At 62.2% G+C, this 42,712-nt stretch carries 36 protein-coding genes and 7 pseudogenes; 27 read left to right on the top strand and 16 right to left on the bottom strand.

Going from position 1 to position 42,712, the window contains the following annotated elements; translation table 11 throughout:
• The 4 genes and pseudogenes from J3367_RS20095 to J3367_RS20080 all read right to left on the bottom strand — a co-directional run.
• Nucleotides 1-508, bottom strand: a pseudogene (locus tag J3367_RS20095) (hypothetical protein); the annotation flags it as partial.
• Nucleotides 509-648: 140 nt separating this feature from the next.
• Nucleotides 649-915, bottom strand: coding sequence for a hypothetical protein (locus J3367_RS20090; protein ID WP_421462403.1), 267 nt, complete (start codon nt 913-915; stop codon nt 649-651).
• Nucleotides 912-1,865: a hypothetical protein gene (locus J3367_RS20085; RefSeq protein ID WP_421462401.1), complete on the bottom strand. Its 954-nt coding sequence runs from the start codon at nt 1,863-1,865 to the stop codon at nt 912-914. The genes J3367_RS20090 and J3367_RS20085 overlap by 4 nt, the downstream gene beginning before the upstream one ends.
• A gap of 144 nt (nt 1,866-2,009) precedes the next feature.
• The gene (locus J3367_RS20080) at nt 2,010-2,570 is read right to left on the bottom strand and encodes a hypothetical protein (protein WP_421462399.1); all 561 of its coding nucleotides are present in this window, start codon (nt 2,568-2,570) and stop codon (nt 2,010-2,012) included.
• A 416-nt stretch (nt 2,571-2,986) separates the two neighbouring features.
• Here J3367_RS20080 and J3367_RS20075 point away from each other — a divergent pair, with 416 nt between their 5' ends.
• Both J3367_RS20075 and J3367_RS20070 read left to right on the top strand, forming a co-directional pair.
• A complete protein-coding gene (locus J3367_RS20075; RefSeq protein ID WP_421462397.1) occupies nt 2,987-3,553 on the top strand; it encodes a hypothetical protein in 567 nt (188 codons plus the stop codon).
• 20 nt (nt 3,554-3,573) lie between these two features.
• Nucleotides 3,574-3,672: pseudogene (locus J3367_RS20070) on the top strand (ATP-binding protein); the annotation flags it as partial.
• A 300-nt stretch (nt 3,673-3,972) separates the two neighbouring features.
• Here J3367_RS20070 and istB read toward each other — a convergent pair.
• Both istB and istA read right to left on the bottom strand, forming a co-directional pair.
• Nucleotides 3,973-4,719, bottom strand: a complete 747-nt coding sequence (gene istB / locus J3367_RS20065; protein ID WP_421462395.1) for an IS21-like element helper ATPase IstB — start codon at nt 4,717-4,719, stop codon at nt 3,973-3,975.
• Between the two features lie 9 nt (nt 4,720-4,728).
• Nucleotides 4,729-6,272, bottom strand: a pseudogene (gene istA / locus J3367_RS20060) (IS21 family transposase).
• 102 nt (nt 6,273-6,374) lie between these two features.
• Here istA and J3367_RS20055 point away from each other — a divergent pair.
• Complete coding sequence (locus tag J3367_RS20055) at nt 6,375-7,055, top strand: sulfite exporter TauE/SafE family protein (RefSeq protein WP_421462393.1); 681 nt, start codon at nt 6,375-6,377, stop codon at nt 7,053-7,055.
• On the opposite strand, the gene J3367_RS20050 is transcribed toward J3367_RS20055, so the two are convergent.
• The 3 genes from J3367_RS20050 to J3367_RS20040 all read right to left on the bottom strand — a co-directional run bounded on the left by J3367_RS20050 (nt 6,948) and on the right by J3367_RS20040 (nt 10,412).
• Nucleotides 6,948-8,116, bottom strand: a protein-coding gene (locus tag J3367_RS20050; protein ID WP_421462391.1) for an IS3 family transposase whose coding sequence is annotated in 2 segments (ribosomal slippage) — nt 6,948-7,852 and nt 7,852-8,116 — 1,170 coding nt in all. Because the reading frame shifts where the segments join, the coding sequence is not laid out codon by codon here. The genes J3367_RS20055 and J3367_RS20050 overlap by 108 nt on opposite strands.
• 96 nt (nt 8,117-8,212) lie before the next feature.
• Nucleotides 8,213-8,668: a hypothetical protein gene (locus J3367_RS20045; RefSeq protein WP_421462389.1), complete on the bottom strand. Its 456-nt coding sequence runs from the start codon at nt 8,666-8,668 to the stop codon at nt 8,213-8,215.
• Nucleotides 8,669-9,542: 874 nt separating this feature from the next.
• Entirely contained in the window at nt 9,543-10,412 is an 870-nt protein-coding gene (locus J3367_RS20040; protein ID WP_421462387.1) for a ferritin family protein, read from the bottom strand.
• A 28-nt stretch (nt 10,413-10,440) separates the two neighbouring features.
• On the opposite strand from J3367_RS20040, the gene J3367_RS20035 reads away from it, so the two are divergent.
• From J3367_RS20035 to J3367_RS19995, 9 genes are all read left to right on the top strand, one after another.
• Entirely contained in the window at nt 10,441-12,873 is a 2,433-nt protein-coding gene (locus J3367_RS20035) for a 4Fe-4S binding protein (protein WP_421462385.1), read from the top strand.
• Between the two features lie 22 nt (nt 12,874-12,895).
• Entirely contained in the window at nt 12,896-14,818 is a 1,923-nt protein-coding gene (nosZ, locus tag J3367_RS20030) for a TAT-dependent nitrous-oxide reductase (RefSeq protein ID WP_421462383.1), read from the top strand.
• 34 nt (nt 14,819-14,852) lie between these two features.
• A complete protein-coding gene (locus tag J3367_RS20025; RefSeq protein ID WP_421462416.1) occupies nt 14,853-16,196 on the top strand; it encodes a nitrous oxide reductase family maturation protein NosD in 1,344 nt (447 codons plus the stop codon).
• A complete protein-coding gene (locus J3367_RS20020; RefSeq protein ID WP_421462381.1) occupies nt 16,189-17,109 on the top strand; it encodes an ABC transporter ATP-binding protein in 921 nt (306 codons plus the stop codon). The genes J3367_RS20025 and J3367_RS20020 overlap by 8 nt, the downstream gene beginning before the upstream one ends.
• Nucleotides 17,106-17,933, top strand: a complete 828-nt coding sequence (locus J3367_RS20015; RefSeq protein ID WP_421462379.1) for an ABC transporter permease — start codon at nt 17,106-17,108, stop codon at nt 17,931-17,933. The genes J3367_RS20020 and J3367_RS20015 overlap by 4 nt, the downstream gene beginning before the upstream one ends.
• Complete coding sequence (locus tag J3367_RS20010; RefSeq protein WP_421462377.1) at nt 17,930-18,478, top strand: nitrous oxide reductase accessory protein NosL; 549 nt, start codon at nt 17,930-17,932, stop codon at nt 18,476-18,478. The genes J3367_RS20015 and J3367_RS20010 overlap by 4 nt, the downstream gene beginning before the upstream one ends.
• A gap of 10 nt (nt 18,479-18,488) precedes the next feature.
• Complete coding sequence (locus J3367_RS20005) at nt 18,489-19,487, top strand: FAD:protein FMN transferase (protein WP_421462375.1); 999 nt, start codon at nt 18,489-18,491, stop codon at nt 19,485-19,487.
• A gap of 397 nt (nt 19,488-19,884) precedes the next feature.
• Entirely contained in the window at nt 19,885-20,937 is a 1,053-nt protein-coding gene (gene nirK / locus J3367_RS20000; RefSeq protein ID WP_421462373.1) for a copper-containing nitrite reductase, read from the top strand.
• Between the two features lie 98 nt (nt 20,938-21,035).
• Entirely contained in the window at nt 21,036-22,280 is a 1,245-nt protein-coding gene (locus tag J3367_RS19995; protein ID WP_421462371.1) for an NnrS family protein, read from the top strand.
• A gap of 384 nt (nt 22,281-22,664) precedes the next feature.
• Here J3367_RS19995 and J3367_RS19990 read toward each other — a convergent pair whose 3' ends face one another.
• Nucleotides 22,665-23,105 (bottom strand): pseudoazurin, encoded by a 441-nt coding sequence (locus tag J3367_RS19990; RefSeq protein WP_421462369.1) that lies wholly within the window; start codon nt 23,103-23,105, stop codon nt 22,665-22,667.
• 130 nt (nt 23,106-23,235) lie between these two features.
• Here J3367_RS19990 and J3367_RS19985 point away from each other — a divergent pair, with 130 nt between their 5' ends.
• Complete coding sequence (locus tag J3367_RS19985) at nt 23,236-23,934, top strand: Crp/Fnr family transcriptional regulator (protein WP_421462367.1); 699 nt, start codon at nt 23,236-23,238, stop codon at nt 23,932-23,934.
• Nucleotides 23,935-24,076: 142 nt separating this feature from the next.
• Here J3367_RS19985 and J3367_RS19980 read toward each other — a convergent pair whose 3' ends face one another.
• Nucleotides 24,077-24,364, bottom strand: a complete 288-nt coding sequence (locus J3367_RS19980; protein ID WP_421462365.1) for a DUF1858 domain-containing protein — start codon at nt 24,362-24,364, stop codon at nt 24,077-24,079.
• A gap of 244 nt (nt 24,365-24,608) precedes the next feature.
• Here J3367_RS19980 and J3367_RS19975 point away from each other — a divergent pair, with 244 nt between their 5' ends.
• The 13 genes from J3367_RS19975 to ccoS all read left to right on the top strand — a co-directional run bounded on the left by J3367_RS19975 (nt 24,609) and on the right by ccoS (nt 36,731).
• Nucleotides 24,609-24,803 carry a periplasmic nitrate reductase, NapE protein gene (locus J3367_RS19975; RefSeq protein ID WP_421462363.1) on the top strand — a complete coding sequence of 65 codons (195 nt, stop codon included), beginning with the start codon at nt 24,609-24,611 and terminating at the stop codon, nt 24,801-24,803.
• A gap of 1 nt (nt 24,804) precedes the next feature.
• On the top strand, nt 24,805-25,308 hold the full coding sequence (napF, locus tag J3367_RS19970; protein ID WP_421462361.1) for a ferredoxin-type protein NapF: 504 nt from the start codon (nt 24,805-24,807) through the stop codon (nt 25,306-25,308).
• Nucleotides 25,301-25,570, top strand: a complete 270-nt coding sequence (locus J3367_RS19965; protein WP_421462359.1) for a chaperone NapD — start codon at nt 25,301-25,303, stop codon at nt 25,568-25,570. The genes napF and J3367_RS19965 overlap by 8 nt, the downstream gene beginning before the upstream one ends.
• The gene (gene napA / locus J3367_RS19960) at nt 25,567-28,062 is read left to right on the top strand and encodes a periplasmic nitrate reductase subunit alpha (protein WP_421462357.1); all 2,496 of its coding nucleotides are present in this window, start codon (nt 25,567-25,569) and stop codon (nt 28,060-28,062) included. The genes J3367_RS19965 and napA overlap by 4 nt, the downstream gene beginning before the upstream one ends.
• Entirely contained in the window at nt 28,035-28,532 is a 498-nt protein-coding gene (locus J3367_RS19955; RefSeq protein WP_421462355.1) for a nitrate reductase cytochrome c-type subunit, read from the top strand. Before napA ends, J3367_RS19955 begins: the two co-directional genes overlap by 28 nt.
• Before the next feature lie 3 nt (nt 28,533-28,535).
• Nucleotides 28,536-29,219, top strand: a complete 684-nt coding sequence (locus J3367_RS19950) for a NapC/NirT family cytochrome c (protein WP_421462414.1) — start codon at nt 28,536-28,538, stop codon at nt 29,217-29,219.
• Between the two features lie 449 nt (nt 29,220-29,668).
• A complete protein-coding gene (gene ccoN / locus J3367_RS19945) occupies nt 29,669-31,327 on the top strand; it encodes a cytochrome-c oxidase, cbb3-type subunit I (protein WP_421462412.1) in 1,659 nt (552 codons plus the stop codon).
• 5 nt (nt 31,328-31,332) lie between these two features.
• Nucleotides 31,333-32,127, top strand: coding sequence for a cytochrome-c oxidase, cbb3-type subunit II (gene ccoO / locus J3367_RS19940; protein ID WP_421462353.1), 795 nt, complete (start codon nt 31,333-31,335; stop codon nt 32,125-32,127).
• Between the two features lie 4 nt (nt 32,128-32,131).
• On the top strand, nt 32,132-32,296 hold the full coding sequence (locus J3367_RS19935) for a cbb3-type cytochrome oxidase subunit 3 (protein WP_421462352.1): 165 nt from the start codon (nt 32,132-32,134) through the stop codon (nt 32,294-32,296).
• The gene (gene ccoP, locus J3367_RS19930) at nt 32,293-33,174 is read left to right on the top strand and encodes a cytochrome-c oxidase, cbb3-type subunit III (RefSeq protein WP_421462350.1); all 882 of its coding nucleotides are present in this window, start codon (nt 32,293-32,295) and stop codon (nt 33,172-33,174) included. The genes J3367_RS19935 and ccoP overlap by 4 nt, the downstream gene beginning before the upstream one ends.
• Nucleotides 33,175-33,421: 247 nt before the next feature.
• Entirely contained in the window at nt 33,422-34,282 is an 861-nt protein-coding gene (locus tag J3367_RS19925) for a DUF2189 domain-containing protein (RefSeq protein ID WP_421462348.1), read from the top strand.
• Nucleotides 34,283-34,299: 17 nt separating this feature from the next.
• Complete coding sequence (locus tag J3367_RS19920) at nt 34,300-36,573, top strand: cation-translocating P-type ATPase (RefSeq protein WP_421462346.1); 2,274 nt, start codon at nt 34,300-34,302, stop codon at nt 36,571-36,573.
• On the top strand, nt 36,570-36,731 hold the full coding sequence (gene ccoS, locus J3367_RS19915) for a cbb3-type cytochrome oxidase assembly protein CcoS (RefSeq protein WP_421462344.1): 162 nt from the start codon (nt 36,570-36,572) through the stop codon (nt 36,729-36,731). The genes J3367_RS19920 and ccoS overlap by 4 nt, the downstream gene beginning before the upstream one ends.
• Nucleotides 36,732-36,747: 16 nt before the next feature.
• Here ccoS and J3367_RS19910 read toward each other — a convergent pair.
• Nucleotides 36,748-37,317, bottom strand: a pseudogene (locus J3367_RS19910) (IS630 family transposase); the annotation flags it as partial.
• A 71-nt stretch (nt 37,318-37,388) separates the two neighbouring features.
• On the opposite strand from J3367_RS19910, the gene J3367_RS19905 reads away from it, so the two are divergent.
• Nucleotides 37,389-38,372 (top strand): IS110 family transposase, encoded by a 984-nt coding sequence (locus J3367_RS19905; protein ID WP_421462342.1) that lies wholly within the window; start codon nt 37,389-37,391, stop codon nt 38,370-38,372.
• Nucleotides 38,373-38,673: 301 nt separating this feature from the next.
• Here the strand turns inward: J3367_RS19905 and J3367_RS19900 are convergent.
• The 4 genes and pseudogenes from J3367_RS19900 to J3367_RS19885 form a co-directional block, all read right to left on the bottom strand.
• A pseudogene (locus tag J3367_RS19900) lies at nt 38,674-39,162 on the bottom strand (helix-turn-helix domain-containing protein); the annotation flags it as partial.
• A gap of 206 nt (nt 39,163-39,368) precedes the next feature.
• Nucleotides 39,369-39,863 (bottom strand): RrF2 family transcriptional regulator, encoded by a 495-nt coding sequence (locus J3367_RS19895; RefSeq protein WP_421462341.1) that lies wholly within the window; start codon nt 39,861-39,863, stop codon nt 39,369-39,371.
• Nucleotides 39,864-40,174: 311 nt separating this feature from the next.
• A pseudogene (locus J3367_RS19890) lies at nt 40,175-40,930 on the bottom strand (IS5 family transposase).
• Between the two features lie 1,485 nt (nt 40,931-42,415).
• Nucleotides 42,416-42,598, bottom strand: a pseudogene (locus J3367_RS19885) (IS3 family transposase); the annotation flags it as partial.
• Between the last annotated feature and the right edge of the window lie 114 nt (nt 42,599-42,712).

Here is a 42,712-nt window from a genome sequence, read left to right as displayed (position 1 = left end):
CGATATCCTCGCGTGCAGGATCGGCGATCTCGACCAGAGCATCCGAGATGGCGCGCAGCATCTCTGGCGGTTCATGGTCAGGCGGAAAGAGGCAGAGGCAGGGTGACGCCTCGGCCAGCATCTCGGGAAGACGCGGAAGCTCGAATGGATAGCCGTGCTCGAGCCGGCTCTCGGACGTTGCCGTCAAAACGGTGATCGTCAGGTATTGATCGAGCCATGCGGCGCGGATCGACGCCTTCACCGCTTGCCGCGCCGTGTCGAGCCACTCAGACGAGAACACCCTGACGGTGATGAGGAGCGTCCGCTCCCCTCGCGAGCGTGTGGCGGCCGCCACGTTGCCGTCGATGGCATCGAACAACAGGCGAGCGGACGGGCTCAGTGCCGCGACGATCCGATCCCTGTGCGAGCCCGAATCCGCGATGTCGTCCAGTTCGCCTTGCATGACGTATTGTTCCCTTCGCGCGCGCTCGCGCAGCTGTTCGAAGCCTGTTCGCAGATTTGTCGGCATCGGAGCCTTCCTCGCGTCTTCGGGCCGGTCGGCACGGCACGCCGGTTGCTGTGATCGGAGAGGGAGGAGAGCGCTGATGGCAGCGCCCTCCCCTCTGGTGTGACGGCACATCACGCAGTGCTATCCGGTGGCGCCGTTGGTCACGGCGTCTGCCTCATCCGGATGCGTCGTAACTGCTCGAGATGATCGGCAAGGACAGCGGCCGCTGGATCATCGACCTGGCGGAGCCGACCGATCAGCGGCGCGATCTCGCCGCGCGCCGCTCCGGCGCGGCTGCGGCGGATGGTGTAGGCGACCAGGGTGGACGCCGGCATGGCGCAGATCCGCGCCGGCACCGCGGCCGGATCGCGCCCCCGCCTCTCGCGCGAACCCTGCCGGTCGTATCGGGCAAACGGCACCACGGTCATGTCCGGCCCCGTTTCCGGGAGCGGCTGCTGCTTCCAGACACCAGTGCCAGCCGACGGCGTTCATGCGGACCGATCAGGCGCTGCGGCAGACGGGGAGCGCAACCGACCGACCTGACGGACCTGACCGTGAGTTCCCTTGGTGCTGGACCATCGCTCTCGGTCCATTCGTCCGAGCCGCCTTGTGTCACATCCGGCGTGTCGAAGAGGTGGCCGGCCAACCGCTGCATCTCGGCCCCGTAACCGGTCTCGATGGTCCGGTTGAACAGCTCGATCAGGGGCGTGATGGGGACATCGAAGAACGCATCGATGCCGGCACCGGACACAGAGCGGTCTTTCGCAAAGCCGGCAGCACCCGCGAGATCGATGATCCCCCATGACGCCGAAGCGATCGAGACCTTCACGCGGCGAAGGGCGGCGGGAGCGGTGAGCGCGCAGGCAGCCATCGCCGTGCACAGATCGAGGCGCGCCCGCGAGGAGTAGAGGGCACTGCCGCGCTTGACGTCGAGCAACGTCGCATGGCCGGTGGTCCGGTCGATAACGATGAGATCGACCGCAAGGTACCGGACGGGTCGCTCCTCATCGCCGAGGACGACATTCCTGGCCGTCTCCTGGTCGCCGATGGACAGCGCGGTTGCTGTGATGGGCAAGCGCGTTTCCTGGAGCACCTTCAGCCGCGGATCGGCTTCGAGACCGATCGCGATGACGCCCGGCAGCGCCTGCCCGACGCGGGTCGTGACCGAAAGCCCGAAGGCCTGCAGCGGCGTCCATGCACCGAAGCATGGATCTTCGGGAGTCGGGCTTGCAGCGGCGGCGGCCGCCTTCGCGACGATGTCGAGCGCCAGGGAGCGCACGCGCGCTTCCGGCGTCGACGCGGTGCGGGGTTCATCCTTGGCCTGCTGGGAGCGGCGGCCGTCTGGTTTGCTGGTTCCAAGTTTGCTGGTTCTGGGCATAGCGGTTCCTTCGCGTCCGCGATGACGATCGGCGGACGACGTGTCTGGAATGATGAGATGAGCGAGAGCAGCGCCGATCGACACGTGACACGTGACGATCGCGCGTCGGCCACCCCGCATGGCGGGATGGTCAGCGTCGGCTGTCTAGGCGGAGGTGACGATGATGCCGAACGGGCCAGCGTCGACCCTGCAGATCACGCGGATCCGCGCGAGCCTGGTCAGCAGACCGTCGTCGATAACGCAGCCGGGGGCATTGATCCCCTCGGGCGGGACCAAAAGCAGCTGCCTGTCGCTGAGCGTCTTCAGCAGCCACCGTGTTGCGGTGATCTCGCTGGCGGAGAACACCGGGCCGAACGGTGTGGAGACGGTCGCGGCCGCTCGTGCTTCGGGGATGCGCTCATCAGGGACAGAACGCGGAGCGGCCGCCGGCGAGCGTTCCAGTTCGCAGGGAGCGTTGGCCGGGATTGCCCTGCCCTTCGAGACACTGGGCACCGCCGCGCCGACAAATGCTGCCGGGACGACCGGCGGCTCAGCGCACGGATCAAAGCGATTGTGCTGCGCAAAGGCCATGCCGGCACGCAATGCGGCATGGCGCGAGACCTCAGGCCTTGGCGCCAGGCTTGCCTGATGCTGAAGGGGCGGACGGATGGACGTGATAGGGGTATTGCAAGACGCACGGGTGCGCGGCATCACGGTGTGAGCCATTCTGATCTCCTCACTCGAGTCAGTGATGGTCAGGCTGCTGGGTGGAGTTGACGCTCCCCCGGTAGCCGCCCTCTAAGCGCTACCTGCATTCCGACCGATGTTGCGACCGCGTGATTGCGGGCGTATCAGCGATATTGGCGCGTAATCGTGGATGACAAGTAAATTCCACTCGCAATCGAGATACTACGGTAAACGTTCGGCATTTGAGTAACATTTTACCGAGCAAACCGCTCACAGGCGCTCGAATAGATGACGCAGCCAAATTACGATCTGCCCGCAATAATTTAAATTTATGATAAATTTTATTCGCTAAGATAATATCGACATGTAACTGTCCTGACGTTGCGGTGCATTCGTTCTGCCGCCACTTATCTCGATATCAATGATTCTAGAATGTTCTAGAATCGGGAATTGTGATGAGGAGTAACAACTTGGCAACATGCGATGAGGCGGCTACGGTTCGCACTGATTACATTGCGGGAGCGGTTGCTGGCCGCCCGATCAGGAACAGGGAACTACGAGCTGCTGGCCTCAAGGATGTACGCGCCTGGATCCGCGCTCCGCGGGATGCTCGCGTTCCCACCAAACAGAGCGAAGCCCCGCCCAAGAAGCGGCAGCTCAATCTCTATCTTACCAATGATGACGACACGCGCCGGACCGCCAAGGCGGCCGCGATGCTGGTCGACCGATCGGCCGCCGGTCGCGAAATCATCGAGGCTGTTGTCACGGTTATGGAGCACTCAGTCTCAGCTGAACGGAACGCCTCCGTCGAACCTGCCCAGAGCATACGCCCCGAGACGCTGAGAGCACTCGCGGCGGATCAGGCTCTTGCCGACGTGGTCAATTGCCTGGCAGCGATGCCTGATGAGCAACGAGCCGGTACGCTTGCGCTGATAGCGAAAGTCGTGCGCCACGATCTCCGGGTCACCACCGGTCTTCGGACGAGATTGAGACTGGCCTGGAGTTTGATCAGAGGGGCATGAGCGGCGTCGCGGATCAACTGCTCAACAGGATGCTGATGCTTAAGCTGGCGCGGTGCAAGTTCATCCGGCGCCGGGAGAACGTCATCGCTCTCGGCAACTTCGGCGCCGGCAAGAGCCATGCCGGCTCTCATCTATATCGGTGCCGCCCGTCGCCGAGAATGCGACTGCCACGCTGAGTGCGCTGCCTGGATATTTAAGCAGCGCATGGGCTTCCGTAGCGACATGTGCACTGAGGGGCGCTGGGGTTTTGAGTCATCGCCTGTCTCGCGGCTCTCGGGAGCATCCTCGGCGCGCTTGCGGATTCCGACGATGTCGCCCGGTCATTCCGATTTCATGTCGCCCATCATTCCGGGATGATGTCGCCCGGCTTTCCGAGCGCTGCTGACGTATGATTTTCCTGTCACCGCGAGCGGCGTCGGTCAATCGCGCAAAGCGGATTTCAGTCGTGTGCGTCGCATGCTGTCGCCGACGAGTTCGATGCGGTGCGCGTTGTGGACGATCCTGTCGAGGATGGCGTCGGCATAGGTCGGATGGTCGATGACTTCGTGCCAGCGGTCCACGGGGATCTGGCTGGTGATGACGGTCGACTTTCGGCCGTACCGATCCTCCAGGATCTCGAGGAGGTCATGGCGGGCGGCATCGTCGAGCGGTTCCAGGCCCCAGTCGTCGAGGATCAAGAGCTGGGCACCCGAGAGGGTGCGCATGATCCGGGCGTATCGACCATCGCCGCGGGCGGTGGCGAGATTGGCAAAGAGCTTGGAGACACGCTGATAGAGGACGGATCGGTTGTCGCGGCAGGCGCTGTGGCCGATGGCGGACGCCAACCAACTCTTCCCCACGCCGGTCGGGCCGGTCAGGATCAGATTGTCGTGGGCGGCGATGAAGTCGCCGGTGCACAGTTTCTGGAAGAGAGCGCGGTCGAGACCGCGGGGTGCCTTGTAATCGACATCCTCGACGACGGCCTGATGACGCAGCTTGGCGTATCGAAGCCGGGCCGCCAGGCGCCGGTCGCGACGATGGCTGACCTCACGCTCGATCAGAAGACCGAGCCATTCGGGATGGGTAAGCCTTGCGACCTCGCTCGATGCCTCGATCTCGGCGAAGGCCTCGGCCATGCCGGCGAGGCCGAGTTGGCCGAGCTGTTCGAGGGTGGGATGGGACAGCATGACGATCTCCTATTGGTAATAGCGGGGGCCGCGGATGTTGGGGTGAAGGATCGGTGCGGCGTCCGGTCCAGGTTCCTGTCTCTTCCCGGCCTGCGTCGGCGGGACTTGGTCGAGGCGCTTGTCGAGGATCGAGCGGACCGAGCCGTAGGACAGGGCGCCGATGTCGATCGCTCGTGCGGCGGCGGCTTCCAGGCGCGAAGGTCCGAAGGGCTTGGCCAAGCGCAGGATGCCGATGCAGGCGCGGAACCCCTGCTCGGGATGGGACCGCCGTTCCAGGATGAGGTCGCACAGGATGGCGGTGACGGAGCCGACGCGGGCGGCCTCCTTGCGGATGCGCTGATGGTCCAGTCGCCATGCCGGCGATGGCTGGAGGGCATGTGTTCGCGGACCGTGGTGTGACCGCCATTGCCGCTCGAGCGCAGATGCGCGGCGACCCGCTCGCCTCTGGCGAATATCTCGACCGTGCGGGCGGTGATGCGCGCTTCCACCTCCTGGCGGGCCAGGCGGAAGGGGACGCTGTAGAAGTGCTTCTCGACCTCAACGTGATAGTCGATGCCGACGCGCCGGATGCGCCATTCGGCAAAGACGTAGGGCTCGACTGGCAGCGGCTTCAGCCGCGGCCGATCGAGTTCCTCCAGAAGCTGACGCAGGGTACGGCCGAGACGGCGGATGATGCGCTCCTCGTTCAGGCGCCTCATCAGGTCGGTGATCGCGGCGTTCAATTCGGCCAGGCTGTAGAAGATGCGGTGCCGCAGGCGTCCCAGTAGCCAGCGCTCCACGATCAGGACGCAGCCCTCGACCTTGGCCTTGTCGCGGGGCTTTCTTGGCCGTGCCGGTAGAACCGCCGTGTCGTAGTGCGCCGCCATGGCCGCATAGGTGCGGTTGATCTGCGGATCATAGAGGCAGGCCTTGATCACCGCGACCTTGGTGTTGTCGGGCACCAAAAGGTTCGGCACGCCGCCGATCGCCTCAAAAGCTCGGCCATGGGCGCCGATCCAGTCACCCAGCGCCTGGCTCCAGGTCGCCTCGCCATAGCTGAAGTTCGAGGCACCCATCACCGCCACGAAGATCTGCGCCCGCCGCACGGTGCCCTTCAGTCGATCGACGACGACGGGCACCGTGTCGCCCGCATAGTCGACAAACAGCTTGTCGCCGCCGACATGGGTCTGGCGCATCGTCACCGACAAGCGCCGCTCGAAGCCGCGGTAGAGATCGCAAAAGCGCGAGTAGCGGTACCCGTCGGGATGGGCTTCGATGTACTCGTCCCAAAGAATCTGAAGCGTCACGTGCTTGCGCTTCAGCTCCCGGTGGATCAGCGCGAAGTCCGGCTCGGTTCGCCGCCGGTGACCCTGCTTCGTGCCGACATGGCTGAAGAGCCTCGCCTCTAGCGCTGCTTCGCTCAGATCCGCGACGGCAGCCTCGTCGAGTCCGGCCTGCTCCAAACGCTTCATCGTCAGGCGCACAGTCGACGGCGCGACCCCAATGCGGACCGCGATCTCCCGCGCCGATATCCCCGCCGCCTTCATTCGAACGACGTCTCGAACCTGCCGCATGGCAGTCCTCTCCGCTGGCATCGGCCTCTCCTTCGGCAAGCCAAAGAAGCGACCCTAAACAGGCCAGCAGCACCCGCCCCACCCGGGCGACTTCATCTCGGAATGGCGGGCGACTTCAATTCGGAACGGTGGGCGACTTCAATTCGGAACGGTGGGCGACATCATCTCGGAAGCGTGGGCGACATCAGTCGGAATTCGCACGCGCTCCTGCTGATCGTGACACCGGGCGACGCGTTCCTCTGGATCCTGCCGTGGCTCCTGTTGCTGGCAACTGCAATCTTCGCGACCGGTCCGATGCTACTGAATGTCCTGCAACAACGTGGCGCGGGCGCGGCGGGTCCCGTCCTGTCCGACACAGCGATCTTCGCTGTGTCGGTCTATGGCGGGTACTTCAACGGCGGCCTTGGGATCATGCTGCTGGCCACGTTCGGCCTGTTGGGGCACGTGGACCTGCACGGCATGAACGGGTTGAAGAACGTGCTGTCTGCATTGCTGTCGCTGATTTCGGCCGGCGCCTTCGTCTGGGCCGGGCTGATCTTCTGGGAGCAGACTGCCGTCATGGCTTTGAGCGCGATGGCGGGCGGCTATGCCGGCGCTCGGCTCAGCCGCCGGATCGTGCGCACCGATCTCCTGCGTGGGTTTGGTCGGCCCCCACCGGGTGGTCCAAGGCAAATCTTAGTTCATGAGCGGCCTTTGCGCCAAGGCTGGCGTGGCCGGCGAAGCTGGTCCGGGTGGCGAAGACGGCCATTGCAGAACCTGCGGTGCCGGCGGGCGGTAGCTTAATGCCGAGTGCGGACGTGCCGTGTTGTAGTGGCGGCGCCAGCTTTCGATCACGACCTTGGCCTCGGCCAGCGAGTAGAAGATCTCGCCGTTCAGGAGCTCGTCCCGAAGTCGGGCGTTGAAGCTTTCACAGTAGCCGTTCTCCCATGGGCTGCCCGGCTCGATGAACGCGGTTCTGGCACCCACGGCGACGACCCATTCCCGCACTGCCTTGGCGATAGATTCCGGCCCATTGTCCGAGCGTATATGGTCGGGCACGCCGCGCAGGATGAACAGGTCGGTCAAGGCGTCGACGACACTGATCGAGTTCAGCTTGCGATCGATCCGGATCGCCAGGCATTCCCGGGTGAACTCGTCGATGATGTTCAGCATGCGGAACTTGCGCCCATCGTGGGTTCGGCTCTCGACGAAGTCGTAGGACCAGACATGGTCGCGATGCTCCGGCCTTAGACGGACGCAGGATCCATCGTTCAGCCAGAGCCGACCCTTCTTCGGCTGCTTGTGCGGCACTTTCAGCCCCTCCCGTCGCCAGATGCGCTCGACCCGTTTGACGTTCACCGTCCACCCGGCCGCATGCAGCAACGCCGTGATCCGGCGATATCCATAGCGGCCGTACTGGGTGGCGAGCGCGATGATGTCGGCGGTCAACGCCGCTTCATCAGATCGACCAGTCGGCGTCTTGCGTTGCGTCGAGCGATGCTGGCCGAGCACACGGCAGGCAAAGCGTTCGGATACCTTGAACATCGTCCTGACATGCTCGATGCAACGCCGACGGCGGGAAGGGCTCAGAAGTTTCCCGACGCGGCCTCTCGAAGGATCAGCTTCTCCAGGGTCAGGTCGGAGACCGCCTTTCGAAGGCGCTCGTTCTCCTTCTCAAGGTCCTTCAGGCGCTTGACCTGGTTGCCCTTCAGACCGCCGTATTCCTTGCGCCAACGATAATAGGTGAACTGCGTCACGCTGATCGCGCGCACGGCTTCTGCAACCGATCGCCCCTGCGATACCAGGACATCGACCTGCCGCAGCTTCGCGACGATCTCTTCAGGCTTGTGCTTCTTCTGCGGCATGCTCTCGTCCTCCAATGGCTCGAAAACCATACTCCAAGGAGGACCACTTCAATGGGGGCAGACCACGCCGAATGCCTACAGAGAAATGTTCTAACGTCAGAGTTGGCTCATGAGAGCGCCCGATCGCAAACGAACATATAAATACTGCAGACGTTTCTGTCGGCCGGCCCCCTCCACGGAGACCACGTCACCGAGCAAGCGGGCCAGCGCATTGCTGATTTCAGCAATTACCGCAGCGCTATGCAGCGGGAGCGTGGCCAGCGCGCAGTCGAGTAGAATATCACCCAGCCGATCAAGTGTCGCGAGGTTCAGGTCTTGCACCGCACGGGCGAGCCAGATTGCATCGATGCGCGGATTGGATCGCAAAAACAAGCTCGCACGCAAAAAGTCGGTGATTGCGAGCTCGGCATCTTCCCAGCGATTGCCAATCAGCCGATTAAAAACGGGACGTAAAGTCGAATCCGCGCGGATCCGCTCGCTGAATTCACGTGCAAATGCATCGAGATCGGCGTCATCGAAATAAATCGACGGGGCAAAGGGCGAGCATGGCATAATGAAGGGCCTTGTTGCGACGGCCGCTAAAACAATCACGCAATGCCTAATGCAGTTAGCTCACATGCGATTTGCGTTCGATCAAATCCCCTGGCAATCCCACGCTTACAGCTTTATAGTCTTTCTGGCGCTTCTGATCCGCAGGCCAGACTATGTCGACATAGTTGAATTCTGCTGGGTTTTGAAACACCGAGGTGTCCTCAACGCCCTTTTCGCCGCGGCTCTGACTTGCAAGGTGCCGTCCGCAGGACGAGTTCGACATTCGGAGGATTCTCGCCATAACTCGGCTGGTATAGTCCGACCGACTGATCCCAACGTTCCGGCACTAACGCCGGATCGTCAATCCCACATGCTCTGGCTTTAGATTGATCATTTCCCGCCTCCGCACCACACTTGTCGACAGGAGGCTTTCGCCAAAAAATCGCGGTCCACCATCGGTTAGCCAATCTTGGAATGAAGCCGCTCGATTTCCGCCTCCCAACTAGCTTTGACGGCTAAGGCCTTGCTCGAAAAGAGCCCCGACCTTGCCCCCATTGCGTGCTTCTGCCAAGCGTTGATCATGACTAGGGATGCTGTGCTCGGCGGCGGTACTGCTGCCGATGTCATCTCACCGCGGATGGCTTCCAGTGTCACCTTCGGCTGGATATGGTTCGTACGTGGACCTGCTCATTTCAGCAAACTCTATCGAGCGGTTGGGTACGCGTAGTTTCGGATGGCGGAGGCTTATTCGCTGCGCCATCAAAGTTTGCGAGGATCGATACCCAACCGAGAGAGCTCCCGCTTAACCTCGGACTGTAGGAGCCGCTTTCTTCGCTGTCGCTCCGATTGCTTCCCACCATCGCTGCGTGATTCGAACTGCTCCAGCGGAAGATGATCAGATCCCCGCGGTTTCCGGCATCGATCGGAGGAACGATCGACACCTTATCGCGCCGGCCGCTAGCAGTTGGGCGCTGTTGCGCCGGTTCTGATGGAGTTCTGTCTCTCCAAGATCAAGGTAGCAATCGAGCAGAAGCTCGGATAGCGGTGCCAGGTGTTCGGACACCTGCGGTGGGACTCCCTGGAGCAGAAGGCGCGATTTCTTGAATGGGGCTCGCGCGGTCGTCGATGATCGCTCGCGCGCTTCTGCCGCCAGATGTTCGAGGCTCGCCGCGTCGGCTCCGAACGCAGTCGAAGACGCGTCCGCGAGCATGTCTGCCAGACGTCGTTCGAGTTCGGGAAGATCGATCACGGGCGCGGGCGGCGCGTCACGCTGTTCGTGAAAGGCCCGCCGCCTTTCGCGCCGAAGAGTAGTCAGATGACCCATCTCCTCCCGTGCCATCTGCTCGGCAGCCTCTTGGACCTGAGACTCGTCAGCGTGCGCCGCCACGTAGGTCCAGAAAAGGAAGGCGCGCTCCTCGTTCCTGACAGCCATGGAGAATGCCCGATAAGCGGTGAGCAGTGCGGGCGCGACGGTACCTGCGCCTTCGTCATCGAAGCTGCCGGCCGGATCCCATTGGAGGTGGGAAAGGTCAGGTTCCTTCTTCGTGACCTGTTCTGACCACCGCACGACGTTGCCCAGATGCCCGCTTTCTTCTGCCACCAGCCGCTGGAACACCGCTTCCATCTCCGGCCTACCTTCCTGACGCATGAGGTCGGCCAGCCTGGAATAGCCATCGATCGCCTCCTGCTCCATCGCGTAGGCAACTGCCAGGAGCTCGTCCATGGACGTCACAGCCGCGAAGGGTTCTGACTTCAGTAGAGACATGTGCGTGGGGCTCCAGTTCCGATAGCCCATGAACCTACCGCCAGATAACACACCGCAGTTTGCGCTAGCGCAAAGATACCGGCACCGGAACTGCTACTTACTGCGCATCACGGCAGAAATGGGCAACGCGTCGCCTATGCGCCAGAGTTCGGAGTACGCAGTCATCATCGGTCTCGCCTGGCGCCCCCATGAACTCTGGTTAGCGTTCATCGCCGCCGCTTTCGCTGCCATTCTTATCTTGGCTGGTTCGGCTCCTGCTTCAGCAACAGGAAGATTGCCCGAATTCCTGCAGCAGACCCAGCCTGCCGAGATAATCGAAGGAGCCGATCGCTTCGGCGAGTTGCAGGGTGACGCGCCCATCGCCCCCGTCTATCGCGGCGACGAGCTTGCCGGGTACGTCTACCTCAATACGGATTTTACCAGTTCCGTCGGCTACTCCGGCAAGCCGATCCACATCCTGGTCGGCATCGACGCGGCCGGTATCGTCCAAGGCTATAAGCTGGTGGAACATTCCGAACCGATCGTTCTCATCGGCATTCCGGAAGAGAAAGTCGTCGACGCCCTCAACTCCCTGATCGGAAAGGATCTGGGGCGCGTGGCTGCAGGAGCCGAAAGGCACCCGCCGGTCGACATCGTCAGCGGCGCCACGGTGACGGTGCTGGTCATGGGCGACAGCATCGTGCGGTCCGCGATCAAGCTGATCCGCAGCGGCCGTCTGGGCGAGCGCGTCGCTGACACCGTAACACCGCAGCAGCATCGGCTGGCGCGGGTGGTCGATCTGTCGAAGCAGGAGGTCCGCGACTGGCAGAGCCTCCTCGGGGACGGTTCTGTCCGCAGCCTGCGCCTCACGGTCGGAGAAGTGACCGAGGCTTTCAGGCAGGCAGGTCAGAGCGAAGCTGCAGAAAGGCCCGAAAGCCAGTCGCCCGAGGACCTGTTCATCGAACTTTACATCGCGCCGGTGAGCGTGCCGACGATCGGCCAGAGCCTTATGGGGGAGCGCGGCTACGAGCGCCTTCAGCAGAAGCTGCAGGATGGCCAACAGGCGATCATCGTGGCGGGTGACGGTGCCTATTCCTTCAAGGGCTCGGGCTACGTCCGCGGCGGCATCTTCGATCGGATCGAGCTGCTGCAGGACGGCGATGGCATGCGCTTCCGGGACCGGAACCATACCCGCCTTGGCGATCTGGCGGCCGAGGGCGCGCCGCGGCTTCGGGAAATCGCGCTGTTCGTCGTCCCGGCGGATTTCGATTTCGACGTCACCGAGCCATGGGAGTTGCAGCTTCTCGTCCAGCGGAGCTTCGGCGCGCGCGACAAGGCGTCCCTTCCGTTCAACGTCGGATACTCGCTGCCCGAGCAGTATGTCAGCCAAGAGGCCGTGGCCCAGGAACCATCCGGTGCCGAGGTGATGCGGGAGGTGCCAACCGATCCTGCAGCAGCCAGTGGCGGCCAGCCCGAGATCGAAGAAGACGTGCTTTGGAAGCGCATCTGGGAAATGAACACCATCGCCGTGGGCATCACGGTGGCGGCACTTCTCGTGCTGACGTCCATCTTCTTCTTCCAGGACTGGCTCGTGCGGCGCCCGAAGCTTTATACATGGGTACGCCGCGGCTATCTCCTGTTCACCCTCGTCTGGCTGGGCTGGTATGCCAATGCGCAGCTTTCCGTCGTCAACATTCTGACATTCGCGAACTCCCTGATGACCAGTTTCAACTGGGAGTTCTTCCTTTCGGCGCCACTCATCTTCATTTTGTGGGCGGCTGTGGCGGCAGGCCTGCTTTTCTGGGGACGCGGTCCTTTCTGCGGCTGGCTGTGCCCCTTCGGCGCGCTGCAGGAGTTGACCAATAACCTCGCTCAGGCATTGAAGGTGCCGCAGATAAAGGTGCCGTTCGGGCTGAACGAGCGGCTGTGGCCGATCAAGTATATCATCTTTCTCGGACTGTTCGGCCTGTCCTTCTACTCGCTGGCTCTGGCTGAGGTTCTTTCCGAGGTCGAGCCGTTCAAGACGGCCATCATCCTCAAGTTCGCCCGCGACTGGCCTTTCGTCGTCTTTGCCCTGACGCTGCTCGCGGCCGGCCTCTTCATCGAGCGCTTCTACTGTCGCTACCTCTGCCCGCTGGGCGCAGCCCTCGCCATCCCTGGCCGCATCCGCATGTTCGAGTGGCTGAAGCGCTGGCCCGAATGCGGCTCTCCTTGCCAGCGCTGCGCCAAGGAATGCCCCGTTCAGGCCATCCACCCTGAGGGTCAGATCAATGTCAATGAATGCATCTACTGCATGCATTGTCAGGAACTCTACCACGACGATCACCGCTGCCCACACATGATCCAGGTGCGCCTCAAGCGGGAAAAGTTCCAAGCCCTGTCTTCCCCCGCCACCCGCGGCGGCGGTCCCACGAAACCAGCCATCTCCCACAAGGGAGTTCCCGTCGAGCGACCCGACACCGTGTCGAGGCCGACGACCTAACCCGTACCCCAGGAGGGTTACAATGCCACAGGAAGAAACCGGAAAAGGCCTGAGCCGCCGCCAGCTGCTAGGCACCACCGCGTTCGTTGCCGCTGCCGGGGCCACCGGCATGACGACCGGCCTGACGTTCGGCGGCGGAGCGGTCAGCCCCGCGGCGGCGCAGGAAGGTGCGCCCGGCGGAACATATGAGGTCAAGCCCGGCGAACTGGATGAGTACTACGTGTTCTTTTCCAGTGGCCAAACCGGCGAGATCCGAGTGGTCGGCGCGCCGTCCATGCGTGAGATGATGCGCATTCCGGTCTTCAACCGCTGCAGCGCCACCGGATGGGGTCAGACCAACGAGAGCCGCAAGGTGCTGACCGAAGGCCTGCTACCGGAGACGGTGGAGTTCCTCAAGGACCAGGGCGGCGTCTACCACAATGGCGACCTGCACCATCCCCATCTGTCCTTCACGGACGGAACCTATGACGGTCGCTACCTCTACGCCAACGACAAGGCCAACACCCGCGTCTGCCGGATCCGCCTCGACGTAATGAAGTGCGACAAGATCATCCAGCTGCCGAACCAGCACACCGTCCACGGCCTGCGTGTCCAAAAGTACCCGAAGACGGGATACGTCTTCTGTAACGGCGAGGACCGGGTGCCGTTGCAGAACGACGGCACCACGATGAACGACAAGAGCACGTACCGGGCGATCTTCACCGCGGTCGACGGCGAGACCATGAAGGTGGCCTGGCAGATCATGGTCGACGGCAATCTCGACAATGTCGACGCCGACTACCAGGGCAAGTACTGTTTTGCGACCTGCTACAACTCGGAAGAAGGCGTGAACCTCGCCGAGATGATGGCAAGCGAGCAGGACTGGATCGTCATTTTCAACCTTGCCCGCATCGAGGCGGCCGTTGCGAACGGCGAGTTCGAGGAGATCAACGGCGTGCCTGTGCTGGATGGCCGCAAGGGATCTCCGCTAACGCGCTATGTCCCCGTCCCCAACAGTCCGCACGGGATCAACACCGCGCCGGACGGTATCCACGTAGTAGCAAACGGCAAGCTGTCGCCGACCGTCACCGTGTTCGACGTCCGGAAGTTCGATGACCTCTTCGACGACAAGATCCAGCCGCGCGACACGGTAGTCGCCGAGCCGGAGTTGGGACTTGGACCGTTGCACACGGCCTATGACGACAAGGGCAACGCCTACACGACGCTCTTCATCGACAGCCAGATCTGCAAGTGGAACATCGAGGACGCCAAGCTGGCCTTCGAAGGTGAACAGGTCGACCCCATACGCCAGAAGCTGGACGTCCACTACCAACCCGGCCATAACCACACCTCCATGGGCCAGACCAAGGAAGCGGACGGCAAATGGCTGATTTCGCTGAACAAGTTCTCCAAGGATCGCTATCTCAACGTCGGTCCCCTCAAGCCGGAGAACGATCAGCTGATCGACATCTCCGGCGACGAGATGGTCCTCGTGCACGACAACCCGACCTTCGCCGAGCCGCATGACGCGACGCTCGTGCACCGGTCAAAGATCGATCCAGTGCACGTCTGGAGCCGCGACGATCCGTTTTTCGCCGATGCCGTCAAGCAGGCGGCCGCCGACGGTGTCGATCTTACGTCCGATTCCAAAGTCATTCGCGATGGCAACAAGGTGCGGGTCTACATGATCTCAATCGCGCCCGCGTTCGGCCTCGAGGAGTTCACTGTCAAACAGGGTGACGAGGTGACGGTCTACGTCACCAATGTCGACGAGGTGGAGGATCTGACCCACGGGTTCAGCGTCGTCAACTACGGCATCAACATGGAAGTCGCGCCGCAGGCGACCGCTTCGGTCACCTTCAACGCGAGCAAGCCAGGCGTATACTGGTACTACTGCTCGTGGTTCTGCCATGCGATGCACATGGAAATGAAGGGCCGCATGTTCGTCGAGCCGCAAGCGGTCTAGGCCGGTGGCACGTTTCGTCACGATCATTGTGGGCATGGCGGCGTTGATCGCCGCCATGCCCGGTGCGCCCGCCTGGGGCGACGTCATCCGGATGGCACCCGGTGCGGGCCTGCAGGCCGCGATCGACGCCGCATCGCCGGGCGACGTCATACGGCTGGGCGCAGGCAGGCATGAGGGCCCTGTCACCCTCGCCAAGACCCTGACGCTGGAAGGCGACACAGGCGCAGTCCTTTCCGGAAACGGGAGCGGCAGCGTCATCACCATAAGCGCGCCTCGGTCGATCGTCCGGGGACTGCAGATTACCGGATCGGGGCGTAGCCTCTCGGAGATGGATTCCGGCATTTTCGTCGCGCAGTCGGCGAGTGGCACCCGCGTCGAGAGCAACGAGATCCTCGGCAACCTCGTCGGCATCTATCTCCACGGGGCGGAGGACTCGCTCGCGAAGGGCAACAGGATCGTCGGGCTTCGCGAGGGCCGGACCAGCGAGGCCGGCGACGGCATTTCCCTGTGGAATGCGCCGGGCGCCCAAGTGATCGGGAACGACATCAGCTTTGGCAGAGATGGGATTTTTACAAAGACTAGCAAAGACAATGTCTTCAAGAGTAACCATTTCCGCAATCTGCGCTTCGCAATCCACTACATGTACACCAATGACAGTGAAGTAATCGACAATGTCTCTGAGAACAATTCGATCGGCTATGCGATCATGTATTCGCGGAACCTTCACATCGAAGGGAACGTCTCGGATGGCGATCGTGACTACGGCCTCATGCTGAACTATGCGAATGGCTCCGTGATCACTGGGAATACGGTGCGTGGACGAATGCAGCCGGCGCAAAAGTGGACAGCGGCCGGCCGCGTGAGCGGTGCCCACGCGGTTCCCGGTGCGGCGCCGGAAGATGGGGCGACGGATGAGGCGGGCATGCGGCTGGGACCGGAAAAGTGCGTGTTCATCTACAATGCGAACAAGAACGCGTTTCACGACAACCTGTTCGAGGGATGCGCGATCGGAATTCACTTCACGGCGGGCTCGGAGGGCAATGCCATCTCCGGCAATGCCTTCGTCCGGAACCGGATACAGATCAAATATGTCGGGACCCGCGACCTTGACTGGTCCGCCGAAGGCGTGGGCAACTACTGGAGCGACAATCCGGCCTTCGATCTGGATGGAGACGGTGTCGGCGACAATCCGTACCGGCCAAACGACCTGATGGATCAGGTCCTGTGGACCTCGCCGCAGTCGAAAGTCCTCATAAACAGCCCTGCCGTCCAAGTCTTGCGATGGGCGCAGACCCAGTTCCCGGCGCTGCTGCCCGGCGGCGTGGTGGACAGCCGTCCGCTGATGGCGCCCCCTGCCCGGAGCATCGGCCATGACTGAGACCGTCTGCATCACCTCCGTCAGCAAGTCCTACGGTAAGGTATCTGCCGTGACGGACATCTCCTGTAGTTTCCACGAGGGCGAGACGATTGCGCTCGTCGGGCACAACGGCGCCGGCAAGACGACCTTGATCAAGCTGATGCTCGGGCTGATCCGGCCGGATTCGGGCTTCGTCAGGGTTCTCGGAGAGGACCCGGCTGCAGGCGAGTTCGCCGCACGGCAGAAGCTCGGCTATCTGCCGGAGAATGTTTCGTTCAACATGGCGCTGACCGGACGCGAGACGTTGGCCTTCTATGCGCGCCTGAAACGGGTGGCGGCAGAGAGCGTGAGGCCGCTGCTCGAGCGTGTCGGCCTGGCGAACGCTTCGGACCGCCGCGTCGGCACCTATTCCAAGGGCATGCGCCAGCGGCTGGGTCTGGCCCAGGCGCTGCTCGGACACCCCAGAGTGCTTCTCCTCGACGAGCCGACGACAGGGCTGGACCCGGCGCTGCGGCACATCTTCTACGAGATCATCGGGGGATTACGTGCCGACGGCGCTACTGTTCTGCTCTCGTCGCACGCGCTGACCGAGTTGGAGGGCAAGGCCGATCGGGTCGTGATCGTCAACCGCGGTGCCAAGATCGCCGACGGAAGGATCGACGAGCTTCGGCAGATCGCGCAGTTGCCGACGCGCATACGGGTGAGGCTCGCCGACGGTGCCGCTGGCGCCACGAACGGCTGGACGGATCGCACCGGCGCATGGAGGCGGATCAACGGCCACATGCTGGAGATCGACGCCAGCCCCGCAGACAAGATCTCGCTGCTGAAAAGCGCCGTGTCCTGCGATGCCCCCGTCGCCGACATCGATGTCGTGCCGCCGTCGCTCGACGAACTTTACGCGCATTTCCTTGCCTCGGGGGAGCCAGGTCGATGAGGAACATCCTTCTTGTCGCCCACAAGGAAATTCAGGAGGGGCTCCGCAACCGCTGGATCCTTGCCACGACACTGCTTTTGGCTGCCCTGGCCCTGACACTGACATTCCTGGGCAGCGCGCCGACTGGGAATGTCGGCGCCGGTGCGCTTGACGTGGTCATCGTGAGCCTTTCCAGCCTCACGATCTTCCTGGTCCCGCTGATCGCGCTGCTGATCTCGCACGACGCCATCGTCGGAGAGATGGAACGTGGCACAATGCTTCTACTCCTCAGCTATCCGATCGGGCGCTGGCAAGTCGTGATGGGCAAATTCGTCGGGCACGTCGCCATCCTGTCCTTCGCGACGCTCATCGGCTACGGCGCCGCCGCGGCGGCGCTGGCTGTAACGGGCGTATCGAGCGACTTCGCGAGCTGGACGGCATTCATGTCGATGATTCTCTCGTCGATCCTGCTCGGCGCGGTGTTCATCGCAATCGGGTACCTGATCAGTGCTCTGGTCGCAGAGCGCGGCACGGCGGGCGGCATTGCCATCGGGGTCTGGCTGTTCTGCGTGCTCATCTACGACATGGCGCTGCTCGGCGTGCTCGTAGTCGACCAGGGACGGATCGTTGGCGGCGGGCTCCTGAGCGCGCTGCTGCTGGTTAACCCGACTGACGCCTACCGCCTGCTCAACTTGGGGTCGGAGAGCGTCAGCGCCCTGTCCGGCATGGGCGGCGTTGCAGACAACGCCGCTCTCGGAGCCGCCACGTTGATCACCGCCCTGCTTGCCTGGACCTTCGTGCCGCTGGCGGCCGCGGCCGTGGTGTTTTCGAGGAGAGAGCTGTGAGACTAATTGTTCCCGTGGCGATCGCTGCCGTCCTGACGATTGCAGGATGCAATAACGAAGCAGAGACGCGGATGCCGAAGCCGGTGGCGATGACGGAGGCCGCGATCGGACACTATTGCGGCATGAACGTCTTGGAGCATCCCGGGCCGAAGGGTCAGATCATGCTGGGCCCCAACCCAGAACCGGTGTGGTTCTCCTCGGCTCGCGACCTCGTCGCCTTCACCATGCTGCCGGAAGAGTCGAAGAACATTTCTGCCCTTTACGTTTCGGACATGGGCAAGGCCGCCAGCTGGGAGGAGCCGGGCGCGGAAAACTGGGTCGAGGCGCGACAGGCCTTCTACGTCATCGGGAGTTCGATGCGCGGCGGCATGGGCGCGCCGGAAACGGTTCCGTTCGCGTCGGAGGCGGCAGCTGCCGCGTTCGCCGACCGGAACGGGGGTGAAATCGTCGAATTCGCGGAAATCCCTACCGACTATGTCTTGGGTACGGAAGACTTCGCCGTGGATGACGATACATTGCCCCAAACATCGGATTCAACGCAGTAGGAGCCATGTCATGGTCCGACCTCTTAGCCGCCGCCGTTTCATTTCCATCACTGCTTCTGCCGTTGGGCTGGGACTGCTTCCGCTCGGCGCCAGTGCCAAGCTAGGCGTGGAAACGGTAACGTGGGAGGGAGAGGCGTTGGGTGCATCAGCATCCATGACTGTCCACCACACCGACAAGGTCGCGGCCGAACTGCTGGTAAGGCAGGCCCATGCCGAGTTGTCGCGCCTGGAGCGGATCTTCAGCCTCTATCGAGACGACACGGCGCTGTCGGAACTCAATAGGACAGGCGTCCTCGCTGCGCCTCCGCGCGAGCTCGTTGAAATTCTCGGGAAGGCCCGGATGATTTGGGAGCAAACCGGTGGCGCGTTCGATCCGAGCATTCAGCCTTTGTGGAGCCTTCTCGCGCGACATTTCGGGGGCGCCGACCCCGACCCGTCCGGCCCTTCCGAAGAACGGTTACGGAAAGCGCTAGATCTTGTCGATTATGGCGACGTGCTTGTCAGCGGGGATAGGATCGCTCTCGGTCGACGCGGCATGGCGCTCACTCTCAACGGCATTGCGCAGGGGTTCATAGCGGACAGTATCGTAGGTGTCCTTCGCCGGGGCGGCGTGGCGAACAGCCTTGTCAACATGGGCGAGATTCGCGCTCTCGGGTCCCGGCCCGACGGCAATCCATGGAGGGTGGGTGTCGGGTTCGATGGACACGGAGCGGCGCACCAGCACGTGCTCGAGATCGCCGACAGGGCCGTCGCAACATCCAGCCCCGACGGTTACCGCTTTGCCGACGGGGGACGCTTCAACCACATTCTCGATCCCCGCAGCGGGCTCGGTGCGAGCCTGTACTGCATCATCTCGGTCATCGCTCCGGACGCCATGACCGCCGATGCGTTCTCCACCGGGTTCAGCCTCTTGCCACCAGAACGTATTCAGAAGATTGCGGCCGCTCGGCCGGGGCTACAGGTCAAGCTCCAGGAGAACAGCGACGCCGGGTCGGTGCTGGAGTTCTGAAGTTTCTGACCGCGCCATGGCCTTCTGGCGCCATGTCATGTGACACGCGCCCAGAACGCAATAAAACCTGCCAGTCGCTCGCCTGAGCAACAGGTCGTCGTTCGCGAGGCCGCACGTTTCGGCCCAAGCGACCAGCCGAGGCATTCCCGGTGCCCCGCTCCGTCGCGCCCGCGCGAACTGCGATGTTGGCGAGGCGCCGCGCTCGATCGCGATCCATGGGATGAACCGACCGGGCTGCCGCCCCCGTACCCCCGCCGAATTTTCACCCGCCTCCGACCGCCTTGGCACGACATCCTCGCGATGTTTGTTGTCCAGCAAAGAACGACGTCTTCGACCGGCCTAGACATGTACTGGCAAACAAGAGGTCGGAAAGAACCGTGTCATGAACGTCCGGAGCATGCTTCTCACAACCGCAGCCGCTGGCGCCCTTGCCCTGAATTTCGGGTTCACGGGCCTGGCTCTCGCGGATCCCGCACACCAGCATGTCGCGGAGCTCGGAAGTCATGACGCGCCTGTCGACATCATCCGGCAGGCGACGGATCTGCCGACGGTGATCGACGACCGAGAGCCGGAGACGGTACGGGTCAGCCTAGAGACGGTGGAAGTCATCGGCAAGCTTGCCGACAACACCAGCTACCACTACTGGACCTTCAACCGAAAGGTTCCCGGGCCGCTCGTGCGGGTACGGGTCGGCGACACGGTCGAAGTGTTGCTCAAGAACCATGAAGACAGCATGGCCATGCACAACGTGGATTTCCACGCTGTCACCGGCCTTCACGGGGGCGGGCATGCTACGCTCGCCGCACCCGGCGAGAAGAAAGGGTTCACCTTCAAGGCGCTGAAACCGGGCCTCTACGTCTATCACTGCGCCGTCGGTCCGGCCGCACAGCACATCGCCAACGGCATGTACGGAATGATCCTCGTCGAGCCGGAAGGCGGCCTGCCTCCGGTCGACCATGAGTTCTACGTCATGCAGGGCGAGCTCTACACCGAGGAGGCTTTCGGAACGGCTGGCCAGTTGACCGAGAGCTACGACAAGCTGATGGACGAGCGGCCCGAGTACTACGTCTTCAACGGCGCTGCCGAGGGCCTGACCGGCGACAATGCGATGAAGGCCATGGTGGGCGAGACCGTGCGCATCTACTTCGGTGTCGGAGGCCCCAACAAGACGTCGAGCTTCCATGTCATCGGCGAGATCTTCGACAGGGTGTATGATCTCGGATCGCTGACGGGAACGGTGCTGCCGGACGTACAGACGATCAGCGTACCTCCCGGCGGGGCTGCCGTGGTCGACTTCAAGGTCGAAGTGCCGGGCGAGTATCTGCTGGTCGATCACGCCTTGTCGCGGGTGGGTCGAGGTCTCGTCGCCAAGCTGATCGTCGATGGACCCGAGCAGCGCGACATCTACCGCGAAGGCGTCGATCAGATGCTCGGCCAGCTGACGCAGTAGCTGACATCGAAGAAGGTTGAAGATTGGGCGGCTCGTGAGCCGCCCAATCTTCGTTCACGCCCTCGTCTTTCTGAAACACGCGAAACAGGAAAAGCCTGATGGCTGCACTGTCCACCTCCGCGTCCGACCGTTCCGCGCCCCGCGCGGCGCTGAAGTCGGGCGACCTCTCCCGCGACGGCCGAGGAAGGATCCGGTCGATGCCGCCGATCCTGCACTACGGCTTCAGACCCTTCTTCTTCCTGGCTGCGCTCCACGCGGGGCTCGCGATCCCGCTCTGGCTCTGGGCCTTCTTCAGCGGCGTCCAGTTCGGCGGTCCCTTCGAGGGCATGCAGTGGCACGCGCACGAGATGCTGTTCGGCTATTTGAGTGCGGTCCTTGCGGGCTTCATCCTGACCGCGATTCCCAACTGGACCGGCCGGCTGCCTCTCAGTGGGCTGCCGCTGCTGGCGCTTGTCGGCCTATGGATTGCCGGAAGGGCAGCCTGCCTGTTCTCGCCCGATCCCTGGCTGGCTATGGCGGTGGACCTGACATTTCCTGCAGCTCTAGGCTTCGCCATCTGGCGCGAAGTTCTCGCAGGGCGGAATTGGAAGAACGCGCCGGTCGCGGCGATGTTCACCGTACTGGGGCTGGCCAACGCCGTCGACCACTTGGGGAACATGGGCATCGGGCCATATGGTCTCGGTCAACGTTTGGCCCTCGCCGTCGCGGCAATCCTGCTCGCGCTCATTGGTGGACGGATTGTGCCCAGCTTCACGCGCAACTGGTTGGTCAAGGAAGGAGCTATTCGGCTGCCATCGCCCTTCGGCGGACTCGACAAGGCTGCCCTCGCGGTAACGGTCGTCGCGATGCTGGCATGGGCCGGCTTGCCGCAAACGCCAGCAGCGGGCGTTGCGCTGTCCCTGGCCGGTCTCCTGCTCGCGGCAAGATTGACGCGGTGGCGCGGCATGGCGACGCTAACCCAGCCGATCCTGTTCGTTCTCCATCTCGGCTATGGGTGGCTTTCCCTTGCACTCGTTCTCATGGGCATCAGCCAGATCGTCGCTTTCCTGCCGGCTTCAGCTGCGCTCCACGCCCTCACGTCAGGCGCCGTTGGATCCATGACGCTCGCGGTCATGACCCGAGCGAGCCTTGGCCACACAAGACGGGCGATCATCGCCGACCGCTCCGTCGTCGCGATGTATGGATTGGTATCCATTGGGGCCGGTCTGAGGGTAGTCGCGCCGTTCGCGGGCGACTGGTATACCACGGCGCTCGCTTTGGGCGGAGCGCTCTGGTGTTGCGGCTTCCTGCTGTTCGCCGTCCGCTTTGCGCCGATACTCTGGGGGCCCCGCGCCGGCGCTTGAACGCCGTGCGCCCTCTTCGTCGTCGCGGATGGACCGCGTGGCGCCACCGATGCGTCGTGCTGGCGGCCGACCTCATGTGCGGCGCCGGCTTTCTGACGGTTTTCGGGTTTCCTAGCGAACGTCTGTTCAAGAAGCGCCTGACAAGCAACCGCGGTCAGGAGTTCGCGGCGTCTGTGGCATTTTTCGGCAGCCTGCCCCTCGACCGATGCAGCCGAGCGGGAGACCGGCGAACTCTACGCCGTAACTCGGAAAGGCGCCGGAGCCCATCACACACAAGCACCGCCGGCTACTGCCATGCGGTGCTTCCAACGATCGGTTATATCGCACTCTTCGCTGGAGGGACTCAGGCGTTGGTGACTGCCTGAGCTCCCCCGACGGTTGGGCTCAGTTCGACGCTACCGTCTTGCTGAAGAGGTCGGCAAAGGCGGCCTTGGCCTTCCCGGGATGCGTTACGGCCTGAGCCTCGTCGGCATTTGCAGGTTCGCCGACCTTGATCAACGCGACCATGCCCATCCCGTAGTGTGGCGTGCACTTGACGCCGTATAGGCCTTCAGCGTCCATGGTGACCGTGAATTCCTTGTTGAACTTGCTCTTGAAGGACTCCGCTCCCTCGGGAAGCATCCCCTTGATGCTCTCGACGTTGTGCCCCTTGTCGGTCGGCACGAAGCGGATCGTGTCGCCGGGAGCGGCAACGATCAAGTCCGGCTCGAAGACCATGGCGCCCTTGGCACCCTTGTTGAGCATGTGGACCTCGATTTCGGCCGCTCCTGCCACGCCTGCGACCATGACTGCACCGAGCGTGATCGCGGCCAGAACTACTCTCATTTTCTTGTCCTCTTGTTCCGACAGCTTGGGCTGCCGTTGACCCCTTGATAGCCCGGAACGCCGAGCCACAGTTTGCGCCAGCGCAAACGGGAGTTAGAAGACTGTCCGACTGGTCACAAGAGACGCTTGCATGGCTTTAGACAGATCGCTGATCGCCGCCCTTCCCGCCTTCGCCGATCTAGGCGCCCGTGATCTGGATGCCATTCTCGCGTCGGCGCGATCTTCCCGATACCCGAGGAATTCGGAAATCTTCACCCAGGGCGAGAAGGCCGAGCAGTTCTTCCTCCTGCTGTCGGGCCACATAAGGGTGGTCCGCACCACGCCTGACGGGGAACAGGTGATCGCCCGCTACATCAACGAGGAGGAGCTGTTCGGCATCGCCATTGCGATGGGGACCAGAACCTATCCGGCCAGCGCGATCGCCGCAGTGGATTGTGTGGTCATCGCCTGGCCGAATTCCGTATGGCACGACCTGCAGTCCCGGTTCCCGGCCTTCGGTGCGAGCGCGTATCAGACCATCGGCAAGCGCCTGCAGGAGACGCAGGCGCGCGTCGTGGAGATGTCGACCCAGCAGGTCGAGCAGCGGATTGCCAGCGCGGTGCTTCGGCTGGTGTCGCAGTCCGGGCGAAAGACACCGGACGGTATCGAGATCGACTTCCCGATCAGCCGCCAGGATATCGCCGAGATGACCGGCAGCACGCTTCACACCGTCAGCAGGCTGCTGAGCGCCTGGGAAGACCAGGGGATCGTACGCAGCGGGAGACAAAAGGTGACGGTGACGGATCCTCACGCCCTGATGCTGGTGGCCGAGAACAGGCGGCGGAGATAGCCTCCCGTCCGTTCACGTCGCGGACATTGCGCCCGACGTGCAGGATGGCAAGCCCGCTTCCGTGAGCCGACCATGCGGACCGCAGGGGCATAAGCGCCTGAAGACACCGGTCCTGCGGCCTGATCGGGTCGTCGACCAAGACCTACAGGTGCTCGTGCAGCGTCCCGACGGCTCCCCGATCGCCGCAAACTGTCTCGAATGCCGATGATGTATCCGAGGCGGGATCGCCGCGCATCACCGATAGAAGCTCCTCCGAAAAGGCTGCTTCGTCCACCCCATGGGCGGCACACGCATCCGCGACCGTGTGGAAGATCCCGATTGGGCAGCCAATGCAGAGCATCCTGTAGCGGATCATAACGCCGATCGTGGCGGGCCACCTGCGCATGATCTCATCGACTGGCATGTTCGGGTCGATCGTCGGGGGCTTCATGCTGATGCTTCTCCTTGAAACCCAATCTCTAGCTCCCGTCGATCGTAGAACTTTGTCAGGGCGCAAACAGCTGCAGGAATTGCTGCGGTGCCGCAGCACTCACGTCCGCCGCAACGCTCGGATTGCGATGTTGTTGTAGAGAGGGAGGATAGAAAACCATCGATAGGCGCGAACACACTCCGGTGATTGACATGTTAAAAGGCGTGTTACACGTTTCGAGGACACATGAGCGGAGGAAAATTCGATGTCGGCGACAACCGACCCGAACGACCAACGAACGTTCAAAAGTCGACGTCGCCGGGAGCTGCTCATCTTCCTGGCCCTGGCCTACGGAATCTGGCCTCTCGTGGCTTTCGGTTCGGTCGGCGCCTACGGCTTCATCGTCTGGATGACGCAGCTCGTGTGGGGGCCGCCCGGGCCGCCCACCGCAGGGCATTGACATGACCCGGAATGAACCAGACGTCTCGCGCCGTCAATTCTTGACGGGACGGCTGCGCCGGAAAGAGGAAGTCGTGCGGCCTCCATGGTTGCTGCCGGCCAATCTGGCTTCCTGTGACGGATGTGGTGACTGCGCCACCGCTTGCGAGCCGCGACTGATCTTCATCGTCGACGACACGCCCCAATTGAGCTTCAACCAGAGCGAATGCACCTTCTGCGGCGCCTGTGCCGAAAATTGCCCGCAGGATCTGTTCGATCGCCAGGCACCGGCTTTCGAACACGTCGTGGCGATCGGCGCCGAATGTCTCGCCTGGAACGGAATCGTCTGCCAGTCCTGCCGGGACGCCTGCCCCGAGATGGCCATTTCCTTTCCGCCGCGGATCGGCGGACCGTTCCTCCCGGCGTTGCGGCCGGATCTTTGCTGCGGCTGCGGCGCCTGTATCGCGGCCTGCCCTTCCGAAGCAATCAGCGTCGATTTCCAGGAACGGAGACGCGAAGATGTCTGACGCCTGCCTCCAGTACGTGATTTCCAGCGCCGTCGTTTCGGCTCTTCCGGACAAGGCGGACTTCGTCCGCGCAGCCATCTGCGGCATGGAGGGAGCGGAAATAGCTGCCCAGGAAAAGGGAAAGCTGGTCGTGCTGCTCGAGGGATCTTCCAGCAGGTTCGTCGGCAACCGCCTGACCGAGATCGCCACGCTCGACGGCGTCATCAGCGCGAACATGGTCTTCGAACATCGTGAACTGCTAGCCACTGGAGCAGAGCCATGAGCCTCAACCGACGGGATCTGTTGAAGGCACAGGCGGCGGGTGTCGCCGCCGCGGCCGCAAACATCACGCTTCCTGCGGCGGCCCAGCCGGTTTCCGGCGGGGTCGAAACGTTGCAGATAAAATGGTCCAAGGCGCCCTGCCGCTTCTGCGGCACGGGCTGCGGCGTCATGGTCGGGGTAAAGGAGGGACAGGTCGTCGCGACCCATGGCGACATGCAGGCTGAGGTCAATCGCGGCCTCAACTGCGTCAAGGGCTACTTCCTGTCCAAGATCATGTATGGCAGCGACCGCCTGACCACGCCGCTGATGCGCAAGCGCGACGGCCAGTATGCGAAGGATGGGGAATTCGAGCCGGTTTCCTGGGACGAGGCGTTTGACGTGATGGCCGAACAGGCCAAGCGGGTTCTCGGGGAGAAGGGCTCGACCGCCGTCGGCATGTTCGGCTCAGGCCAATGGACGATCTTCGAGGGGTACGCGGCCTCCAAGCTGATGCGAGCGGGTTTCCGTTCCAATAATCTCGATCCGAACGCCCGCCACTGCATGGCGTCGGCAGCCGCCGCCTTCATGCGCACCTTCGGCATGGACGAGCCGATGGGCTGCTACGACGATTTCGAGAGCGCCGACGCCTTCGTGCTTTGGGGCTCGAACATGGCTGAGATGCATCCAATCCTGTGGACGCGGCTTGCCGACCGCCGCCTCGGCCACGAACATGTGCGTGTGGCCGTGCTCTCCACCTATACCCACCGTTCGATGGATCTGGCCGACATCCCCATGATCTTCACGCCGGGAAGCGACCTCGCGATCCTGAACTACATCGCCAACCACATCATCCAGACCGGCCGGGTCAACGAAAACTTCGTCGAGAACCATACCACCTTCATGAAGGGCGAGACCGACATCGGTTACGGGCTGCGGCCCGAACACCCGTTGGAGATGGAGGCCGCCGGCGCACAGAACGCCGGCAGGATGGAAGCGACCGACTTCGAAGGCTTCAAGGCGTTCGTGTCGGAATACACGCTGGAAAAGGCGTCCGAGCTTTCGGGCGTCGAGCCGTCCTTCCTCGAGGAGCTCGCCGAACTCTACGCCAATCCCGACATCAAGGTGATGTCGCTCTGGACCATGGGCTTCAACCAGCATGTGCGCGGCGTCTGGGCCAATCACATGGTCAACAACATTCACCTGCTCACGGGGAAGATTTCGGAGCCCGGCAACGGCCCCTTTTCGCTGACTGGGCAACCGTCCGCTTGTGGCACGGCACGCGAGGTCGGCACTTTCGCCCACCGTCTGCCGGCTGATACGGTGGTGACCAACCCCGAGCACCGGCAGCACGCCGAGGAGATCTGGAGACTGCCACACGGTCTCCTGCCGGGCGAGCCGGGCTATCATGCGGTCCTGCAGGACCGCATGCTCAAGGACGGCAAGCTCAATTTCTACTGGGTACAGGTCAATAACAACCTGCAGGCGGCTCCGAACAACGACCAGGAGACCTACCCGGGCTATCGCAATCCGGACAATTTCATCGTCGTGTCCGAGGTGTACCCGACTGTCACCGCGCTAGCCGCGGATCTCATCCTCCCCGCAGCCATGTGGGTCGAGAAGGAAGGCGCCTACGGCAACGCCGAGCGACGCACCCACATGTGGCGCCAGCTGGTGGACGCGCCGGGCGAAGCGCGATCGGATCTCTGGCAGTTAATGGAGTTTTCCAAGCGCTTTACGACGGACGAGGTCTGGCCTGCGGAAATCCTCGACGCCAATCCGGAGTATCGCGGACGAACGCTATTTGAGGTGCTGTTCAAGAACGGCCAGGTGGACAAGTTCCCGTCCACCGAGCGGGACCCCGCCTATGCCAACGACGAGTCCGACGCCTTTGGCTTCTACGTACAGAAGGGGCTGTTCGAGGAATACGCGGCCTTCGGCCGCGGCCACGGTCATGACCTTGCGCCTTTCGACATCTACCACGAGGTCCGGGGTCTACGCTGGCCGGTGGTGAACGGCGAGGAGACCAGATGGCGCTACCGCGAGGGGTACGATCCATACGTCAAGCCGGGCGAAGGCGTACGATTCTACGGGCGACCGGACGGGCGAGCGGTGATTCTGGCCGTGCCCTATGAGCCGCCGGCAGAAATGCCGGACAATGAGTTTGACTTGTGGCTCGTTACTGGCCGCGTCCTCGAGCACTGGCACTCGGGTTCGATGACCATGCGCGTGCCGGAGCTCTATAAGGCTTTCCCTGGGGCTCGCTGCTTCATGCACCCGGAAGATGCCCGCGAGCGCGGCCTCAGGCAGGGGGCGGAGATCGTGCTTCAGTCCCGCCGCGGCGAGATCCGGACCCGTGTCGAGACACGCGGGCGCAACCGCATGCCGCGTGGCGTCGTCTTCGTTCCCTGGTTCGACGCGAGCCAACTCATCAACAAGGTCACTCTCGACGCCACCGATCCCATCTCCAAACAGACGGATTTCAAGAAATGCGCGGTCCGAGCCGTCTCCGCCTAAACCGGCGGTCCCTCCTCGTCGTCCCTGCGGCGTTCCTTTTCGCTCTGTTTGCCACCATTGCGGCGGTGTCGCAGGATATCCCGATCCCACCGCTCCACGGCGCCGAGCAGCCGATGGAACTGACGCCGGCGCCGCCCTTTCCGAGGTGGGTTGTGGACGACCAGCGTAAGATGCGAGCATATCCGGAACAGCCGCCGGTGATCCCGCATTCAATCGAGGGCTACCAGCTCTCGGTCAACGCCAACCGCTGCCTTTCCTGCCATCGACGCGAGTTCACGGAGGCCTCTGGCGCCCCGATGATCAGCGTCACGCATTACATTGACAGAAATGGTCAGATGCTCGGTGACGTTTCACCCCGTCGCTACTTTTGCACCGCCTGCCACGTGCCGCAGGCGGACACCGAACCGCTCATCCCGAACATCTTCCGCGACATGAGCGAGATGGGTGCACGCCCCGCCGGGAGCGAATAAATGATCGACGGCATCAAGGCGGCCATCCTCTGGTGCTGGAGGATACTGACGACACCGGCAACGACGCTCGGCCTCGGTTTCCTCACGCTCGGCGGTTTCATCGGCGGCGTCCTATTCTGGGGAGCCTTCAACACTGGCCTCGAGGTGACCAACCGCGAACAGTTCTGCGTCGGCTGTCACGAGATGAAGGCCAACGTCTTCGAGGAATTGACGCACACCGTCCACTACACCAATCGCTCCGGTGTCCGGGCAACCTGTCCGGATTGCCATGTGCCGCACGAGTGGACAGACAAGATCGCCCGTAAGATGCAAGCCTCGAAGGAGGTCTGGGGCCATATTTTCGGCACCATCGATACGAGGCGGAAATTCCTCGACATGCGTCTGGAACTCGCCAAGCGGGAATGGTCTCGTCTAAAGGCAAACAACAGTCTGGAATGCCGCAATTGCCATTCAACGCTGGCAATGGATGTGTCCAAACAGACCGAACGCGCCGCCAAAATCCATGAGGAGTATCTATTTTCGGGCCAAGCGACCTGTATCGACTGTCACAAGGGCATCGCGCACGAACTGCCGAACATGCAAGGCGTCGAACCCGGCTGGATGCAAATTCCTTCGGACGCGACAGATCATGGCCTACCGCAGGCAAGTCTAGCAAAGAAGCTGCGGGAGTATGCGCAAGGGGAATAGATCTGCGTTGTACGGTTGGCGACGAGCACCGCGATGCGCGTCTCGGCATGAACGGATTACCGGAACGACGGGTACAGCGTTAGGGGTTATCATGAAAATAGTCGTCCCAGTCGTCATCGTCGCCCTGATCCTCATAGCGATTATCTTCCTTCTAGGCTTCCCGCCGGCAAGCTGAAGGGCTGCGGCCACGGCTACCGCACGGTGGCTAAAACTAGCAGGGTGATCCATAAACGACCGACCTTTTCCAAGCTGTCGCTGAACTCCCGACAAAGCAGGAAGAAATGGCGGCTTGGTCGTTATGGCTTCTTAGTTCCCGGACGCAACAATGGCTTGTTTGGGGGTTTCGGAAGTGAACGGAAGCGTGCATAAAGCGCATCGTTGGTGCATCTTTTTGATGCGCGGCAGCAGCCGCGCCTCACACACCGCTGAACAAGAGTGACGGCGACATGATCTCACAGCTGACACAGGGTGAACGGCAGCTCTCGATCGCAATTATGGCGGTCCTTGCAGCATTCGGCCTTTTGCTGGCGGTCGCGGGGGGCACGGATCCGCTTGGAGTGCACGGGGCGCTGATGCTCGTGGCGGGTGCGGTGGCGATTTTCTTCCTGCTTGCGCACCATGACGATCCGGAGCCGGAGCTCGCGCGACGGTCTTCTGAGTACTACGACGATCCGATCAAGGCCGGTGTCACGCTGACGATGATCTGGGCCGTGTTTGGCATGTTCGTCGGCGTGTGGGTAGCTGCCGAGCTTGCCTGGCCCGTACTGAACTTCGAGACGTCCTGGCTCAGTTTCGGTCGCCTCAGGCCGGTGCATACGACGGGCGTCATCTTCGGCTTTGGCGGCAACGCGCTCATCGCCACCTCCTTCCATGTCGTGCAGCGGACGTCTCGTGCCCGCCTGGCGGGCCAGGTGAGCCCTTGGTTCGTGCTCTTCGGCTACAATCTGTTCTGCATTCTCGCCGTCAGCGGCTACGCAATGGGTCTGACACAGTCGAAGGAGTACGCCGAGCCGGAATGGTACGCCGATCTCCTGCTCGTCGTGGTGTGGGTCACGTATTTCGTCCTCTACATCCGCACGCTGGCGCGTCGGAAAGAGCCCCACATCTACGTTGCGAACTGGTACTTTCTGGCCTTCATCGTGGTCGTGGCGATCCTGCACATCGTCAATAACCTCGCCGTGCCGGTCTCTCTCGGTCACGCCAAGAGCTATACGATCTGGTCAGGTGTCCAGGACGCGATGGTGCAGTGGTGGTACGGCCACAACGCCGTCGCCTTCTTCCTGACCGCCGGCTTCCTCGGCATGATGTACTACTACCTGCCCAAGCGGGCAGATCGGCCCATCTTCTCCTACCGCCTGTCCATCCTCAGCTTCTGGGGCATCACCTTCTTCTACATGTGGGCAGGCTCGCACCATCTGCACTACACGGCCCTGCCGCACTGGGTTCAGACCCTGGGGATGACCTTCTCGGTCATGCTGCTGGTGCCCTCCTGGGCCTCGGCCGGCAATGCGTTGCTGACCCTCAACGGCGCGTGGCACAAGGTGCGCGACGACGCCACCCTGCGTTTCATGTTCGTGGCCGCCGTATTTTACGGGCTCTCGACGTTCGAAGGCTCGTTCATGGCGATCCGCCCCGTCAACTCGCTGTCGCACTACACCGACTGGACGGTCGGCCATGTCCATGCCGGCGCGCTCGGCTGGGTGGCGCTGATCACCTTCGGCTCGATCTACACGCTGGTCCCGAGCCTGTGGAAACGGGAGCGGATGTACTCTGCCGCGCTCGTCGAGGTGCACTTCTGGCTCGCGATCGCCGGTACGCTCGTCTACGTCTTCTCCATGTGGAACTCCGGCATCGTCCAGGGCCTGATGTGGCGGACCTACACCGACAGCGGCACCCTCGCCTATTCCTTCATCGACTCCCTGGTTGCCATGTATCCCTACTACATTGCACGTGCCTTCGGGGGGCTGCTGTTCCTGCTCGGCGCAGTGGTCGGCTGCTACAATATCTGGATGACGGTCAGTGCCGTGCCGGAAGCCACTGGCCGGCGAGCGCCGGACATGCCTGACGATCGAGCGGCGCAGGCTGTTGCCCCTGCGCCGGCGGAGTAGAACCCATGGCCGAGTTTTTCCACCGCAAGATCGAACGGTCTGCCATTGGCTTCGTGTTGGCAATCATCGCAGCCGCCAGCGTTGGCGGCATCGTCGAGATCGCGCCGCTCTTCACCATCGACGAGACGGTGGAGGAAGCTCCCGACATGCGTCTCTACACCCCGCTGGAGCTGGCTGGGCGGAACATCTACATCAGAGAGGGTTGCTACGCCTGCCACAGCCAGATGATCCGCACGCTGCGCGATGAAGTCGAGCGCTACGGTCCCTATTCTCTGGCCGTGGAGTCCCAGTATGACCACCCAATGCTGTGGGGTTCCAAGCGGACGGGGCCAGATCTTGCGCGCATTGGCGGCAAATATTCCGACTTCTGGCACGTGGCGCATCTGACCAATCCGCGCGACGTCGTCCCGGAGTCCAACATGCCTGCCTATCCCTGGCTGGCCCGCGACGGGTTGGAGACCAGCGACCTTGGCCAGCATCTCGCGGCACAACGTGCTGTGGGCGTGCCTTATACCGACGAGATGATCGCGAACGCCCAGAAGGATGCGATCGGCCAGGCTTCGCCCGACAGCCCGTACGCCGCAGCCGTTCGCGAACGTTACGGCGAGGAGACGCAGATCAGCACTTTCGACGGGGTAGCGACAGAGCTCACCGAAATGGACGCGCTGGTCGCGTATCTGCAGGTCCTGGGACTGCTGACCAACGCCGCCTATCAGGATACCGCCGCCCCGGGCGAACCACCGGACCTCGAGGAGCTGACCGCACCAGCACCAGCACCAGCACCAGCACCAGGAGGCTAACTCCATGGATCTCGACTACGAAACCCTCGTCGTCTTCTCCAAGAGTTGGGGCTTGTTTTATCTGATGGCGTTCTTCCTCGCTGTCGTCGTCTATGCGTTCTGGCCGTCCAACAGAAAGCGCTTCGACAGGGCAAAGAAGAGCATTCTCGACAAGGACGATCGGCCATGAAGCCGGAAGATCGCGATCCAGTCAGCGGGCACCGTACGACCGGCCACGAGTGGAATGGTATCAAGGAATTGGACACGCCGGTTCCGCGCGGGGTGCTCATCTTCCTCATCGTGACGCACATCTTTGCGGTGCTGTGGTGGTTCCTGATGCCGACCTGGCCCCTCGGCTCAACTTACACGAAGGGTCTGCTCGGTATCGATCAGCGGCAGACTGTGGAGGAGGAGCTCGTCGAGGCCTCGGTGGAACGGGCGCCGTGGGTCACGCAGATCGAGGCCTCGAGCTTCGAGCAGATCCAGACCGATCCGCAATTGATGGCAATCGTCGCGCAGAGCGCGCCGCAGCTGTTCGGCGACAACTGCGCTGCCTGCCATGGCGTCACCGCGACCGGCCGGATCGGCTACCCCGACCTGACCGACGACGACTGGCTGTGGGGCGGAGACCCGGAAACGATCGCCGAGACCATGCGGGTCGGGATCAATGCGATGCACGACGAAACCAGGTTTGCGCAGATGCCGGCTTTCGGCCGCGACCAGATGCTGGACCGTAACCAGGTTCACGACGTCGCAACCTATGTGTACTCGCTCAGCAATCCCGCAGTCACGACGACGGATAGTATCGAGCAAGTCGAGGCGGGGCGAGAGATATTCGCGGCCAGCTGTGCCGCCTGCCACGGCGAGGATGCTACGGGCATGCGAGAGGTCGGCGCACCGAACCTGACCGACGCATTCTGGATCTATGGCGGCGATCTGCAAACGATCGTCACCTCGGTCCACGGGGGCCGCCAGGGGCACATGCCGACCTGGGACGAGCGGCTGACGGAGGCAGAGATCAAGATCCTTGCAGTCTACGTCCACTCGTTGAGCCACCAGACCCCCTGACGCGGAAAGGAGCGACCGTGGCCCAGAGCAACCGAAGCAGGATCCGGTGGATGGTGGGCGGACTTGTCCTGGCCGGCGTTCTGCTCTTGGCAGGCGCCAACGCGCACCTTGTCTATGTCGCCTTTGCATCCCAGCCCGATTGCGTGGCGCATCTAAAGGAGCCGGGGACTAAAGCCGGCCAATTCCGGGCGGCCAAATCTGCCTGTTAATGCGACGAGCAGCCGAAGTACCACGCGGAGAACGATCGATGACCGAAGCCGACGAGAACTACGGCCTTCTCAACCAGACCTCGGACATTCGGGAAATGCAGAACCCCGAGTTCCAGCGTCACCTCCCCCCTTCAGCCGCGCTGGGCTGGTTGAAGGCCGGCTGGCGCGATATGGTCGCGCATCCCCACATCAGCCTTGCCTATGGTCTCGTGATATTCCTGCTGTCCATCCTGACCGTGTGGAGCATGTTCTCGTTTGGATGGGACCACATCCTCTTCCCGGCCTTGGCGGGCTTTCTCATCATCGGTCCTTTCGTCGCGATCGGTCTCTATGACCTAAGTCGGGGACAGGATGCAGGCGAGACCGTCAGCCTCGGTCGCTTGTACCGCGTGCGGGCAAAGTCCGGCACACAGATGTTCTTCGTCGGCATTCTTCTTTGTCTTCTGATGCTCATCTGGTGGCGGGCTGCGGTGATCGTCTATGCCCTGTTCTTCGGCTATCGGCCGTTCCCCGGCCTCGACAACCTAATCCCGATGCTGCTCACGACCGGCATCGGGTGGGCGATGCTGATCGTCGGCGCCGTCGTCGGTGGGCTCTTCGCGGCCTTCTCCTTCGCGATAAGCGCCTTCTCCATACCGATGCTGCTGAACGAACGATCGGACGCGCTCACTGCGATGGGCACCAGCATGATGCTCGTCTGGAACAACCTGCCGGTGATGATTACCTGGGGTGCCATCGCCCTGGGTCTGTTCGTGATCTGCCTGCTGACGGGTCTTGCCGGCCTCATCGTGGCGTTCCCGCTGCTCGGGCATGGCACGTGGCACGCCTACAAGACGATCCGCCGGCCCGACGAAATATCCCACGTGGACGAGCCGCCATCAAAACTGGCTCAGGTCTAGGACCAACGGCAGCGACCATGAAGGGCTGTTGCAAAGATGTGGATACGGCTCCGGAGGTAACCAGCGGTCCCGCCGGCAATGCCCATGTCGAGGAGGTTCTCCTCGCGAGCCGGCAGATCACGGATGATCTTCGGCAGACCGTCCTCTCCGTGCCCGGCATCCACTGCGGCAGCTGCATGCGCGCCATCGAGGGCGCTCTCGGTGCGCTCGACCATGTCGAGCATGCTCGCGTGAACCTTTCCACCAAGCGGGTCGCAGTCCACTGGCACGGGGAGACCCCGCCGCCCTTCATACAGACCCTGACGGCGATCGGCTTCCCGGCGCACCTCCACGACAACAGCGCGGACGAGAAGGATGCAGTCCTCGCCAATCTGCTGCGGGCTCTGGCCGTAGCCGGCTTTGCCGCCATGAACATCATGTTGCTGTCGGTTGCGGTGTGGTCGGGCGCCGAGACGTCGACGCGCAACCTCTTCCACTGGATCTCGGCCGCGATCGCATTACCGGCGCTCTTCTACTCCGGCCGCATATTCTTCCGCTCGGCTTGGAGCGCACTTCGCAACGGTCGGACGAACATGGACGTGCCGATATCGGTCGGCGTGATCCTCGCCTTCGGCCTGAGCATTTATGACACGATACAGGGCGACCAACACGCCTATTTCGACGCATCCGTGGCGCTGATCTTCTTCCTGCTGATCGGCCGCACGCTCGACCACATGATGCGCGAACGCGCCCGCACGGCGGTCAAAGGCCTCGCGAAGCTTTCTGCGCGGGGGGCGACTGTCATCCGCGAGGACGGCAGCACGATCTATCTGCCGGTTTCCGAGATCCGGCCCGGAGCGAACATCCTTCTGGCTGCCGGTGAGCGGGTGCCCGTCGATTCCGAGGTCGAGCACGGCACCTCCGATCTGGACTGCTCGATCGTATCCGGCGAGAGCGAGCCATTCCGAGCCGAAGCCGGGGCCTGCCTGAAGGCCGGCACGCTCAACCTCACAGGGCCGCTGCGAATTCGCGCCACCGCCGCCGCCGATCGATCCTTCCTGGCTGAGATGATCCAGCTTATGGAGGCGGCGGAGGGCGGACGCGCGCGCTACAGGCGGATGGCGGACCGGGTTGTCGGCCTCTATTCGCCGGTGGTGCATCTGACCGCCCTGACGACATTTCTCGGTTGGATGTTCCTCGACGGCGACTTGCATCAGGCGATCAGCATCGCGATCGCCGTTCTGATTATCACCTGTCCCTGTGCGCTTGGACTGGCGGTGCCGATCGTCCAGGTGGTCGCGGCGCGCCGCCTCTTCGAAAGCGGGGTGATGGTGAAAGACGGGTCGGCCATGGAACGGCTCGCCGATGTCGATACGGCCGTATTCGACAAGACGGGAACGCTGACGCTCGGAAGGCCGCATCTGGTCAACGTGGCAGATATCGCTCGCGCGGATCTGCGGCTGGCGGCTGCCATCGCGAGCCATTCCCGTCATCCACTGTCGAAGGCGCTGGCGAGGCATGCCGACGGGATGAGCGCGATCGCGCTCGACAATGTGGCGGAAATCCCCGGTTCAGGTATCGAAGCTCGCTGGGACGGCGTGGTCTATCGGTTCGGCCGTGCGGACTGGGCGGTGAAGGGTGCCGCAGATCACGCAGGGGCTCACGTGGGAACCGTACTGGCGCGGGATGGCCGCTTCATCACGCGTTTCGTCTTCGAGGATCGGTTGCGCGAGGACGCGGCGACGGTCTTGGCCGATCTGCAGCGCAAGGGGCTCTGCATCGAGATTCTGTCGGGCGATCGCACCGTCGAGGTAACGCGGATCGCGGCGGAGCTCGGGGTCGCGACCGTCCGGGCGGGCGCGCTTCCCCGCGAAAAGGTGGATCGCATCCGGGCACTGACCGACGCAGGCCACAAGGTGCTCATGGTCGGAGATGGTTTGAACGATGCCCCGGCTCTGGCGGCCGCTCACGTCTCGATCGCTCCCGCCACGGCCGCGGACATCGGTCGCAACGCCGCCGACCTCGTGTTCCTGCGAGAAAGCTTGGCCGCCGTCCCCCTCGCCCTGGAGGTCTCTCGCGCGTCGGGGCGCCTGATCCGGCAGAACCTGGCGCTGGCGATCGGCTACAACGCAGTCGCGATTCCTGTCGCGGTCCTCGGTTATGTCACGCCTCTGGTCGCAGCACTGGCGATGTCGGGATCCTCGTTGGTTGTGGTTGCGAATGCGCTTCGCTTGGTCAACATCTCGCGGCGGCGGCGTTTCGAGCGAGCGCAGAACAGAGAGATGGCACCCGCTATGGAGCCAGCGGAATGAACACGTACATGTTCCTGATCCCCGTAGCGCTGGGGCTCGGTCTCGCCGGCTTGGCGGCTTTTCTGTGGTCGCTTCGGAATGGCCAGTACGAGGATATGGATGGAGCAGCCGAACGTATCCTCACGAAAGATGACATACCGATCAATGATCGTCGCTAATACCAACGTGCACTGATCAGAACCGGTGTGCCCAATCTCGCATCCCAATGGAGATGATTCTCCATGGCTGATCGACGAGCTTGTTCCACGCGTTGCAGCAGTGGGCGATGATGTCGTCGTAGTCGACGAAGATGCGGTTCGACAGCCAATTGTCCCTCATGAATTGCCAAACATTCTCGACCGGGTTCAGCTCCGGCGCTTTGGACGGCAGGAACATCAAGGTGATGTTGGCCGGCACTGTCAGCTTCGGCGTGGTGTGCCAGCCGGCCTGGTCGAGAATGAGAACGGCATGAGCGCCGGGATCGACGGCGAGGCTGATCTCCTTGAGATGCTCGTTCATGGCGGCGGTGTCGCAATAGGGCAGGATGAGGCCGGCGCCCATGCCCTTTTTGGGGCAGATGGCTCCGAAGATGTAGGCCGACATGGTTCGCTGGTCGCTTGGTGCTGAAGGCCGCGTGCCCCGTTTGGCCCAGCGCCGCGTGACCTTGTTCTTCTGTCCTATCCGGGCTTCGTCAGCCCACCAGAGTTCGATCTCGCTGCCCGCCGGGAGCCTCGCCTGAATTGCTGCCAGTTCGGCCGGAAAGCTTATGGAATGGCTCGCCCCTTTCCGTAGGCGCATGACTGCGTCTTTGGCGAGGATCGCACGGAGGCGAGTCGATGAATGGGATCAAGGTTCTTGGTATTGATCTTGGAAAGAACGCTTGCAGCGTCGTCGGCCTGGATGGGGCCGGGAACGTGCTGTTGCGGCGTCGGATGCGTCGTGACAGCATCATGAAGTTGACGGTACGAATGCCGGCCTGCGTTATGGCAATGGAAGCCTGCTGTGGCGCCCACCATCTCGGTCGCCAGTTCCGCGAGCAAGGCCATGAGGTGCGGCTGATGTCGCCGGAATACGTTCGTCCGTATGTGAAGGCGAACAAGAAAGATGATCGAGATGCTGAGGCGATTGCGGAAGCGGCCACCCGTCCGACGATGCGCTTTGTCAATCTGAAGAGCGACGAGCAACTCGATATGCAAAGTCTGCATCGCGCCCGGGATCGTCTCGTGGGTGAACGCACGGCGCTCATCAACCAGCTTCGGGCGATCCTTGTTGAACGGGGCATTGTGATCGCCAAGGGACGAAGCAAGCTGGAACGCCAGCTTGAGCATCTTCTTGCCGGCGAGATGGCGATCAGCGGCCGGATCAGGCGACTGATCGAGGATATGCGTGACGAATGGCGGGACCTCGATGAGAGGATCGGGGCCCTCGACGCGGAATTTGCAAGCCTCTCCCGTACGGATGAATCGATGAAACTGTTGTCGACGATCCCGGGGATCGGCCCACTGAATGCGACCGCCTTCGTCGCCTCGGTCGGACAAGCCGAGACGTTCAGACGTGGCCGCGACCTTGCAGCCTGGCTTGGTCTCGTCCCGCGTCAGATGACGACCGGAGGAAAGCCCAAGCTTTTGGGAATCACCAAACGTGGCAATGGCTATCTCCGGCGGATGCTGATCCATGGAGCGCGAGCGGCGTTGCCCAGCTTGGCCAAGGGTGAGACACGGCTCGGCGATTGGTTGCGCGGATTGCTGTCGCGAGCGCACATCAATACCGTCATCGTCGCGTTAGCCGCTAAAATGGCAAGGATCATCTGGGCGGTGTGAAGACCGGACGTCCGTTCGATCTGAAGGCAATGCCGTCGGCACGATAATCGAGTTCGGCTGGAAAGCGGACTTTCCGGCTGACGTTGTCTGTGAGTGGACTGAAAAGATGGCCTGACAGTCGAACGGTGTTCCGAGATCCTGACTTAAGATGTGGCGTCCGACGCCGAGAAGCTTATGAGGACCGGAACGCGCGGAAGCTCCATCTTGGCCGGGGATGATCGTCAAGCCCCGAGACCGGATACGTTGGTGCAGACTGAAAAGCCGGAGAATTGTCCCTTGCAGTCGGGGCGAGCCATACGTTTTTAAAATCCTCGAGTTCGAACTCGTTCTGGGCATGATGGCGCGGCCGGACGGACAATTTGGCAAAGCCCAGGGACCGCAATTCGCGCCCGACCGTCGTCTCGTCGACCTCGATGCGGAATTCCTCGAAGAGCCAGCGTGCAAGATCCTTGCGCCGCCAGCGAACCACGCCGTGGATCGCCGGGATCGGTCCTTTCTCGACGATCGCCGCCAGAGCCTTGCGCTGTTCGTCATTCAGTTTCGACCGGTTGCCCGGCGCCTTGCCGGTGATCAGGCCGGAAGGGCCGCGCGCGTTGAAGCGGAGCACCCAGTCGCGGATGGTCTGCAAGGTGACGCCCCCGATCCGGGATGCGTCAGTGCGCGAGCCGCCATCGTAGATCTCGGCCAGCGCCAGCAAACGCCGAGCCTGCGCCGCATCCTTCGTGGCCTTTGCCGATCGTCTCAGCGTCGGCCCGTCGAAATCCGAGCGAAGCGGGATGGGTAGCGACATGGCAAACCTCCGTTTGCCATCACTGATTCAGACTTCCGCCGACTTGGGAATGCCCAAAGAGTCCGGCTTCGCTGCCGCTGGTATAAGCCGCGGCGAAAGACATACTCCGTCGTTGAAGCTTGCCACGACTGGCATTGGTTGGCCTCGCAACCGGCTCAGCGAAATGAATATGCTTCGTCTAGGGATGAAACGAGCGAAAGCGTTCGTTAGCGATTGCAAGGAACAACAGCCCCCATCAACTCCGCCGCCTGCGGCTTGGGTGTTATTCCTAGGATGTTCCGAAGCGGGGTGTTTGGCACTGTTAAATCTGCAAGAGTGGAACGGTCTAGGACGTTCATATAAGCGTCCAGGGCCTCGTGCAGCACCCCACGCAGCCGGCAGGCACCCGTTATTCGGCAAGAATTGCGCTCAGGATTGAAGCATTCGACGATACGAAAGCCATCGAATGCTTCCTCGGTGGAACGAACCACCTCTCCCACCCGGATCTCCTCCGGGCGCTGCTTGAGGCGCACCCCCCCTCCTCTTCCTCTCACAGATTCGACGAAACCGCCCCTCACGAGGTTGGGCGCGACCTTCATCAGGTGGGTACGCGAAATGCCGAAAGCTTCGGAGACCTCCTTAACGGTGGCGAGCTGACCCGGCTTCAGGGCCAGATACATAAGCAGTCGCAGCGCGTAGTCTGTGTACAGCGTCAACCGCAAGGCAAACCTCCCCAAAAGATGCACTCACGGTATTGCTTTTATGAGGCGCCGGCAATACCATCAAATATGCATAGCTGATGCATTTTAGAAACTTACCGAGGCAATGAGCTAATTCCACTGGGAGCCACACATGACTGTGTTGAAATTCATTCTTCGGTGCTTTTTATTCCCCGGAAATCTCGCTCTCGAGAAGTGCGGAATCAGCATCGACGAAGACGGGGGCCTGTTCCGGTCCTTCATAAACATGTGTGTATGGGGCGCGGTCTCCCTTGGCGTTGCGCTGCAACTATTTACCTAGGGTCGAGACTCGATCAAACCCAGAAGGCAATGATGGTCGCGAGGGCGACGGCGGACAGGAAGTTCGCGGCGAGCTTGTCGTAGCGGGTTGCGACGCGTCGAGAGTCCTTGAGGCGGCAGAAGGCAGCTTCGATCCGCCAGCGCTCACGGTAGCGTCGTTTGTCGTAGACGACCGGTGTCTTCCGGTTTGATCGGCCTGGGATCACGGGCCTCCCGCCGACATTGCGAAGCCGTTGCCGCAGAGCATCAGCATCATAGCCCTTGTCAGCGGTGAACCAGCGCACCGGTCCCGCAGCATCCAGCAGGTCATTTGCAGCACCCACGTCGCTGATATTGCCGGGTGTCAGCCGTAGGATCGCCGGGCGGCCGAGTCAGTCGGTGATGGCATGGATCTTTGTTGTCTGCCCGCCTCGGGAAGGGGCGATTGCCTGCGCCTTCGCCCCCCCTTTTCCTCCATGAGCAGATCGGTGTGCTTTCACGTAGGTGGAGTCGATCGAGGCTGAGCGGCTCAGCACACCTGTTGCGACCAGTGCCTCCAGAATGCTGGTCCAGATTCGCCGTCGGGACCAGCGGTTGAAGCGGTTATAGATCGTCGTTGCAGGTCCGTATTCGCTCGGGCAGTCCTGCCAACGGCTGCCGGGTCTTGAGAACGTGCAGGATGCCGCTGATGACCCGGCGATCATCTACGCGACGCGCCCCTGGCTGGTTCTTTGCCAGATGCGGCTCGATAGCGGCCCCGCCTCGTCGTTCAGCCAGAACAGTCGTGCCATCCGATCCTCCCTTGGCTCCTTTGCGCACGAGGGAATCTGATTTGCTCCGAAGCTGCAACAGGATGAATGGGTATCCACCCGAGCAGTCTACCGCCGCTAGCGCTTCGGCTGTATGCCTGTTAACTATCATTTCGCGAGAGCGTCGGCTTCATAACCAGTTTTGGCCCCCATGCTTATACAGAATCAGGGTTATTCGCAGAATGACCGCCTGATTTCGTTTCAAAGCAAGTTGCAAGCTGAACTACGAGCGATCGGGGTTTTCACGCGACTCTGCCGACGGGAAGGATCTGATGCGTTGAGACCCGCTTTCTTCGGACGGGGTTACCCGAAGCGGAGACGCTTTTAACCCGAGAGATCGGGCTTGGAAATTGTCGAGGATTGTTTCCCAAAGAAATATAGGGACCATGTAAGCCACATATTAACTATTGGGTGACAGTCAAGGGAAGCGAAAAACGCATTCGAATTTATCTGCAGCGAAAACAAACCGACCCGCTTGATCCTCAAGGCTGTTTTTGTGCATCTGCTTGCCACGCAACCTCCGTTAACCATCTTTCGAGAAGACTGAATACATGACAGCGTGTTGTTCACGATGATAAATATTCGGCAACTCGGCCAAAATCCGTAGGACCTCTCGTATTGTTCGAGCCGCAACGGACAAGGCTGGATCCGCAGCATTCCGAAGCACGTGAAATTATCCAGTTGAAGCGAACAGCAGCAACATCTTCCCACGGATACTTCAAACGAGAAGGTTGACAACAGCGAAGAAGACCAGAACGAGGGAGATCGTGCTAGGAATGATCACTGCCGCTCCGAAGATGACGGACAAAACGCGCAATAGGTCTGACGCAATGTTGATCCTTCGAACCATGCGAAGGAGATAGGCGGGTGGATCATTCTGTCAAGCCGAACCGTGTGGATTGCTTATAGGCCAATCCAGTCTGGTTTTGCTGACTTTGGACCGGCCACAGACTGCGCTCTACCGGATGGTAGTCGGCCCCGGTGGACCGATCGCACACCCGACCCGTCAAGCCTTCGATCACCACCGCGATCGAGTTCAGGCTCGCGTCAGATCCGATGTGGACCACGGCACCGCCGACTCTAGTTCGATCCTGCCACTCGCTCAAGCCGCAGCCCGCTTGCGGCACGGCCGTTCTGACTGATTTTGAGACAAAGGGTCGAAGGGTGGCTCGACGATTACCGACTCCAAAACCGGTGATGCGGCCGAGCCTGCATCAAGCTCACGACGCCATCCGTAAAGCTGTTGCGGTAACAGCGATTGGCGTTGGACGACCTCCAAAACCGCCGCGCCCGGAACCAACGCCTCTTACAGAATATGCGCCTTAGCCTCAGCCGGCCACGGGCGCCGAGCCCGGACTCCTGACCCAAAATTGAACGACGACATGGCCCAGCGCCTGATTGGCAGCGGCACAATCGGTCTAGATGAAAGCTTGGAGCACTGCAGCCGCCACCGACCGCTGCAGCCCCCTGCCGTTCAGATAGTGATGCTTCCAGATCGCGCTCTTGACGTGTGTCGGGCCAGCGCCGCAGCGTCAAAAGCCCAATGTCGAGATCCTCCATGATCTCGCGCTACGTTCGCCCGCTCGTTTTGACCAGACGCACCGCCTCCGCGTCGAGTTCCTCGCCATACCGGCGATGTCGCCCGCCTATAGAAAGATACCCCTCACGTCAGAAAATGCTTCCCCGTTTCGCAATGCAGGCCCATCTGTCCAGACAGCCAAGCCATAGTCGAGGCATTCTGCGATGTCTGGACGCCGCGGCGAA

The organism is Aurantimonas sp. NFXS3 (genome assembly GCF_049132005.1).
GTDB lineage: Bacteria > Pseudomonadota > Alphaproteobacteria > Rhizobiales > Rhizobiaceae > Aurantimonas > Aurantimonas coralicida.
Note: the sequence above shows the minus strand (reverse complement) of the source record. Positions and strands in the feature narration are given on the sequence as shown.

Bases quoted from the DNA above. Each gene is read 5' to 3' on its own strand.
- J3367_RS20090 (WP_421462403.1), bottom strand. From the start codon at position 915: ATGACCGTGGTGCCGTTTGCCCGATACGACCGGCAGGGTTCGCGCGAG.
- J3367_RS20085 (WP_421462401.1), bottom strand. From the start codon at position 1,865: ATGCCCAGAACCAGCAAACTTGGAACCAGCAAACCAGACGGCCGCCGC.
- J3367_RS20080 (WP_421462399.1), bottom strand. From the start codon at position 2,570: ATGGCTCACACCGTGATGCCGCGCACCCGTGCGTCTTGCAATACCCCT.
- J3367_RS20075 (WP_421462397.1), top strand. From the start codon at position 2,987: ATGAGGAGTAACAACTTGGCAACATGCGATGAGGCGGCTACGGTTCGC.
- istB (WP_421462395.1), bottom strand. From the start codon at position 4,719: ATGCTGTCCCATCCCACCCTCGAACAGCTCGGCCAACTCGGCCTCGCC.
- J3367_RS20055 (WP_421462393.1), top strand. From the start codon at position 6,375: ATGGCGGGCGACTTCAATTCGGAACGGTGGGCGACTTCAATTCGGAAC.
- J3367_RS20045 (WP_421462389.1), bottom strand. From the start codon at position 8,668: ATGCCATGCTCGCCCTTTGCCCCGTCGATTTATTTCGATGACGCCGAT.
- J3367_RS20040 (WP_421462387.1), bottom strand. From the start codon at position 10,412: ATGTCTCTACTGAAGTCAGAACCCTTCGCGGCTGTGACGTCCATGGAC.
- J3367_RS20035 (WP_421462385.1), top strand. From the start codon at position 10,441: ATGAACCTACCGCCAGATAACACACCGCAGTTTGCGCTAGCGCAAAGA.
- nosZ (WP_421462383.1), top strand. From the start codon at position 12,896: ATGCCACAGGAAGAAACCGGAAAAGGCCTGAGCCGCCGCCAGCTGCTA.
- J3367_RS20025 (WP_421462416.1), top strand. From the start codon at position 14,853: ATGGCGGCGTTGATCGCCGCCATGCCCGGTGCGCCCGCCTGGGGCGAC.
- J3367_RS20020 (WP_421462381.1), top strand. From the start codon at position 16,189: ATGACTGAGACCGTCTGCATCACCTCCGTCAGCAAGTCCTACGGTAAG.
- J3367_RS20015 (WP_421462379.1), top strand. From the start codon at position 17,106: ATGAGGAACATCCTTCTTGTCGCCCACAAGGAAATTCAGGAGGGGCTC.
- J3367_RS20005 (WP_421462375.1), top strand. From the start codon at position 18,489: ATGGTCCGACCTCTTAGCCGCCGCCGTTTCATTTCCATCACTGCTTCT.
- nirK (WP_421462373.1), top strand. From the start codon at position 19,885: ATGCTTCTCACAACCGCAGCCGCTGGCGCCCTTGCCCTGAATTTCGGG.
- J3367_RS19995 (WP_421462371.1), top strand. From the start codon at position 21,036: ATGGCTGCACTGTCCACCTCCGCGTCCGACCGTTCCGCGCCCCGCGCG.
- J3367_RS19990 (WP_421462369.1), bottom strand. From the start codon at position 23,105: ATGAGAGTAGTTCTGGCCGCGATCACGCTCGGTGCAGTCATGGTCGCA.
- J3367_RS19985 (WP_421462367.1), top strand. From the start codon at position 23,236: ATGGCTTTAGACAGATCGCTGATCGCCGCCCTTCCCGCCTTCGCCGAT.
- J3367_RS19980 (WP_421462365.1), bottom strand. From the start codon at position 24,364: ATGAAGCCCCCGACGATCGACCCGAACATGCCAGTCGATGAGATCATG.
- J3367_RS19975 (WP_421462363.1), top strand. From the start codon at position 24,609: ATGTCGGCGACAACCGACCCGAACGACCAACGAACGTTCAAAAGTCGA.
- napF (WP_421462361.1), top strand. From the start codon at position 24,805: ATGACCCGGAATGAACCAGACGTCTCGCGCCGTCAATTCTTGACGGGA.
- J3367_RS19965 (WP_421462359.1), top strand. From the start codon at position 25,301: ATGTCTGACGCCTGCCTCCAGTACGTGATTTCCAGCGCCGTCGTTTCG.
- napA (WP_421462357.1), top strand. From the start codon at position 25,567: ATGAGCCTCAACCGACGGGATCTGTTGAAGGCACAGGCGGCGGGTGTC.
- J3367_RS19955 (WP_421462355.1), top strand. From the start codon at position 28,035: ATGCGCGGTCCGAGCCGTCTCCGCCTAAACCGGCGGTCCCTCCTCGTC.
- ccoO (WP_421462353.1), top strand. From the start codon at position 31,333: ATGGCCGAGTTTTTCCACCGCAAGATCGAACGGTCTGCCATTGGCTTC.
- J3367_RS19935 (WP_421462352.1), top strand. From the start codon at position 32,132: ATGGATCTCGACTACGAAACCCTCGTCGTCTTCTCCAAGAGTTGGGGC.
- ccoP (WP_421462350.1), top strand. From the start codon at position 32,293: ATGAAGCCGGAAGATCGCGATCCAGTCAGCGGGCACCGTACGACCGGC.
- J3367_RS19925 (WP_421462348.1), top strand. From the start codon at position 33,422: ATGACCGAAGCCGACGAGAACTACGGCCTTCTCAACCAGACCTCGGAC.
- J3367_RS19920 (WP_421462346.1), top strand. From the start codon at position 34,300: ATGAAGGGCTGTTGCAAAGATGTGGATACGGCTCCGGAGGTAACCAGC.
- ccoS (WP_421462344.1), top strand. From the start codon at position 36,570: ATGAACACGTACATGTTCCTGATCCCCGTAGCGCTGGGGCTCGGTCTC.
- J3367_RS19905 (WP_421462342.1), top strand. From the start codon at position 37,389: ATGAATGGGATCAAGGTTCTTGGTATTGATCTTGGAAAGAACGCTTGC.